Annotated in this window: 33 protein-coding genes and 1 pseudogene (1 of these 34 cut by a window edge); 22 read left to right on the top strand and 12 right to left on the bottom strand. The window is 72.2% G+C overall.

Annotated features, from left to right (window positions below; genetic code table 11):
• Positions 1-397: 397 nt before the first annotated feature.
• The 9 genes from dapA to RM446_RS08635 all read left to right on the top strand — a co-directional run bounded on the left by dapA (position 398) and on the right by RM446_RS08635 (position 11,334).
• On the top strand, positions 398-1,375 hold the full coding sequence (gene dapA / locus RM446_RS08675) for a 4-hydroxy-tetrahydrodipicolinate synthase (RefSeq protein WP_311544661.1): 978 nt from the start codon (positions 398-400) through the stop codon (positions 1,373-1,375).
• On the top strand, positions 1,372-3,057 hold the full coding sequence (locus RM446_RS08670) for a ribonuclease J (protein ID WP_311544660.1): 1,686 nt from the start codon (positions 1,372-1,374) through the stop codon (positions 3,055-3,057). Before dapA ends, RM446_RS08670 begins: the two co-directional genes overlap by 4 nt.
• A 115-nt stretch (positions 3,058-3,172) precedes the next feature.
• Positions 3,173-5,698 (top strand): DNA translocase FtsK, encoded by a 2,526-nt coding sequence (locus RM446_RS08665; RefSeq protein WP_311544659.1) that lies wholly within the window; start codon positions 3,173-3,175, stop codon positions 5,696-5,698.
• 226 nt (positions 5,699-5,924) lie between these two features.
• Entirely contained in the window at positions 5,925-7,289 is a 1,365-nt protein-coding gene (locus tag RM446_RS08660; protein ID WP_311544658.1) for a helix-turn-helix domain-containing protein, read from the top strand.
• 317 nt (positions 7,290-7,606) lie between these two features.
• Entirely contained in the window at positions 7,607-9,058 is a 1,452-nt protein-coding gene (gene rimO, locus RM446_RS08655; RefSeq protein ID WP_311544657.1) for a 30S ribosomal protein S12 methylthiotransferase RimO, read from the top strand.
• Entirely contained in the window at positions 9,055-9,639 is a 585-nt protein-coding gene (pgsA, locus tag RM446_RS08650) for a CDP-diacylglycerol--glycerol-3-phosphate 3-phosphatidyltransferase (protein WP_311544656.1), read from the top strand. The genes rimO and pgsA overlap by 4 nt, the downstream gene beginning before the upstream one ends.
• Entirely contained in the window at positions 9,636-10,160 is a 525-nt protein-coding gene (locus tag RM446_RS08645; protein ID WP_311544655.1) for a CinA family protein, read from the top strand. Before pgsA ends, RM446_RS08645 begins: the two co-directional genes overlap by 4 nt.
• 158 nt (positions 10,161-10,318) lie before the next feature.
• Positions 10,319-10,678: a helix-turn-helix domain-containing protein gene (locus RM446_RS08640; protein WP_155998717.1), complete on the top strand. Its 360-nt coding sequence runs from the start codon at positions 10,319-10,321 to the stop codon at positions 10,676-10,678.
• 188 nt (positions 10,679-10,866) lie between these two features.
• A complete protein-coding gene (locus RM446_RS08635; RefSeq protein ID WP_311544654.1) occupies positions 10,867-11,334 on the top strand; it encodes a Dps family protein in 468 nt (155 codons plus the stop codon).
• Between the two features lie 77 nt (positions 11,335-11,411).
• Here RM446_RS08635 and RM446_RS08630 read toward each other — a convergent pair whose 3' ends face one another.
• The 5 genes from RM446_RS08630 to RM446_RS08610 form a co-directional block, all read right to left on the bottom strand.
• Positions 11,412-11,864, bottom strand: coding sequence for an RrF2 family transcriptional regulator (locus RM446_RS08630; RefSeq protein ID WP_155998719.1), 453 nt, complete (start codon positions 11,862-11,864; stop codon positions 11,412-11,414).
• Positions 11,865-12,029: 165 nt separating this feature from the next.
• Positions 12,030-13,481: a glycoside hydrolase family 3 protein gene (locus RM446_RS08625; protein WP_311544653.1), complete on the bottom strand. Its 1,452-nt coding sequence runs from the start codon at positions 13,479-13,481 to the stop codon at positions 12,030-12,032.
• A gap of 109 nt (positions 13,482-13,590) precedes the next feature.
• Positions 13,591-14,517, bottom strand: coding sequence for a carbohydrate ABC transporter permease (locus RM446_RS08620; protein WP_311544652.1), 927 nt, complete (start codon positions 14,515-14,517; stop codon positions 13,591-13,593).
• Positions 14,514-15,512 carry a carbohydrate ABC transporter permease gene (locus RM446_RS08615; RefSeq protein WP_311544651.1) on the bottom strand — a complete coding sequence of 333 codons (999 nt, stop codon included), beginning with the start codon at positions 15,510-15,512 and terminating at the stop codon, positions 14,514-14,516. The genes RM446_RS08620 and RM446_RS08615 overlap by 4 nt, the downstream gene beginning before the upstream one ends.
• 83 nt (positions 15,513-15,595) lie before the next feature.
• The gene (locus RM446_RS08610; protein ID WP_311544650.1) at positions 15,596-16,879 is read right to left on the bottom strand and encodes an extracellular solute-binding protein; all 1,284 of its coding nucleotides are present in this window, start codon (positions 16,877-16,879) and stop codon (positions 15,596-15,598) included.
• 267 nt (positions 16,880-17,146) lie between these two features.
• Between RM446_RS08610 and RM446_RS08605 the strand changes: the two genes are divergently transcribed.
• The gene (locus tag RM446_RS08605; RefSeq protein ID WP_311544649.1) at positions 17,147-18,361 is read left to right on the top strand and encodes an ROK family transcriptional regulator; all 1,215 of its coding nucleotides are present in this window, start codon (positions 17,147-17,149) and stop codon (positions 18,359-18,361) included.
• A gap of 66 nt (positions 18,362-18,427) precedes the next feature.
• Here RM446_RS08605 and RM446_RS08600 read toward each other — a convergent pair whose 3' ends face one another.
• Both RM446_RS08600 and RM446_RS08595 read right to left on the bottom strand, forming a co-directional pair.
• The gene (locus RM446_RS08600) at positions 18,428-18,907 is read right to left on the bottom strand and encodes a GNAT family N-acetyltransferase (protein ID WP_311544673.1); all 480 of its coding nucleotides are present in this window, start codon (positions 18,905-18,907) and stop codon (positions 18,428-18,430) included.
• A gap of 167 nt (positions 18,908-19,074) precedes the next feature.
• Positions 19,075-23,856: an ATP-dependent helicase gene (locus tag RM446_RS08595; protein WP_311544648.1), complete on the bottom strand. Its 4,782-nt coding sequence runs from the start codon at positions 23,854-23,856 to the stop codon at positions 19,075-19,077.
• A gap of 122 nt (positions 23,857-23,978) precedes the next feature.
• Here RM446_RS08595 and RM446_RS08590 point away from each other — a divergent pair, with 122 nt between their 5' ends.
• The 4 genes and pseudogenes from RM446_RS08590 to RM446_RS08570 all read left to right on the top strand — a co-directional run bounded on the left by RM446_RS08590 (position 23,979) and on the right by RM446_RS08570 (position 27,612).
• The gene (locus RM446_RS08590; RefSeq protein WP_311544647.1) at positions 23,979-24,173 is read left to right on the top strand and encodes a DUF3046 domain-containing protein; all 195 of its coding nucleotides are present in this window, start codon (positions 23,979-23,981) and stop codon (positions 24,171-24,173) included.
• A 378-nt stretch (positions 24,174-24,551) separates the two neighbouring features.
• A pseudogene (locus tag RM446_RS24895) lies at positions 24,552-24,779 on the top strand (recombinase RecA); the annotation flags it as partial.
• Positions 24,771-27,032 carry a recombinase RecA gene (gene recA / locus RM446_RS24840; protein ID WP_449657175.1) on the top strand — a complete coding sequence of 754 codons (2,262 nt, stop codon included), beginning with the start codon at positions 24,771-24,773 and terminating at the stop codon, positions 27,030-27,032. The pseudogene RM446_RS24895 and the gene recA, both read left to right, overlap by 9 nt.
• Entirely contained in the window at positions 27,025-27,612 is a 588-nt protein-coding gene (locus RM446_RS08570; protein WP_311544646.1) for a regulatory protein RecX, read from the top strand. The genes recA and RM446_RS08570 overlap by 8 nt, the downstream gene beginning before the upstream one ends.
• 83 nt (positions 27,613-27,695) lie before the next feature.
• On the opposite strand, the gene RM446_RS08565 is transcribed toward RM446_RS08570, so the two are convergent.
• Together RM446_RS08565 and RM446_RS08560 are read right to left on the bottom strand one after the other, a co-directional pair.
• Positions 27,696-28,217, bottom strand: a complete 522-nt coding sequence (locus RM446_RS08565; protein ID WP_311544645.1) for a GNAT family N-acetyltransferase — start codon at positions 28,215-28,217, stop codon at positions 27,696-27,698.
• Positions 28,218-28,704: 487 nt separating this feature from the next.
• Positions 28,705-30,888 carry a S9 family peptidase gene (locus RM446_RS08560; protein WP_311544644.1) on the bottom strand — a complete coding sequence of 728 codons (2,184 nt, stop codon included), beginning with the start codon at positions 30,886-30,888 and terminating at the stop codon, positions 28,705-28,707.
• A gap of 329 nt (positions 30,889-31,217) precedes the next feature.
• On the opposite strand from RM446_RS08560, the gene RM446_RS08555 reads away from it, so the two are divergent.
• The 3 genes from RM446_RS08555 (at position 31,218) to RM446_RS08545 (ending at position 35,132) form a co-directional block, all read left to right on the top strand.
• Positions 31,218-32,207 (top strand): TAXI family TRAP transporter solute-binding subunit, encoded by a 990-nt coding sequence (locus RM446_RS08555; protein ID WP_311544643.1) that lies wholly within the window; start codon positions 31,218-31,220, stop codon positions 32,205-32,207.
• A gap of 19 nt (positions 32,208-32,226) precedes the next feature.
• Entirely contained in the window at positions 32,227-32,781 is a 555-nt protein-coding gene (locus tag RM446_RS08550) for a DUF1850 domain-containing protein (RefSeq protein ID WP_311544642.1), read from the top strand.
• A 68-nt stretch (positions 32,782-32,849) separates the two neighbouring features.
• The gene (locus tag RM446_RS08545; RefSeq protein ID WP_311544641.1) at positions 32,850-35,132 is read left to right on the top strand and encodes a TRAP transporter permease; all 2,283 of its coding nucleotides are present in this window, start codon (positions 32,850-32,852) and stop codon (positions 35,130-35,132) included.
• 66 nt (positions 35,133-35,198) lie between these two features.
• On the opposite strand, the gene RM446_RS08540 is transcribed toward RM446_RS08545, so the two are convergent.
• Positions 35,199-35,381, bottom strand: coding sequence for a hypothetical protein (locus RM446_RS08540; RefSeq protein ID WP_311544640.1), 183 nt, complete (start codon positions 35,379-35,381; stop codon positions 35,199-35,201).
• A 428-nt stretch (positions 35,382-35,809) separates the two neighbouring features.
• On the opposite strand from RM446_RS08540, the gene RM446_RS08535 reads away from it, so the two are divergent.
• The 4 genes from RM446_RS08535 to miaB all read left to right on the top strand — a co-directional run bounded on the left by RM446_RS08535 (position 35,810) and on the right by miaB (position 39,043).
• Positions 35,810-36,757: a helix-turn-helix domain-containing protein gene (locus RM446_RS08535; RefSeq protein WP_311544639.1), complete on the top strand. Its 948-nt coding sequence runs from the start codon at positions 35,810-35,812 to the stop codon at positions 36,755-36,757.
• On the top strand, positions 36,754-36,948 hold the full coding sequence (locus RM446_RS08530) for a DUF397 domain-containing protein (RefSeq protein WP_311544638.1): 195 nt from the start codon (positions 36,754-36,756) through the stop codon (positions 36,946-36,948). Before RM446_RS08535 ends, RM446_RS08530 begins: the two co-directional genes overlap by 4 nt.
• Positions 36,949-37,041: 93 nt before the next feature.
• On the top strand, positions 37,042-37,446 hold the full coding sequence (locus RM446_RS08525; RefSeq protein ID WP_311544637.1) for a hypothetical protein: 405 nt from the start codon (positions 37,042-37,044) through the stop codon (positions 37,444-37,446).
• Between the two features lie 130 nt (positions 37,447-37,576).
• Positions 37,577-39,043 carry a tRNA (N6-isopentenyl adenosine(37)-C2)-methylthiotransferase MiaB gene (gene miaB / locus RM446_RS08520; protein ID WP_311544672.1) on the top strand — a complete coding sequence of 489 codons (1,467 nt, stop codon included), beginning with the start codon at positions 37,577-37,579 and terminating at the stop codon, positions 39,041-39,043.
• A 79-nt stretch (positions 39,044-39,122) separates the two neighbouring features.
• On the opposite strand, the gene RM446_RS08515 is transcribed toward miaB, so the two are convergent.
• Positions 39,123-40,409 carry a cytochrome P450 family protein gene (locus RM446_RS08515; RefSeq protein ID WP_311544635.1) on the bottom strand — a complete coding sequence of 429 codons (1,287 nt, stop codon included), beginning with the start codon at positions 40,407-40,409 and terminating at the stop codon, positions 39,123-39,125.
• A gap of 22 nt (positions 40,410-40,431) precedes the next feature.
• On the bottom strand, positions 40,432-41,184 hold the full coding sequence (locus RM446_RS08510; RefSeq protein WP_311544634.1) for a TetR/AcrR family transcriptional regulator: 753 nt from the start codon (positions 41,182-41,184) through the stop codon (positions 40,432-40,434).
• Between the two features lie 171 nt (positions 41,185-41,355).
• Here RM446_RS08510 and RM446_RS08505 point away from each other — a divergent pair, with 171 nt between their 5' ends.
• Positions 41,356-41,666, top strand: the 5' portion of a protein-coding gene (locus RM446_RS08505; RefSeq protein WP_311544633.1) for a class III extradiol ring-cleavage dioxygenase family protein. Its footprint extends 370 nt past the window's final position; only the first 311 of its 681 coding nucleotides appear in the window; its start codon is at positions 41,356-41,358; the stop codon falls past the right edge of the window.

Below are 41,666 nucleotides of genomic sequence, written 5' to 3'. Positions count from 1 at the left end.
CGCCCCCCCCCGGGGGGTTGGGGGGGGGGGGGACGAGGGCGCGCGGAAGACGGGAAGCAGCGCCGTGACCGGGCCGCCCGAGGTGCGCTCGAAGTGTGTAACGCAGCTCACCGCCGAGTCAAGATCGTCTGTGCCCGATGGCCGGCGGGCCCGCATGTCGGCCTCCCACACACCGACGCGGATCAGGCCCCGGCGCCTCCCGCAGCGCCCGCGTGCGGCCGATACCCGGCCGCGCCGTCCCCCGACCCGCCCGGCGCCGCGGCGCGCCGCGCACCCGTTCCGCCGGCCGCAGGAACCGGCCCCCAACAGGTCGGATCATGGGTGAATGCGGCAGAAAACCCTCTTCGGTGGGGGTCGCATGGGCGCAGGTGGGGCCGGGGCGCGGTACGTTTTCCCTATGTCAGGCAGCACTTCGCCGAGCGCGCCTTTCGGCCAGATGTTGACCGCAATGGTCACACCGATGCAGGAGAACGGCGACGTCGACTACGACGGCGCCGCCCGCCTCGCCACCTACCTGGTCGACGAGCAGCGCAATGACGGCCTCATCATCAGCGGTACCACTGGAGAGTCGCCGACCACCAGTGACGAGGAGAAGGACCGGTTGCTGCGCGCCGTGCTGGATGCCGTCGGCGACCGGGCCGTCGTCGTGGCCGGGGTCGGGACCAACGACACCCGCCACAGCATCAGGCTCGCCCAGAGCGCCGAGCGCGCCGGGGCGCACGGCCTGCTTCTGGTCACTCCCTACTACAACAAGCCCCCTCAGGAAGGGCTGCTCCGGCACTTCACGTCGATCGCCGACGCCACCGAGCTGCCGGTGATGCTCTACGACATCCCGCAGCGCACCGGCACACCGATCGCCTCCGAGACGCTGGTGCGGCTCGCCGAGCACCCGCGCATCGTCGCCAACAAGGACGCCAAGGACGACCTCGGCGCCAGCTCCTGGGTGATGGAGCGCACCGGCATGGCCTTCTACTGCGGCTCGGACATCCTCAACCTGCCGCTGCTGTCGGTCGGCGCCTCGGGATTCGTCAGTGTCGTGGGCCACATCGTCGGCTCCGACCTGCACGACATGGTCGACGCCTACCAGGGCGGCGACGTCGCACGCGCCCTGGCCATCCACCGCCGCCTCACGCCCGTCTACACCGGAATATTCCGCACCCAGGGCGTCATCACCACCAAGGCGGTGCTGAACATGTTCGGCCTCCCCGGCGGGCCGGTCCGCACTCCGCTGGCCGACGCCTCGCCCGAGCTCCAGGCGCTGCTGCGCGAAGACCTCGCCGCGGCCGGGGTCAAGGGACCGATCGGCCTGGCCCCCCACCAGGCGGTGCCGGCCAGCGTCGTGGGTGTCGAACGCCTGACGGAAGGATCCGCATGAGTCATCCCCACCCCGACCTCGGCCCTCCGCCGCCGCTGAGCCCCGACGCGCTGCGGGTCGTGGCGCTGGGCGGCCTGGGCGAGATCGGCCGCAACATGGCGGTCTTCGAGTACCGGGGCAAGCTGCTGATCGTCGACTGCGGCGTGCTGTTCCCCGAGGAGGAGCAGCCCGGAGTCGATCTGATCCTGCCCGACTTCGACTACGTCCGGGACCGGCTCGACGACGTTGAGGCCCTCGTGCTCACGCACGGCCACGAGGACCACATCGGGGCTGTGCCGTTCCTGCTGCGTGAGCGCCCCGACATCCCGCTGGTGGGCTCGCGGCTGACGCTGGCGCTGCTCTCGGCCAAGCTCGGCGAGCACCGCATCAAACCCGAGACCGTCCAGGTGGCCGAGGACGACCGTCGCTCCTTCGGCCCCTTCGACCTGGAGTTCCTCGCGGTCAACCACTCCATCCCGGACGCGCTCGCGGTGGCCCTGCGCACCGATGCCGGCACACTGCTGCACACCGGCGACTTCAAGATGGACCAGCTGCCCCTGGACGGGCGGCTGACCGACCTCGCCGGCTTCGCCCGGCTGGGCAGCGAGGGCGTCGACCTGCTGATGGCCGACTCCACCAACGCCGAGGTGCCCGGGTTCGTCACCAGCGAGCGCGACATCTCGCCGGTGATCGACAACGTGTTCCACCAGGCCGACCAGCGCATCATCGTCGCCTGCTTCGCCTCCCACGTGCACCGCGTCCAGCAGGTGCTCGACTCGGCCAAGGCCCACGGCCGCAAGGTCGCCTTCGTCGGCCGCTCGATGGTGCGCAACATGAACATCGCGCGCGACCTGGGCTACCTGACCGTCCCCGCCGATCTGCTGGTCGACGTCAAGCAGCTCGACGACCTGCGCCCCGACGAGGCCGTGCTGGTCTCCACCGGGTCCCAGGGCGAGCCGATGTCGGCGCTGACCCGCATGGCCAACCGCGACCACCAGATCCGCATCGAGGAGGGCGACACGGTCCTGCTGGCCTCCTCGCTCATCCCGGGCAACGAGAACTCGGTCAACCGCGTCATCAACGGCCTGACGCGCTGGGGCGCCAAGGTGGTGCACAAGGGCAACGCGCTGGTGCACGTCTCCGGCCACGCTCCCGCAGGCGAGCTGCTGTACGTGCACAACATGGTGCGGCCGCGCAATTTCATGCCGGTGCACGGCGAATGGCGGCACATGCGCGCCCACGCCCGCGTGGCCGCCCTGGCCGGGCTCGACGAGGACCGCATCTGCCTGGCCGAGGACGGCGTGGTCGTCGACCTGCACAAGGGGCGGGCGCGCATCACCGGCAAGGTCCAGGCCGGCTACGTCTACGTCGACGGCGCGTCGGTGGGCGACGTCACCGAGTCCGCGCTCAAGGACCGGCGCATCCTCGGCGAGGAGGGGTTCATCTCGATCATCGTGGCCGTCGACTCCACATCCGGCAAGATCGTGGGCGAGCCCGAGATTCACACCCGCGGGGCGGGCATCGGCGTCGACGCCTACGACGAGGTCATCCCCAAGGTGCAGGAATCCTTGGAGAAGGCCGCCTCCGACGGCATAACCGACCCTCACCAGCTGCGCCAGCTCGTTCGGCGGGGGATCGGCCGCTGGGTCAACGAGACCTACCGCCGCAGGCCGATGATCGTCCCGGTGATCGTGGAGATCTGACCCGGGGAGCGACGGACGGGCGCCGCCCGGTCCGCTGGTCAGAGGCGCCCGTCCGGGCGACACGCCGGGCGGGCGGTGCCGACGAGCGGGCCGGGCGCGCTGTAGGCTGCCGACCATGGCCACCCGTGCGCCCAAAACCCCCCAAGGATCCGGCGGCGGAGCGTCCCGGGGCGGCGGCGCCGGAGGAAAGAGGGCGCCGGCGCGCAAGACCTCGGGGGCCTCCGCGCAGCGCCCCCGCGCAACCGCTGCCAAGCGCAAGCCCGCAGCCGCCGAGGGTCCCGTCGCCCTGCTGTTCGTGTGGGCCGGGCGCGCTCTGCTGCTCGTATGGCGGCTGATGGCCCACACCGTCGGAGGCCTCGCCCGCGCCGCCGGGCGCAGCGCCCGCGACCTCGATCCCGACCTGCGCCGCGACGGGCTCGGCCTGGTGCTGCTGGCGCTGGGCCTGCTCATCGCCGCCGCCGTGTGGTGGGACACCCGGGGTCCACTGCCCGAGGCAACCCGCACCGTCGTCGTCGGCGCCTTCGGCACGTTCTCGCCGGTGCTTCCGCTGCTGTTCCTGCCCTTCGCCTGGCGGCTGATGCGCACCCCCGGCACCGGTGAGACCGACGTGGGCCGGCTGTTCATCGGCTCCAGCGCGCTCCTGGTGGGCCTGCTGGGGCTCATCCACATCGGTCACGGCATCCCCTGGCCCTCCGACGGGCCCGAGGCCGTGCGCCGCGCCGGCGGCATCATCGGCTTCGCCGCCTCCGGTCCCCTCAGCCTGCTCATCACCCCCTGGGTCACGGGGGTGCTGCTCGGGCTGCTGCTGCTCTTCGGTCTGCTGGTGGTCACCGCGACCCCCGTCCACCGCATCCCCGAACGCATGCGGGCCCTCTTCGGCGGGCTCATGGAGCGCGACGGCGGCCCCGACGCCGGGATGGGCATCCTCGACACCCCGTCCGAGGCGGAGGCCGTGCCCGAACGGCCCAAGCGCAAGCGCAAGCCGCGCGCGGACGAGGCGGTCGCCAAGACGGCCGAGGATGCGGGCGTGGCCGGCGCCAACGAGCGCCCCTACGACACCCCGGTCGTGGCCTCGACGGACAAGGGCGCGCAGCCCGCAGTGCCCGACCACACGCCGCCGCCCGAGGCCGCCGAGCAGTTGTCCATCCCGCCGCGTGTCGTCGACGGCGACTACGAGCTGCCCGCGCCGCCCATGCTCAAGCCGGGCACGCCGCCCAAGCCGCGCACCAAGGCCAACGACACGGTGGTCGAGGCGCTCAACGGCGTGATGGAGCAGTTCAACATCGACGCCGAGATCACCGGCTTCACCCGCGGTCCCACCGTGACCCGCTACGAGATCGAGCTCGGCCCGGCCGTGAAGGTCGAGAAGGTCACCGCGCTGACCAAGAACATCTCCCTGGCCGTCAAGAGCGCCGACGTGCGCATCCAGTCGCCGATCCCCGGCAAGTCGGCCATCGGCGTGGAGATCCCCAACTCCGACAAGGACATCGTCAGCCTCGGCGACATCCTGCGCTCGGCTCCGGCCACCTCCGACGAGCACCCGATGCTGGTGGGCCTGGGCAAGGACATCGAGGGCGCCACCGTAGTGGCCAACCTCGCGAAGATGCCGCACGTGCTGGTCGCGGGAGCCACCGGAGCCGGCAAGTCCACCTGCATCAACGGGCTGATCACCTCGATCATGATGCGGGCCACGCCCGACGAGGTCCGGCTGATCCTGGTCGACCCCAAGCGGGTCGAGCTGACCATGTACGAGGGCATCCCGCACCTGATCACCCCGATCATCACCAGCCCGAAGAAGGCCGCCGACGCGCTGCAGTGGGTCGTGGGCGAGATGGACCGGCGCTACGACGACCTCGCGGCGTCGGGCTACCGCCACATCGACGACTTCAACGCCGCGGTCTCCGCCGGCGAGCTCACCGCGGCGCCCGGCAGCGAACGCGAGTACGAGCCCTACCCGTACCTGGTGGTGATCGTCGACGAGCTGGCCGATTTGATGATGGTCGCCCCCCGCGACGTCGAGGACGCCATCGTGCGCATCACCCAGCTGGCACGCGCGGCGGGGATCCACCTGGTGCTGGCCACCCAGCGTCCCAGCGTCGACGTCGTCACCGGCCTGATCAAGGCCAATGTGCCGTCGCGGCTGGCCTTCGCCACCTCCAGCCTCTCCGACAGCCGCGTCATCCTGGACCAGCCGGGGGCCGAGAAGCTCGTCGGCAAGGGCGACGCGCTCTTCCTGCCCATGGGCGCGGGCAAGCCCATCCGGCTGCAGAACGCCTGGGTGACCGAGAAGGAGATCCGTGCCGTCGTCGAGCACTGCAAGAAGCAGGCCGAGCCCAGCTACCGCGACGACGTGGGCACCGCCGAGGCCAAGAAGAAGGAGATCGACGAGGAGGTCGGCGACGACCTCGACCTGCTGCTGCAGGCGATCGAGCTGGTGGTCACCACCCAGTTCGGCTCCACCTCGATGCTCCAGCGCAAGCTGCGGGTCGGCTTCGCCAAGGCCGGGCGCCTGATGGATCTGATGGAGAGCCGCGACGTGGTCGGCCCCAGTGAAGGCTCCAAGGCGCGGGACGTACTGGTCGCACCGGACGACCTGCCGGGCGTGCTGGCCCTCGTCCGCGGCGACGGCGGCTCCGGCTGACCCGATTCCCGCACCCTCGCCCGCCCCGGGTGCATTGACCTAGTTTTAACCGCTTCATGGGGTGTGTCAGGGTGCCTTTCCGGCAGTAGGTACGCAGAGTGGTGAAAGACCTACTCTGCGGTGTGGCGCAGTCGTGCGCGACCGCGCACCGGAGCGGGGCCGAGGGTCGCGCGCCGCCGGCGTGCGGGGCACCGCGACCGTACCCCCACCCTGGGAAGGGGCGGAGATGAGCACGATCGGCCGGACAATCGCCGCGGCTCGCGAGAGCGTCGGCTACACCCTCGCCGAACTGAGCACCCGCACCTGTATCCGGCGGCCGGTGCTCACCGGAATCGAAAGCGACGACTTCCGCCTCTGCGGCGGCGACTTCTATGCCCGCGGGCACATCCGGGCCCTGTGCCGCGAACTGGGGATCGACCCGGCGGAGCTGCTCGAGCTCTACGACCGGGAGCACGCCCAGGAGCGGACCGTCCCGGCGTTCACCGACAGCCCGGTGACCGGCCGCGGCGACGGCTCCGCGGACGCCCGCGGCGCCGACGCGCCCGAACCGGGGCGGGAGCGAGCCGGCAGCGGCGCCCAGCGGACCGACAGTGCCCGTTCCGAGCACTCCGAGTCCCGGCCGTCCGTTCCGGCACCGCGGGCCGCCCGCGGCGCTTCCACCGCTTCGCAGGGGGGCGCCTCCGCCGCGCCCCGGGGCGGCGGCAGCGGCAGGGCCGGAGAACGCACCGATGAGGCCCGCAGATCCGGTCGCCGGAGGCGCGGCGCCCAGAGCCCCGCCGCGGGCGCGGCCGGTTCCGGGGCCGCGCCCCGCGGCCGCCACAGCGGGTCCGGTCAAGAGGCCGACACCGAAGGCGCGCAAGCCGGGGCAGCGGCGCAGAGCGTCCCCGAGCCGCGCCGCGACCGCAAACCGTCCCTGCTGTCGGCGACCCTCGCCGCGGCCCGCCGCTCCTGGCCGCTGGTGGTGATCGTGGCCATCGCCGGAGCGGCGGTGGGAGCGGCCCTGGGCTCGTGGCCGGACCTCGGTTCCGGCCAGTCGGCCGGCGGTCTCGTCCAGCGCGAGGACCGCCCGGCGGACGCCGTCCCGGCGCCCGCGCCCTCCCTGCCGGGGCAGTCCCGGCCGCCGCAGCGGCCGGAGGAGGCCCAGCGGTCGCAGGGCGTCCAGGAGGCTCAGCGGTCGCAGGGCGCCCAGGAGTCCCGGCAGTCCCCGGAGCCGCAGGAAAGCCTGAAGTCGCAGAGCGCCCAGGCGTCCCGGGGCGGCCAGCGGACCGGGGGCGGCGCCGACCGGTCGGCCGACTACGGCACCGGCATGAGGAGTGTGACCACCGGCGAGCGCAAGGCCGAGGAGGTCCGCCTCACCGTCAGCGCGCTCGACCGGGTGTGGCTGCGCGTCACCGACGCTCAGGGAGACAACCTCTACACCGGGGTCCTGGACAAGGACGACGTGCGCGGCTGGACCGACCCCGACGAGCTTCGCCTGCACGTGGGCAAGGCCTCGGCCGTGCGCATCACCGTCAACGAGGAGCACATCGGCAGGCCCGACTCCTCCGCCCGGATCGGCCGGTTCACCTTCTCGGCCGCCGACCTCCCCTAGATCGTTGATGGGAACTGTGTGTGCTGGTCAATGGTCGTAGGCACCGTCGATCTTGTAGCCATCGCAAATGGAAATCGCATTCCTTCACGATGGCTACAAGATCAACGGGGTTCGGGGCTCCTCCCGGCAGGCCCGACGCCGCACACGCAGCGAGTGCAGACCCCTCATCAGCGGTCTAGCGCTCGGGAGCCCGGTGGGCGGGCGGACGGGCGGGGCGGGCAGGTCCTCCCGGCGGGCGAACCCCGGCCTGGAGGACCTACCCTGGTAGAGGCGGGGAGTCCCGCCGCCCACGATCCGCTCCCTTAATGTTGGAAGCCATGTCATCGCGCCGCAAAGTCTCGCTCGTCACCCTCGGCTGCGCCCGAAACGAGGTCGACTCCGAAGAGCTCGCCGGACGTCTCGAATCGCAGGGCTGGGACCTCGTCGAATCCGACGGCGGTGAGAAGGCCGACGTCGTCGTCGTCAACACCTGCGGGTTCATCGACGCGGCCAAGCAGGACTCCATCGACGCCCTGCTCACGTCGGCGGAGGACGGCGCCAAGGTCGTGGCCGCCGGGTGCATGGCCGAACGCTACGGCTCCGAGCTGGCCGCCGAGCTGCCCGAGGCCCAGGTCATCGGCTTCGACGACTACGCCGACATCTCCGAGCGCCTCGACGACGTCCTCACCGGCCGCAGCCTCACCCCCCACGAGCCGCGCGATCGCCGCACTTTGCTGCCGATCTCCCCGGTCGAGCGGCCCGAGGGCCGGCAGGCGCACGTGCCCGGCCACGCGCCCTTCGACCCGGCCGAGCCGCTGCCCGAGGGGGTGGCGCCGGCGTCCGGTCCGCGCATCCCGCGCCGCCGGCTGACCGGGGGACCGGTCGCCAACCTCAAGATCGCCTCGGGCTGCGACCGCCGCTGCACCTTCTGCGCGATCCCGGCCTTCCGCGGCGCCTACATCTCCCGCCGCCCCGACGATGTCGTGCGCGAGGCCGAGTGGCTGGCCGGGCAGGGCGTCCGCGAGCTGTTCCTGGTCAGCGAAAACTCCACCTCCTACGGCAAGGACCTGGGCGACCTGCGTGCCCTGGAGGCCCTGCTGCCCCGGCTCGCCGCCGTCGAGGGCATCGAGCGGGTGCGCGTCAGCTATCTCCAGCCGGCCGAGATGCGGCCCGGGCTGATCGAGGCGCTGACCTCCACCCCCGGCGTGGTGCCCTACTTCGACCTGTCCTTCCAGCACGCGAGCGGGCCCCTGCTTCGCCGGATGCGCCGCTTCGGATCGCGCGAGCGGTTCCTGGAGCTGCTGGCCACCGTGCGCGAACGCGCGCCCGAAGCCGGGGTGCGCTCCAACTTCATCGTCGGGTTCCCCGGCGAGACCGAGGACGACCTCGCCGAGCTCACCGCCTTCCTGCAGGAGGCGCGGATGGACGCCGTCGGCGTGTTCGGCTACTCCGACGAGGACGGCACCGAGGCCGCCGACCTCGAGGGCAAGCTCCCCGACGAGGACGTGGCCGAACGGGTCGACCGGCTCAACCGGCTAGCGGAGGAACTCATGGCGCAACGGTCCGAGGAACGCGTGGGCTCCACCGTCGAGGTCCTCGTCGAAGCCGAGCTGGACGACGGCGTCTACGAGGGCCGCGCCGCCCACCAGGCTCCCGAGGTCGACGGAAGCACCGTCGTGCACGCCGCCGGCCTGTCCCCGGGAGACGTCGTCACCGCCACCGTCACCGAGGCCATGGGCGCCGACCTGGTCGCCGAAGCCTCCGCCTCGCAGGGCCCGGCACCGCGATGAGCACCCAGGGATCCGCATCCGGCCACGTGCCGCTGTGGAACATCGCCAACATCCTCACCGCCAGCCGGCTGGTGATGGTCCCGGTATTCGTCGCGTTCATGTTCCTGGACCACCCCGCGTGGCGGTTCGCCGCCTTCGCGGTGTTCGTCGTGGCCGCCGTGACCGACCGCGTCGACGGCGAGCTCGCCCGGCGGCGCAACCTGGTCACCGACTTCGGCAAGGTCGCCGACCCCATCGCCGACAAGGCGCTGACCGGCGCCGCGCTGATCGTGCTGTCCATGCTCGGTGAACTGTGGTGGTGGGTCACCGTGGCCATCCTGGTGCGCGAGCTCGGCATCACCCTGCTGCGCTTCGCCGTCATCCGCTACGGAGTGATCCCGGCCAGCCGCGGCGGCAAGCTCAAGACCGTGCTGCAGGTCGTCGCGATCTCGATCTACCTGTTCCCGCTGCCCGAGCCGCTGACCTTCCTCGCGCACGTGGCCATGGGCGCCGCCTTGGCGGTGACGCTGTGGACCGGCGGCGACTACGTCGTCCAGGCGGTGCGGCTCCGCGGCCGCTCCTCCGGCGGCGCCGGCGGATGAGCGGCCCCGGCGCCGCACCGCACCCCGCGCTGCCGGGATCCGAGCCCGCCGCGGCGGCGCTCCGCGCACTGGAGGCGGCCGGGGCGACCCTGGCCACCGCCGAGTCCCTGACCGGCGGGCTGATCGGGGCGGCGCTGACCAGCGTCCCCGGCGCCTCGGCCGTCTACCGGGGAGGGGTCGTGGCCTACGCGACCGACCTCAAGTGCAGCATGCTCGGGGTGCCCCCCGACCTGCTGCGCGACCGGGGGGCCGTCGACCCCGGCGTCGCACGGGCCATGGCCGAGGGCGCACGCGCCCGGCTGTCGGCCGACTACGGCCTCGCCGTCACCGGTGCGGCGGGACCCGATCCGCAGGACGGCCATCCGCCCGGCAGCGTCTACGCCGCCGTCTGCGGCCCGGGCGGCCACTGCCGTGTGAGCGAGTTCTCCCTCACCGGCGACCGTGCCGCCGTGCGCAACGGGACCACTGAACAGGCACTACTCCTACTGGGTGCCGAAGTGGCGGCCATCACGGGCAGATAACGTCCTCCATGCAGTTCCAAGGCGCCATTCCAGGGAACAAACCGTCACCAAGATCGTGTTATCCCTGCAGCGAACAGGAACCCGTGAGGTGCGACGATCGGGCCACAGGCAGGTACGGTGTTCTCCATGAAGGTCGCTACCGGTGGGAGGGAGCGCGAATGATGGTCCTGCTTCGTCACCTGACTGGTGACGTGCTACGGCGGCTACGGCAGCGACAGGGCCGCACCCTCCGCGAGGTGTCGGCCGATGCACGAGTGTCATTGGGGTATCTCTCCGAGGTCGAGCGCGGGCAGAAGGAGGCCTCCTCCGAGCTGCTCTCCTCGATTTGCGGGGCGCTGGGCGTGCCGCTCTCCCAGGTGCTGCGCGAGGTCGCCGACCAGCTCGCTCTCGCCGAGCTGCAGGAGGCCGCGCTCCTCAGCGGATCGGTTCCGGCCGACTCCGTTCCCTCCCACGACCACCTCGGCATCGACTCGGTGCCCGACCGTGTTCCCGATGTCGTCGACATGGTGGGCGTCTGAGCCTGCCTGGCCCTGAACCCGTAGCCGTGGTCCCACGGCGAGCAGACGGAGAAGGCGCCGTCCGCGGACTCCGCGGACGGCGCCTTCCGTGCATCCGCCGCCGGGTGCCTTGCCCGCGTTTCCGCTCCCTGCACGCAGGGCAGCGGGACCCGTGGAGGCAATGAACGCCACTTCGGGGGATGATCGCCATGACCAAGATTCACGGACCGCTCGACAACGGCGCCCGAAAGACCACCGGCGAGGCGCTGCAGACCGCGGTCGTGGACCTCATCGACCTCTCGCTGACGGCCAAGCAGTGCCACTGGAACGTGACCGGCCGCTCCTTCCGCTCCGTCCACCTCCAGCTCGACGAGCTCGTCGATGTGGCGCGCAAGCACACCGACGTGCTGGCCGAGCGCGCCGTCGCGATCGGAGTCAATCCCGACGGCCGCTCGCCCAAGGTCGCCGGCGACTCCAAGGCTCCCCAGGCCGACCCGGGCTACCTGCAGGACGACAAGGTCATCGCGCTGATCACCGACGTCCTCAACGGCGTCGTGGCGCGCTTCCGCGAGCGCGTCGACGCCACCGCCGAGGCCGACCCGGTCAGCCAGGACCAGCTCATCGCCGCATCCGAGGACCTCGAACAGCAGCACTGGATGTTCGAGGCCATGCGCTGACGCCGCCGCCGCGGCGAAGCGACGCCGGGCCCCGCGCGCATGCGGGGCCCGGCGTCGTCGTGTTCGGGGCGGGCCGTTCAGCTGGCCCAGGCGTCGGGGTCCTCCGACAGGGTACGCACCGTCGGCGGAAGCCTGCCGGTCGAGACGTCCTCCAGAGTCACGCTCTCCAGGATCGAGCGCTCGCTGGCCCGCAGCGCGATCCACACCTGCTGGAGGCTGCGCGCCGCGCCGTCGTAGTCGACGTGCTCGGGCCGCTCGCCGCGGACGTTGGCCAGCGGGCCGTCGACCGCGCGGATCACGTCGGCCAGCGAGATGTCGGCGGGGGACCGGGCCAGCCAGTAGCCCCCGACCGGGCCCCGCTGGCTGCGCACGAGCCCCGCGCGGCGCAGCTGGGTCAGGATGTTCTCCAGGAACTTTCCGGGAATGGCCTGGGCACGCGCCAGCTGTTCGGCCGTCACCGGGCCGCCACTGGCGGCGGCGAGCTCGGCCGCGGCACGCAACGCGTAGTCGACCCGGGCAGAAAGGCGCATGCTGCGATTATGCCGCGGGAGCGGGGCTCGGCGCGCCAGCGGGGCCGCGGAGCGGCGGGGAAGCGGCGGTGAGCTGCATCAAGTGGATCTCCTAGGCGCGAGTCTGCGGCGACGGGCACTCGGCGGCGGCCGGCCGACGGGCGGCGCCGAGCGCGCCCGCCCTTCTCACCCTACCGACGCGGCGGCGGGTGCCCCCAGAAGTTCGGCCGCGCTCTGGCCGTTGACCCGCGCCGCGCCGTAGGTGCTGATGTGCGCCCGGCACCGCGGACGCCACGCCGGCAGGCCCATCTCGACGACAACCAGCTCCGGGCGCAGCCGGCACAGCTCGGTCACCAACTCCCGGGTCCCGGGGTGGCGGTGCGCGTCGCGCACGACCACCACCAGGTCGCGGGAGCGGGCCGCCTCCAGCACCTCGGCCGCGTCCGCCGCTGCGGCGTCCAGCCGCCGGGCGCCGGGAAACCACGGCGACAACCCCCACGGGACCTCGCCGACCGCGATACCCGGCGGAGCGTCGATCTCGACCACCGCCGGGTCGCGCAGCGGGCCCAGGTCGCCCTCGACCCGCACCGCCCGCCGCGCCGACTCCAGTCCGATGTGCTCGGCCACCTCGGCCGTCGGCCGGTCGGCCGTCCAGGCCCGCAACTGCGACGTGCGCCAGGCCGCCTCCTCCAACCGCTCCGCGCTCAGCCTCCCCTCGCTCACCGCGTCGGTGATCGCCGTGCGGATGGCGGCCACCCCGTCGGCGTAGACGAACCGGCCCAGGCACAGCAGGTCGCATCCGGCGATCAGCGCCTGCACCGCCGCCTCGGGGATGCCGATGCGGGCGCTGACCCCCTCCATCTCGATCGCGTCGGTGACGATAGCGCCGTCGAACCCGAGTTCCGTGCGCAGCAGCCCGCTCACGACACTGGGTGCCAACGTCGCCGGGCCGCTCAGTCCCAGCTCGGGCAGGCGGATGTGGGCGGTGAGGATGCTGCGCACTCCCGCCTCGATGGCCGCCTGGAAGGGCTTCAGCTCCCGCTCGAACAGCAGATCGCGATCGGCGCCCACGACCGGAAGCTCCAGGTGGGAGTCCTGGCGGGTGGCGCCGTGACCGGGGAAGTGCTTGGCGCAGGCCGCCACGCCGCCCTCCTGCAGCCCGGCCACCGCGGCCGCGGTGTGGCGGGAGACCAGTGCGGCGTCGGCGCCGAAGGAGCGCGTGCCGATGCCCGGGTTCTCCGCTTCCGTGTTGACGTCGGCCGAGGGCGCCAGGTCCATGGTGAAGCCCAGGCCGCGCAGCTGCGCCCCCAGCGAGCGGTGCACCGCCCGTGTCAGGCCGGTGTCGTCGACCGCGCCGAGGGCGGCGTTGCCGGGGTAGCCGCTGCCCCGGCTCTGCCCGATCCGGGTCACGTCGCCGCCCTCTTCGTCCAGCGATATCAGCGGCGACTCGGCGGCCTCGCCCAGCTGCGCGTTCAATCGCGCCACCTGGTCGGTGTCGGCGATGTTGTTGTGAAACAGGCAGACGCCGGCCATCCCGTCGGCGAGGCCGTCGAGCACCCACGTCGGGGCGTCATAGGACTCGAAGGGCACCAGCAGGGTGGCGTTGGCGAGGCGGTCCAGGCGCGGATCAGCGGGCATCGGGACTCCGTTCACGAGGAGGGGGCGGTGGTGCGGGCGCGCGGCGGCGGCCGGTGCCGCGCCGGGGCTGGTGCGGCACCGGCCCGGGGCGGGCGCGGCTGGAGGGCCCTCAGCCCTTGACCGCGCCCATGGTCAGGCCCGACACCATGCGGCGCTGGACGAACAGGAAGAACGCCATCACGGGCAGGGTCAGCAGCGTGGAGGCCGCCATGATCGAGCCCCACTCCGTGCCGAAGCGGCCGAAGTAGTAGGACAGCGACAGCGGCAGGGTGTACTCCTCGGTGCTGCGGCCCAGGAACGTCAGCGCGACGATGAACTCGTTCCAGGCCGTGATGAAGGCGAAGATGCTGGCGGCCACGAGACCGGGTGCGACCAGCGGCATCAGGATCCGCCAGAAGACCGTCCAAGGGCCGGCGCCGTCGATGGCGGCGGCCTCCTCCAGCTCCTTGGGTACCGCCGCCACGAAGCCGCGCAGCATCATGATCGTGATGGGCAGCGACACCGCCGTGTACACCACGAGGATGCCCGATAGGTTGCCCAGCATCTGCATGCCGGTGGCGTCCTGGAAGCGGCGGAAGTTGATGAAGATCGAGATGATGAGCGCCTCGGCGGGCACCATCTGGATGACCATCAGCAGGATGATGAAGGCGCCGCGCATCCGGAAGCGGAACCGGGCCACCGCCACCGCCGCCAGCAGCGACAGGACGGCGCCCGCCGCGACCGAGCCCAGCGTCACCATGAGGCTGTTGGCAAGGAACTCCCAGAAGCGCACCCCGGGGATCAGCTGGCCGTTGATCACCCGGTCGAAGTGCTCCAGCGTCAGCGTGCCCGGGAACAGCCGGGTGTCCTTGGAGAAGATCTCTCCCACCGGCTTGAACGCTGTGGCCACCATCCAGTAGACGGGGAACACCGAGAACAGGAACACCGCGGCGCCGGCGGCGTACAGGCCCGCCCTGCGCACCAGCACCCCCGCGGGGGCGCGGCGCCGGCGGCGCGGGGCGGCGGGCGCCGTGGGCGCCCCGGTTGTCGCGGTCATCGGGTCTCCCCCTGGCGGATCATGATGCGCAGGTAGTAGGCGGTGACGGCCAGGATCATCACGGTCATCACCACGGCGATCGCCGATCCCATGCCGTAGTTGGCCGGGCTGGCCGAGAACCCCTGCTGGTAGATGTAGTACGAGAGCAGGTAGACCGACTTGTTCTGGAAGCTGTTGGCCAGGATGTAGAGCTGTGTGAACACCCGGAGGTCCCAGATGATCTGCAGCACCAGCAGCAGTGCAAACAACGGGCGCAGCATCGGGAATGTGACGTTCCAGAACGAGCGCCAGCCGCCGGCGCCGTCGACCCGGGCGGCCTCGTAGAGCTCGTGCGGGATGCTCTTCAGGCCGGCCAGCACCGAGACGGCGATGAACGGGAACGACTGCCAGACGATCACCGTGATCAGCACGCCGAACAGCGACACCGGCTCCAGGAACCAGTTGTAGTTCAGCCACCCGCTGCCCACGAGCCAGTCCGGCAGCCGGTCCAGCGCCACGTTGACCAGGCCCCGCTCCGGCAGGAACAGCCAGCGGAACACCAGCGAGGCGCTGATGGCGGGAGTGGCCCAGGCCAGCATCATCCCCACGGAGACCGTCACCGAGAACCAGCGCGACAGCCGGTGCAGCAGGATGCCCACCAGGGTGCCCAGCACCATGGTGACGCCCACCATCAGCACGCACACGACCACGGTGTTGCGCAGGATGGTCCAGAACTCGCGATCGCTGAGCAGCCGGCGGTAGTGCGCGAAGTCGTTCCACTCTGGCGCGGGCGCGTTGGGCAGCAGGTTGCGGATCGTGTAGGAGTGCAGCGAGTTCCACACCATCTGCACCACCGGCCACACCAGCACCAGGGCGAGGATGACGAGTGCGGGGGCGATCAGCAGGTAGGGCGTGGGGACGGAGCGGCGGCGGCGCCCCGGACCGGGGCCGCCGGGCCCGGCGGGCGGCGGCTCCGGCGGGGTCTGCTCCCGCACCGCTTCGGCGGTCTGTGCCATGGGGACTTCGCAATCAGGTCGGGTCCGGGGCGGCGGGAGGAGAGGGCACCGCCGCCCCGGTGTTCACCGCGAGGGCTCGGGACTCAGGCGACCGGCTTGTTGAGCGTCTCGGTCAGCTCCTTGTTCGCCTTCTCCAGGACCGTGTCCGGGTCCTCGCCCTTGACGATGTCCAGCACGGCGCCGGGCAGGATCTTGCCGTCCTGGTCGGCGGAGTTCCAGTTCGGCGTCGTCGGGAAGAACTGGGTGTTCTTCATCTGCTCGGCGGCGGCCGCGGTGACGGGGTCGGACTGGTAGGCCTCGTCGTCGAGCATCTCGGGGTAGGCCGGGAAGTACCCCGCCGCGTCGGCGTAGCCCTGGCCGCCCTTCTTGTCGCCCATGACCGTGAGCAGGTCCCAGGCCGCGTCGGGGTGCTCGGTGGTGGCGAACAGCGTCAGGGCCGAGCCGCCGGCGAAGGCGGGCGCGGTGCCGTCGGCTCCGGGGATGGGGGCGGCCTCGATGCTCTCCAGCACCGACGGGTCCTCGGCCTGCTCCTCCATGGAGGTCAGCGCCCAGCCGCCGTCGATGTACATGCCGACCTCGCCGTTGGCCATGTCGGCCAGCGGCACCAGCTCGTTCTCGCCGACGTAGGACTGCGGGGAGATGTTCTCCTCGGATGTCAGCCCGGCGTAGAACTCGATGGCCTCTTGCGTCTCGGCGGAGGTGAGGCGCCCCTGCCACTCGCCGTCCTGGCGGACGGCGATCTCGCCGCCGTTGCTCCAGATGAAGCTGGCGATGCCGTTGGTGAAGTCGGTGGGGGCCGCGAAGCCCGCCACGTCCTTCTCCTTCTCGATCGCCTTGGCGACCTCGACCAGCTCGTCCCAGGTCTGGGGCGGCTCCATGCCGATGTCCTTCAGCCAGTCGGCGCGGTAGTAGAGCGTGCGCACGCCGGAGAACCAGGGGATGCCGTACTGGGAGCCGTCGTAGGTGCCGTACTCGACGGCGGCCTGGTCCATCTCCGACACCGCGCCCCAGGAATCCGTGCGGGAGGTGATGTCCATGATCGCGCCCTGTGAGGCCCAGTTGGCCACCTGGTCGTTGCCCACCTCCAGCACGTCGGGGGCGTCGCCGCCCGCCAGCGCGTTGTTGATGGACTGCTGGGCGTCGGGCCAGGGGATGAACTCCACCTCGACCTTGGTGTCGGGGTGGTCCTTCTGGTAGCGCTGCTCAACGGTGTCGAAGTACTTCTCGATGGGCTTCTGGGCGGTGCCCATGACCCACACGGTCAGGCTGTCGGGAGCCTCGGACTCGCCCTCGGAGCCGCCTCCGCCGCAGGCGGTCGCGGCGAGGAGTACCGCTGTCGAAAAGGCTGCGGTCTTCAGGGATCTCATGCTGGTCTCTCCCTTCACGCGTTGCCACGCGCGACATTGCGTCGAGAGGACGCCCCCGGACACCTCTGGGTCGGCTGCAAGCGCGATGCGGGCTTCGTCGTCGGTTCGAGTGTGCTGGGATAGCGGGTGTGCGTTCGGACGAACCGCCCTGCCCACCGCCGGGCCCGGCAGGGGTGAGGCGAACGGCGCCGGGTGGGCGCCTCCGCTGATTGGCCGCTAAACTAACAAGAAACTTTCCTAATGGATAGAGAACGGAGTGTCACGGTTATGTCTCGACGTCCGGGGACTCCACGCCTGCTGCGCCAGCTCAACGACCGGGCGGCTCTGGAGCTCCTGCTGGCGTCGGGGCCGCTGACCCGCACCCAACTCGGCCAGGAGACCGGCCTGTCCAAAGTGACGGCCTCCCAGCTGCTCGCCCGCCTCGAAGAGCGCCGGCTCGTGCACGTCGTCGGCAGCCAGGCCGGCGGCCGCGGACCCAACGCCGCCCTCTACGCGGTCGTGCCCTCCAGCGCCTACGCCCTGGCCCTGGACATCCGCGCGGGCGAGGTCACCGGGGCCCTCGCCGACATCACCGGTCAGATCACCGGCGAGTTCACACTCGACCCCGGCGACACCCCGGACCCCGTCGCCCAGGTGAACCGCGCCGTCAAACGCCTACTGCAGACCTGCGAGGTCCTCCCGGACCGGCTCAGCGCCTGCACCATCGGCACCCCCGGCGTCGTGGACCCCCGCAGCGGCGCCGTGCGCTTCTCCTTCGACCTGCACACCTGGCTCGAAGACGCCTTCCAGGCCCTGCGCACCGACCTCGGGCCCGTCGTCCGCATCGAGAACGACGTCAACCTCGCCGCCCTCGCCGAACACGCCGAAGGCGCGGGCGAGGACGTCTCCGACTTCGCCCTTATCTGGCTGGGAGGAGGCGGCGGCGTCGGCATGGCGATCATGCTCGACGACCGCGTACATTGGGGCACCACCGGAGGCGCCGGCGAGATCGGCTACCTGCCCGTTCCGGGCGCCCCGCTGCCCGGCGACGTCGGCCTGCCCGCCGGCTACCAGTCCATGCGCCGGACGCAGGAACGCCCGACCATCGCGCACGGCTTCCAAGCCCTCGTCGGCGCCCAGGAGATCCTCGCGCTCGGCGAGTCCCACGGGTTCACCGGCAAGAACGTCGGCGACGTCCTCACCACCGCCGTCGCCGCCGGCGCGCCCGGCGAAGGCTTCCTCGACGAGCTCGCCGAACGCATCGCACGCGGCGTCGCGGCCGTATGCGTCGTACTCGACCCCGGACTCGTCGTGCTCGGAGGAGAGGTCGCCCAAGGCGGCGGAGACGACCTCGCCCGCCGTGTCGCCGACGCCGCCGCCCGCATCGGACCCAACGCACCCCAGGTCAGCGTCGGCCGCGTCGAGGCGCCCGTCCTGCGCGGCGCACTCCTGTCCGCCCTCCAGCACGCACGCGAAGACGTGTTCGACTCCACGGTGGAATGACGCGGGCAGATCGGGACCGCACCGCCGCGGGTCCGGGACCGTCCGCCGCCCCCGGACCCGGACCGCTTACACACCGCCGGCACCCACGCCGCGGCGCATCGCCACGCGCGGCGCCACCGCGATGCCCGCCTCCTCCTCGCGGCGCCACTGCTCGCGCAGCCCGGGCCCCCAGGCGGCCGACGGCAGCTCGGCGAAGCCCCGCCGCCTATACCACGGGGCGTTGAACGGCACGTCGCGGAAGGTCGTCAGCGTCACCGCGGCGAAGCCCTCGCACCGAGCCAACCCGCACACCGCCTCCAGCAGCGCACTCCCCACACCGCGGCGCCCGCACTCCGGATGTACGGCCAACTCCTCCAAATGCGCAGCACCGTCCAGCACCCCCACGGCCGCGAACCCGCGCACCGGCTCGTGCGCGACCAGCACCCACCGTGCGCCGAGCAGCACCTCCCGCGGATCGTCGGGCGGCAGCGCCAGCCCGGCCTCGGCGAACATCGTGCCCGCGGCCAGGCCGGCCTCCCGCGCGGATCCGACGTCCGCCCAGCGCATGAGCCGGACCGGCACGTCTCCGAAAGCAGGCACAGCGACCTCGCACCAAGGGATCCGGCGGCATCGCGCCCCATCCTCGCCCACCCGCGCCCGCGGCGCGAGCGGTTTCCCCGCCGCCCCGCCCCGACCACCCGCCCCGAGGACCGGGCCGGACCGGCGCCGACGGGTCACCGCCGCAGCCGCAGCGCCTTCGGCGTGGCGTGGAATCCCGCCCCGAGCAGGGCGGTCTCCAACGGCGTCCCGAACACCTCGCCGCCATCGCAACGCTGCACCGACACCGACTCGACACGGCCGCCGTGCACCAGATCGGCCAGTGCACGCGCCGCACGCTCCAACTCCGCGGCGCCCGAGCCGAACGTCAGCGCCGAGCGGCCCCCGCGCTCCAGGTACAGGGTCGGCGCGCCCCCGTCCAGAACCACCAGCGCACCCGCCTTCCGCCCCGGCCGCCCCGCCGACTCCGCCGCCGGCGGCCACGCCAGCGCCGCACCGTAGACGTTGGCCGGATCCGCCGCCGCCAGGACCAGCGGGTCGCCGCCCGGCGCCCCCTCCGGAGCGTCCTCGCCACCGAGCGAACGCAGCCGGTCCACGGCACCGGGAAGCGCGAACTGGGCCGCCCCCAACCCGTCGACGAAGTACCCCCGCCGCGCGCGCCCCGCGTCCTCGAACCCCCGCAGCACCGGATACACCGCGCTGAAGCCGCCAGCGCCGCGACCACCCGGACGGCGGTCGCCCCGCCGCACCTGCTCAGCCACCACAGACCCGCGCGTGACGACCCCGTAGCGGTCCAGCAGCGCCGACGTGCCCGCCGCCAGCCGCCGCGTCGCATCGGCCTCGCGCTCCGGCAGCAGCCACCACCGCCCCGCCGCCGTAGGCGGGCCCGTCCGGCTCGGCATCACCGGCCGCCGCGACCGGCTCCGATGCGCCGTCGAACCGGAACCCAGCAGCGCGCGCAGCGCCGACAGAGAGTCGTTGCCGACCAGCCCCGCCCACACCAGATCCCACAGCGCCGCCACCACCGCCGCATCCGAGACCGCCGCCGCCCCCTCGGCGCGCACCACCCGGTCGGCGATGTCGCGGAAGAACTGCGCACCGCCCTCGCGCAGCGCCTCCAGCACACCCGCCCGCGCCCGCGACGCCCCGGCGTCCTCCTGCGCCGGCTCCGGCAGCAGCAGCTGCGCCTCGTCGGCCGGAACCAGGCACACCCACCCGTCGTTGCCCGCCAGCGTGCCCGCGCCCGCCCACAGCACCTCGCCGGCATGGGTCAGCTCGTCCAGCAGCGCTGGCGCATACCCCTCCACCCGCGCCGGCAGCACCAGGGACTCCAGCGCCGACGCCGGTACCGGCGCGCCCCGCAGCGACTCCACCGCCGCGAACACCCCCTCGGCGCCGCCCGGCCGCCCGCCCGCTCCCACACGCTGCCACACCGGGACGAACCGGCCCAGCGTCCGCTGCGGCACCGGCTCCACCTCGCGCCGCAGCCGCGCCACCGAACGCCGCCGCAACGCCCGCAGCACGTCGGTCTCGCACCACTCCGCGCCCCGGCCTCCCGGCCGGAACTCGCCCTCGACCACGCGCCCGGCGCCCGCGAGCCGGTGCAGCACCTCCAGCACCGCTTCGCGGGCGGCGCCGAAGCGCTCCGCCACCGCCCGCGCCGTGAACGGCCCGTGCGTGCGTGCGAACCGCGACACCAGATCACCCAGCGGATCGGCCACCGGAGCGGCGAACGCCTCGGCCGCACCCGCGAACGCACCGTCCGCCCCGCCGGACGCCTCCGCCAACCACTCGGGCAGCCGAACACCCGCACCGTCACGCAACCGCGCGGCGTCCTCCACCGCCGCCCACCGCGGCTCACCGCCCACGTGCACCGGGACAGCGCGCCCCGCGCGCTCCAGCTCCGCCAGCGCCTCCGCGCCGGCGCCGCGCTCCTCCGCCTCCTCGGTGCTCAGCGGCCCCAACTCGCGCAACAGGTCCGCCGCGCCCTCGCGCCCCCACGACGGATCCACCCGCCGCTCCGGTGTCAGGCGCTGCAACCACTCCTCGTACTCGGCCACCGCCCGCCCGTCCAGCAGCTCCCGCAGATCCGCCTGGCCCAGCAGATCCGCCAGCAGCTCCGAGTCCAGCGTCAGCGCCTGCGCGCGCAGCTCCGCCGCGGGAGCGTCGCCCTCGTACAGGAACGCCGCCGTGTAGCCCATCAGCAGCGACTGCGCGAACGGCGACGCTCGCTGCGTCTCGACCTGTACCACCCGCACCCGCCGCGCACGCACATCGGCCATCAGCGACGCCAGCGACTCGACGTCGAACACGTCGCGCAGACACTCCCGCGCCGCCTCCAGCACGATCGGAAACGATCCGAACCGGCCCGCCACCGACAGCAGCTGCGCCGAACGCTGCCGCTGCTGCCACAACGGCATCCGCCGCCCCGGACGCCGCCGCGGCAGCAGCAGCGCACGCGCCGCGCACTCCCGGAACCGCGCGGCGAACAGCGCCGACGAACCCAGCTCCGCCGATACCGCGTCCTCGACCCCATCCGGATCCACCAACAGCGACTCCACCAGGCCGCCCTCCGATCGACCGGCCGCGCCGTCGGCCTCCTCCACATCCGGCAGCCGCACCACGATCCCGTCGTCGCCGTGCACCACCTGCGCGTCCAGCCCATAGCGCTCCCGCAGGCGCGCGCCCACCACCAGCGCCCACGGCGCGTGGACCCGGGCTCCCAGCGGCGAATGCACCACCGCACGCCAGTCGCCCAACTCGTCGCGGAACCGCTCGACCACGACCGTGCGGTCGTCGGGAACCCACCCCGTCGACTCCGCCTGCTCGGTCAGATAGTCCACCAGGTTGGTCGCCGCCCACCCGTCCAACCCCGCGCCGCGGGCGCGCTCAACGGCCGCGGCCTGCTCCAGCCCTCGCATTTCGCGCACCATGGCGCCGATCGCACGCCCCAGCTCCGCCGGACGACCCAGCGCATCGGCCTTCCAGAACGGCAGCCGCCCCGGGCGCCCCGGCGCCGGCGACACCATCACCCGGTCCGCGGTGATCGACTCGATGCGCCACGCGCTCGCACCCAGAACGAACACGTCGCCCACCCGCGACTCGTAGACCATCTCCTCGTCCAGCTCACCCACCCGCGAGGGCCCCGCGCCCCCGGCCGCGGCCAGGTGCACCGTGTACGTTCCCCGATCCGGAATCGTTCCGCCGCTGGTCACCGCCAACCGCTGCGCACCCGGACGCCCCGACACGGTTCCGCCCGAGCCCGACCCTCCGGCGTCGCGGTCCCACACCACCCGCGGCCGCAGCTCCGCGAACTCGTCGGAGGGGTAGCGCCCCGACAGCATGTCCACAACACCCGACAGCGCCGAGTCCGGAAGCGACGCGAACGGAGCCGCGCGCCGCACCAGCGCTCCCAGTGCCGCCACCTCCCACTCGTCCATCGCCGCCATCGCCACGACCTGCTGCGCCAGCACGTCCAGCGGATTGCGCGGCATCCGCAGCTCCTCGATCCGGCCTGCGCGCATCCGCTCGACCACCACCGACGCCGCCAGGAGATCGCCGCGGAACTTCGGGAACACCACCCCGCGCGAGACCCCGCCCACCGTGTGGCCCGCGCGCCCGACCCGCTGCAGGCCGCCGGCCACCGACGGCGGCGACTCCACCTGCACCACCAGGTCCACCGCACCCATGTCGATGCCCAGTTCGAGGCTCGACGTGGCCACCACGCACGGCAGCCGCCCCTCCTTGAGATCCGCCTCGATCACCGCACGCTCGTCCTTGGAGACCGAACCGTGGTGCGCCCGCGCCACCACACCCGCCTCGGCGCCGTAGGTCTGCCCCGCCTCGGCCATCACCTCGGCCGGCGACAACCGCGCCCGCCCGTCCGGCCGACCGCCCGGCGCGAGGGAAGGCGCACCGGGCGGACCCGCCGCCCCCGGAGCGCCGGCCGCACCGCCGCCGGCGCCCGGCGCCCGCCGCTCGTCGGCCAGCTCGTTCAACCGTGCGCACAACCGCTCGGCCACCCGCCGGGAGTTGCAGAACACGATCGAGGACCGGTGCTCCTCGACCAGGTCGAGTACCCGCTCCTCGACATGCGGCCAGATCGACGTCCGCGCCTTCGACGCCCGGTCGTCGGCGCGCGCCGCCGGCACCGCCGACTCCAACTCGGTCAGGTCCTCGACGGGCACCACGATCCGCACGTCCAGCGACGGCGCCTCCGACGCCGACACCACCGACGCCGGTCGCGGACCGCCGAGGAACGCCGCGACCTCCTCCGGCGGCCGCACCGTCGCCGACAGGCCGATCCGCTGCGCCGGCGCGTCCAGCATCGCGTCGAGCCGCTCCAGGCTCAGCGCCAGATGCGCTCCCCGCTTCGTCCCCGCCAGCGCGTGCACCTCGTCCACGATCACCGTCTCGACCCCCGCGAGACCGGCGCGCGCCTGCGAGGTCAGCACCAGAAACAGCGACTCGGGCGTGGTGATCAGGATGTCGGGCGGCGCCGACGCGAGCTTGCGCCGCTGGTCCGAGGGGGTGTCGCCGGTGCGCATCGCGACCGACACGTCGGGCGCCCCGCCGCCCGCCGACGCGGACTCGCGCCGGATGCCCGACAGCGGCGCCCGCAGGTTGCGCTCGATGTCGGCGGCCAGCGCCTTCAGCGGCGAGACGTAGAGCACCCGGCAGCGCCGCACCCGCTCCTCGGGCACCGGCCGCGACGCCAGGCCGTCCAGCGCCCACAGGAACGCCGAAAGCGTCTTCCCCGACCCGGTCGGCGCCACGACCAGCGTGTTCTCGCCCCGTGCGACCGACTCCCACGCGCCCGTCTGCGCCGGGGTGGGCCCGGCGGGGAACGCCCGCTCGAACCAGGCGCGCGTGGGCCCCGAGAAGCGGCCCAGCGGATCGCCGCCCCCGCGGGTTCCGGAGCCGCCGGAGCGGGAGCCGGGATCGTCTGCCGAGAACATGCGCCCAGTCTGCAACGCCCTGGAGACGAAACCGAGGAGACCGGCCCGAGCCTGCCCCCACCCGTCCCCGCGGGGCGTCGGCGGAGGTGACAGCACCGGGGCGGCGGCCGATACTGGAGGGGATGAGACTTTCACACTTCTGGGAGCGCATGAACGACCAGTTCGGCGAGGCCTACGCCGCGAGCCTCGCTCGCGACCACGTCATCGACTCGCTCGGCTCCCGCACGGTCGACCAGGCGCTTGCCGACGGCATCAGCGCCAAGGAGGTGTGGCGGGCCGTCTGCGAGGCCTTCGACCTGCCCGCCGCCGCACGTTGACGGCGTGTCCGCGGCTCGCCGCCCGGCGAGCCGCGTCCGGACCGGAGCGAGGAGGACCGGCCGATCCGCGCGGGCGGGCCGTCTCCGCAGGCGACGCGCCCGGATGTCCGGGGAGCACCGGCGATCGAACAGAGGTTCGGGTAGAGTGGCGGTGTATCCGGGGCCGACCATTCCGAAGCGGGAGGCGCGCTATCGGCCTCCGGCGGACCACGACGCCCCTTGGGCGGGCGTCTGCGAGTGGACATGCGCGCGGCGGCCAATACGGGGCAGCCGGGCGTCCGTCCACAGGCGCACGGACGCGGTCGAGGTTTGTCCCCGCCGCCGCGTAGCGTCACACCCGAGATGAACAAGAAGACGTCGACCCAACAGGGGTTCCCCGTGGCTGCTGCTGATCGAGAGAAGGCTCTCGAAACCGCGCTCGCTCAGATCGAGCGCCAGTTCGGCAAGGGCTCCGTCATGCGCCTAGGCGATGACGACCGCCCACCGATCGAGTCCATCCCCAGCGGATCGATCTCCCTCGATGTCGCCTTGGGCATCGGCGGCATCCCGCGGGGCCGAATCGTCGAGGTGTACGGCCCGGAGTCGTCGGGGAAGTGTCTGGTCGCCGGCACCCGCGTATGGACCGACCGCGGTCTGGAGACCGTCGAGGAGCTGTTCGAGCGTGCCGGGCAGCGCGCCGCCTGCACCAGCCGGACCACCGACATCCGCGACCGGGGCATCCGCGCCGTCAACGAGCGCGGCGAACTCGAGACCGTCGCCGCCCTCACCCACAACAACCGCAAACCGGTCCTGCGCGTCACCCTGGAGTCCGGCCGCCGCGTCTCCGTCACGCACAACCACCCGCTCCGGGTCGTCAACACCGACGGCTACATCGTCTGGTGCGATGCGGGAGACATCGCTCCCGGCGACACCGTCGTCTCGGCCCGGTTCGGTGCCGAGGAGGCCGCCGCCGGCGACGGGCTGAGCGAGGACGAAGCGGTCTTCCTCGGCTATCTCGCGGCCGGGGGCACGCTGGGCGACAGGTACTCCCTGCGGTTCACCGACGGCGACCCCGAGGTCGGCGCGGAGTTCAGCGCCATCGCCGGCTGGCTGCTCGACGCCGAGGTCCGCGAGTACGGCGGACGGAACTGCACCGAGTACGTCGTCTCGGGCAAGGCGGTGCGCGAGCACGTCGCCGCGGCCTACGGCCTCGACTACTGCGGCGCCGCCGAGAAGTCGGTGCCCTACCGCGTCCGCACCGCGGGCGACAAGGCCCAGCGCGCCTTCCTCTCCGCACTGTTCGAGGGCGACGGGTGGATCGACACCAGCTCCACCGTGGGCCTGGGTAGCGCCTCGGAGCAGCTCGCACGCGAGGTCCAGTTGATGCTCTACGGGCTGGGCGTTCCCGCGTCGCTCCACAGCGATTACAACGCCGAGTATGCACGCACCTACTGGAGCGTCATCGTCAACCCGACCGTCACGCACCGCTTCCTCGAGGAAGTCGGGTTCCGTTCCGCACGCCGGGCGGCCCAGGTCGAGCGCAACTTCCGGATGACGCTGCACAACGCCCGGCTGGAGAGTATCCCGAACCTGAGCGGTCTGGTGCGCAGCCTGCGCGACGCGGTCGGCGGCGATCGCCGCTTCGACGAGGTGGCCGGCGACCTGATCCGCACCGACATGGACCTGCCGTGCGGTCGCGAGACCCTGCGCAACATCGTCCGCTGGGCCGACGACCGCCCGCACCTCATCGATCCGGCCACCCGGCCGCTCCTCGATTATCTGCGCCACCTCGCCGCCACGCCCTACACCTACGAGGCGGTCACCGCCGTCGAGGACGGCGGCCTCCAGCCCACGTTCGACCTGATGCTCCCGGACACTCACAGTTTCGTGGCCGAAGGCATGCTCTCGCACAACACCACCGTCGCGTTGCACGCCGTGGCCAGTGCGCAGAAGAGCGGCGGAATCGCCGCGTTCATCGACGCGGAGCACGCGCTCGACCCGGAGTACGCGAAGAAGATCGGTGTGAACACCGACGACCTCTTGCTCTCCCAGCCCGACACCGGTGAACAGGCGCTGGAGATCGCGGACATGCTGATCCGCTCCGGAGCCGTGTCCATCCTGGTCGTCGACTCCGTGGCCGCTCTCGTCCCGCGCGCCGAGATCGAGGGCGAGATGGGCGACAGCCACGTCGGCCTCCAGGCCCGGCTGATGTCCCAGGCCCTCCGTAAGATCGCGGGCGCACTGCACCAAACCGGGACAACCGCCGTATTCATCAACCAACTCCGCGAGAAGGTCGGCGTGATGTTCGGGTCACCTGAGACGACCACCGGCGGGCGGGCATTGAAGTTCTATTCGTCGGTGCGGCTGGACGTGCGGCGGATCGAGACTCTGAAGGACGGGACCGACGCGGTCGGAAACCGGACCCGGGTCAAGGTCGTGAAGAACAAGGTGGCCCCTCCGTTCAAGCAGGCGGAGTTCGACATCCTCTACGGCGTGGGCATCTCACGCGAGGGCGGGCTGATCGACCTCGGCGTGGAGCAGGGTGTCGTGCGCAAGTCGGGGGCCTGGTACACCTACGAGGGCACCCAGCTCGGGCAGGGTAAGGAGAACGCCCGCAACTTCCTGCGTGAGAACGTCGACATGGCCAACGAGATCGAGAAGAAGATCAAGGAGAAGCTGGGCGTGCCCGGAGCGGGCGACGACTCCGCGGAGTCCGCGGCGACCGCCGACGCCAAGGCGTCGGACTCCGCCAAGGCCGCGGGGCCGAAGGAGGCCGGGACCAAGGAGGCCGCTGTCAAGGAGACCGACGCCGCCGCTTCGGCCGCCGCGCCGGCGAAGCGGGCGAGCAGGACCAAGTCCACCCCGCCTGCGGATGCCTGACACGCACGAGCCCTTCGACAGCGACACTGACACCGACGCGCTCGAACCCGGCGCCCGGGCAGGCGGGTCCGCTGACGGCGAGGACCCCGAGGCACGGGCGCGCGGCATCTGCCTGCGCCTGCTGACCTCGGCTCCGCGCACGCGGGCCCAGCTCGCCCAGGCGCTGCGGCGGCGAGGCGTCGACGACGATGTAGCCGAGTCGGTGCTGGGGCGGTTCAGCGAGGTCGGGCTGATCGACGACGCCGCCTTCGCCGACGCATGGGTCGACTCCCGCCATGCCGGGCGCGGTCTGGGGCGCAAGGCGCTGGCGGCCGAGCTGCGGCGGCGCGGGGTGGACGAGGACACGGTGCGCGACGCCGTCGAAGAGTTGAGTCCCGACCAGGAGGAGGAGACCGCGCGGCGGCTGGCGCGGCGAAAACTGGCGGGCTCGCGCATGCACGACTCCGCCGCGCGGGCGCGCCGTGCGCTGGCCATGCTGGCGCGCAAGGGCTACTCGGCGGGTCTGGCCTACCGGGTGGTCCGCGAGGAGTTGGAGGCCGAAGGCGCCGCGCTGGACCTGCCCGAACCCGAGGCGGAGTAGCGGCGCGAGGGCGGTGCCGCACAGTAGGCAGGTTCCGGACGGTCCGCCGCTTCCGAAGTGCGCAGAGCCCGGTCGGGCCCATGCTACGTATCGGGGTTGATCGCCTGGTAGAGGATGTGCTCCCGCCAGCTACCGGCGATGTGCAGGTACTGCGGTGCCCTGCCGTAGGTGGTGAAGCCGTTGCGCAGCAGTACGCGCTGCGACGCGGTGTTGTGCGGCAGGGTCGCGGCTTCGACGCGGTGCAGGCCGAGGTCGGCGAAGGCGGTCTGCACGGTTTCGGCGACGGCTTTAGTGGCCAGTCCGCGGCCGTTGTGGGCTTCAGCGACCCAGTAGCCGATGGGGGCCGACTGGAAGGCGCCGCGGACGATGTCGTTGACGGTGACCTGGCCGGCGATGCGGCCGGTGTCGTCGAGGACGGCCAACGGGAGCAGGCGCCCCGCGGCGTGCTGCGTGAGGGCGTATTCGAGTCGGGCGCGCTGGACGTCGGCGGTGAAGTAGGAGTCGTCGCGGACCGGTTCCCAGGGTGCGAGGAACGCGCGGTTGCGCTGTAGGAGCTCGGCCAGTTCCGGCGCGTCCTCGGCGGCCAGGAGCCGTGTGGCGGGCATCGCGCGTTCCTTTCCTGCCGTTGGACCGGTTCACGGGCCCGGGTCGGGCGGGCGCGGGTCGGGCGGGCGCGGTCGGCGGACTATGCGGGGCACGGCGGCCGCAATGGGGAGGATAGGGCGTGTGCGGGGTGCCGCGGTCCGAGCGGACGCTCCTCCGCACGGAGGTGGGGGTCATCGCCCGTGTCGGCCCCGCGGCTCCGCCGAGGGCTGTGGCGGGGCCGCGGAGCCGTTCACCGCGCAATTCCCAGCCGTCCTGCGACGAGGGGCGCCGCGACGGCACTGGAGAGGCTACGGACGGGGCAGGGCGGCCGCAAGAGCTGGATGTGCCGGGCGGGGGCGGGCGGAGAGGACGGCGTTGGCAGTGCTTCCCGTGGATTCGGACATCGATCTTGTAGCTATCGTCACTGTAAATCGTTTTACTTCACGATAGCTACAAGATCGACGGGATTCGGGAAGCCGGCATCGGCGCCGCGCGCCCGAGCTGTGCCTAGGCCCGGCGCCCGGCCTGTTCGCCGGCGGGGCGGTTCTCGGCGCCGCCGTGCCCGTCCAGCGGGGGGAGCGGTTCGGCGACCAGGTCGGCGTCGGCCTCGCCTTGCTCGCCGGACCCGTCGGCGCTGGACTCGGCCGCCGCGTCGGGCCGGTCGCCGCCGTCGGCCCGGCGGTCCTCGGCCGCGCGGTCGGCGACCAGCTCGATCGGGGGCACGCCGGGCGGGGTGAAGCCGAACACCTCGCCGTAGAAGGCCAGTTCGGCCTCCAGAGCGCGCTGCTGGTTGGCGGCCGAGCGCAGGCCGTGGCCTTCGCCGTCGAACTCCAGCAGGGCGTGCCGGATCGACCGCTCGGCCAGTCCGGACGCCAGGGCGCGGGCCTGGGTGGGCGGGACGACGGGGTCGTCGGTGCCCTGCAGGATCAGCACGGGCGCGGCGAGGTCGGCCACGCGGTTGATGGGGGAGCGCTCTCGGTAGGTGGCCGCGTAGCCGGGCAGCGGACCCACGAGCCCGTCCAGGTAGCGCGACTCGAAGTCGTGGGTCTCGGCGGCCAGTCGCAGCAGGTCGGTGACGCCCCACGACGAGGTCCCGCAGGCGAAGGTGTCGCCGCAGAGCGCGAGCAGCGTGGTGAGCCCCCCGGCGCTGCCGCCGCGCACGGCCAGGCGTTCGGGGTCGGCGACGCCTTCCTCGACCAGGGCTCGGGCGGCGGCGGTGGCGTCCTCGACGTCGACGACGCCCCACTGGCCGTGGAGCCGTTCGCGGTAGGTGCGCCCGAACCCGATGGAGCCGCCGTGGTTGACGTCGACGACCCCGATCCCGCGGCTGGTGAAGTAGGCCTTGGCGAGGTCGAGTGAGCCGAGCGCCTTGGCGACGGGGCCGCCGTGCACCCACACCACGTAGGGTGCCGGACCCTCGCCGTCGGCGCCGGGGTGGGCGGGCGGGTAGACGGCGGCGTGCACGGTGCCGCCGTAGCGGCCGCTGAACTCGGTGGTGCGGGGCGTGGGCAGGTAGCCTGCCTCGGGCAGGTCCTCCCGGGAGCGCCGCAGGACTTCGGTGCGTCCGGAGCCGATGTCCAGCCGGACGAGGCTCTGGGGTGTGTGCGTGCCCGCTGCCAGGCCCACGACGGTCGCACCGTCGCTGCTGAGTGTCTGCCAGCTCTCCAGCCCGGTCTCGAGCGGGGAGAGTTCGGCGGTGTCGGGGTCATAGACGCTCGGGGTGAGGTCGGCGTGGCCGTGCAGGGCGACCAGGCGGCCATCGTCGAGGCGCCGGTAGGGCTGCATTCCGAGGGAGAAGCCGTGGGTGAACTCCTCCTCGGCGGGATAGAGCGCGATGGCCGGGCCGGTCAGACCGATCTCGTAAAGGTTCCACCAGCCCGACCAGTCGGAGAGGAACGCCAGGGTGGTGGAGTCGCGCCAGAGCGGGGAGAGAACGGACTCGGCGACACCGCCCTTGAGGGTGTAGGCGTCGGTGACGGGACCGTCGGCGTGGAGGAGGCCTACGCGCAGCTCGGTGCCGTCCCAGGGCATGCGCGGGTGGTTCCAGGAGATCCAGGCCAGGTGCCGCCCGTCGGGTGCGGGTGAGGGGGCGGCGTAAAAGTCGGCGCCGGAGACCAGTTCGGTCACGGCGCCGGGGTCTTCGGCGGCGCTGCCGGACAGCGGTATCGACACGACCGAGCGGACGGGGCGGGTCTTGTGCGCGTCCTGGCCCGCGGCGTCGGGGGCGGGGAAGCGCTCCTGGACGCAGACCAGGCTTTCGCCGTCGGCGCCGAGGGCGGGGTCGGCGTAGCGCAGCCCGCTGGGGGCCTCGGGTTCGGGGGTGATCGGCACCGGCGCGGCGGCGCCCTCAGCGAGCAGGTAGAGCCGCTGGTCGACGCGGTTGGCGAACACGATGCCGTAGCGGGTGATCGCCTTGTCGCCGCGCCGCGGCACAGGCAGGAACGAGCGCCCGCCGTACTCGTGGACGCGCGTGCCCGCGTCCCATTCGGGCCCGAGGAGTTCAGTGAGCGCGCCTTCGGAGTCGCGGTGCATGACGGTGGTCCGCCCGCCCTCGTCGGGGCGGGACTCCTCCCACCAGATCTCGTCGCCCGCGACGCTGGGGTGGCCCAGTCGGCGTTCTCCTCGGGCGACGTCACTCGCAGCGATCGGCGATGGCCAGGCGCCGTAGGGGGCCGTCACGCGGTCGGTCATGGGGACACTTCGCACTCAAGGGGGCTCTAAGGAATGACATGTCGACCTTAGTGGTATGCGGTCATCTGTGCAGTAGGACGGGCGGATTCGGGACGAGCGCCCGCGTGCTGCGCGGGGCGCGGAGGCGGGTGACTGCGGAGGTCGGGGGCGTGGGCGGGCCATTCGTTGCCATTCGTTCCCTACTTGTAATCCGCCGTGCGCGACGGCGTGTCACCGCGCTGTCTATAGTCCAGCCAATGTTCAAGGCGGGTAACCACGCTAGGCACTTCAGTGGCGCGCGCCGGTGCTACAGCACCGCCGCAGCGCACTCTTCGAGGAGGACTCGCGCAATGAGGACGGGACTTCGGACCGGTCGGCTGGCGGCTGCAACCGCGGCCGCGGCCGCAGGGGTCATCGCGCTCGCGGGCTGCGGTGTCGGCGACACGGGCGCAGGCGGCGAGCTCACCATGGCCACCGGCAGCACGGGCGGGACCTACTATCCCCTCGGTGCCGAGATGGCCAAGATCTGGTCGGACAACATCGAGGGCGTCAACGTCAGCACCCAGTCCAGCGGTGCGTCGGTGGAGAACATGCGCCTGCTCGACCAGGGAGAGAACGAACTGGTCATGGCGATCAACGGGGTCGCCGCCAACGCGGTCGACGGTGAGGCGGACTTCGCAGACGAGCCGCTGTCCAACCCCGGCGACGTGCGCATGCTGGGCAACGTCTACCCCGAGGTGCTGCAGATCGTCGCCTCGGCCGACTCGGGCATCGAGACGATCGAGGACCTCAAGGGCAAGCGGGTGGACATCGGCCCGCCCGGCAGCGGGACGGCGGTGGCCGCGGAGCAGATCCTCGAGGCGTACGGGATGAGCCTCGACGACATCGAGGTCTTCAACAGCACTTTCGAGGAGGCCTCGACCAAGCTCAGCGACGGCCAGACCGACGCGGCGTTCGCGATCCTGGCCCTGCCGGCCGGCAGCATCGAGCAGGTCGCCACCTCCACCGACGTACAGCTGGTCGACATCACCGGCGACGGCCTCGAGACGCTCACCTCGGACAACCCCAGCTACAGCCCGCTGACGATCGAGGGGGGCACCTACAGCGGCCAGGACGAGCCGGCCGAGACCGTCACCAACTGGGCGACGCTCTACACCACGGCCGACCTGGACGAGGAGACGGCCTACAACCTGGTGAAGGAGATGTACGAGCGTGCCGACGAGATCGGGCACGACGTCGGCAGCCAGGTCAAGCTGGAGACCGCGGTCGACGGACAGGGCGCCGTCGACTTCCACCCGGGTGCGAAGCGCTACTACGAGGAAGAGGGCGCCCTCGGCTAGCGCCGGCGAGCCGCCCGACGTGCAGCAGGCGGCGGCGCGCGGGCAGGGGCTCGCGCGCCGCCGCGCCCTGCGCGCGGGCGGCGCTGTCCTGGCGGCGGGCCTGCTCGGCGGGCTCGCGGCCCCGGAGCCGGCGGCAGGGCGCCGCCTGCGGTTCACGGTGACCGACGTCGACCGCGGCCGCGTGGCCGCCTCCCGGCCGGTGGCCGCGGGCGACCGGGTGACGCTGCGCTACACCCATTCGGTGAGCAAGCGCCCGGTGGAGGAGGTGTTCTCCGTCGGGACCGGGGGCCGGCTGCTCATGGAGGAGATGCGGTTCGACACCTTCGGGGCGAACCTCCCGGTGGGGCCCGAGCACATCGGTTCGACGACCACCACGTTCCTGCGCGAGGACGACGGCTACCGGGTGCTGCACCACGGGCGGCCGCTGGGGACGGTGCAGCTGATGGTCAACAGCACGCACTCCGGCCAGGTGCTGCTGTTCCCCGGCGACGGGCGGGTGCGCCTGCTGGACGTCGCCGAGTACGGCACACGGGTGGAACTGGGCGTGCAGGGCGGGTCGCGGGGCCGGCCCTGATCGCGGCGGTGCGGACCGGCAGGACGGCCGCCCGACGGACGACGACGTGGATGCAAGGGGATAGGGCGATGACGAGCGACTCCCGGTCGGCCGCACCGGCGGGCGAGGGCGCCGACTTCAGCGACATCGAGGCGCAGAAGGCGGTCGCCGAGTTAGAGCAGCACAACGTCGCAGCCGAGACGGCGGGCACCCGGCGCGACATGCGCCCCCTGTGGCGCTGGATCGTCTTCGGTGCGGGGCTCGCGTTGAGCCTGTTCCACCTCTACACCGGCTATTTCGGTACGTTCCCGGGGCTGCAGCAGCGCTCGTTCCACCTGGCGCTGGGGCTGGGCATGGTGTTCCTGCTGTACCCGCACTCGCCGCAGGAGACCCGGCGGCAGCAGTGGTACGGCTGGGCGCTGACGGCCGGCGGAGTCGCGACCATCGTCTACATCGTCGTCGAGGGCATCGCCGACTGGTACGTGCTGGCCCCGGCCGCGGCGGTGCTGGCCCTCGTGCAGGCGTCGCGCTACGTGCCGCTGCGCCCGATGGGGGTTCCGGCGGCCGACGTGGTGCTGGCGCTGCTGGGCACGGGCTCGGGGCTGTACCTGTTCGTGTTCTACGAGGACATCGTGCGGACGCAGGGGATCATCGCGCCGGACCAGGTGGCGGTCGGCACGGTGGGCATCCTGCTGGTGCTGGTTGCGGCGCAGCGGACGCTGGGCGCGGCGCTGGTGGTGCTGTCGGGGCTGATGGTGGCCTACGCGTTCTACGGCCCGTTCCTGCCGGGGTTCCTGCACCACTCGGGCTACTCGATCGACCGGATCGTCGTCGAGCTGTTCGTGGGAACCGAGGGGGTGTTCGGCACTCCGCTGGGCATCTCCTCGACGTTCATCTTCCTGTTCCTGGTCTTCGCGGCGATGCTGACCCGCACGGGCATGGAGCGGTTCTTCACCGACCTGGCGCTGGGGCTGACCGGCGGCGCGACGGGCGGTACGGCCAAGGTCGGCATCGTCACCAGCGCGTTCTCGGGAACGATCACCGGAAGCTCGGTGGCCAACACCGTCAGCAACGGCGCCTTCACCATCCCGATGATGAAGCGGTCGGGGTATCCGGCCAACTACGCGGGCGCGGTGGAGGCGGCGTCCTCGACCGGCGGGCAGATCGCGCCGCCGATCATGGGCGCCGCGGCGTTCATCATGATCGAGTTCACGGGCATCCCCTACCTGCAGATCCTGCAGGCGGCGATCATTCCGGCGGTGCTGTTCTTCGTCGCGCAGTTCGTCGTGGTGCACTACGACGCCAAGCGCATGGGCATCCGCGGGATGCCGCGCTCCGTGCTGCCGAACGTGCGGCTGCTGATGGCCACCCGGGGCTACCTGCTGGTCCCGATCATCGGGCTGTTCGCGCTGCTGTCGATGGGCTACTCGCCGATCTTCTCGGCGATGGGCGCGATCGGGCTGACCGTGGCGGTCAACCTGCTCACGCAGATCGTGATGTTCGCGCTGCGGCGCTGGCGGGGCATGGAGGACCGGCTGACGCTGTGGACCCTGCTGGACGGGCTGGTCGACGCGGCGCGTGTGGCGCTGCCGATCATCATGGCCTGCGCGGCGGCCGGCATGATCGCCGGAGTGATCACGCTGACGGGCCTGGGGCAGAAGCTCAGCGACGGCCTGGTGGGGTTGGCCGAGAACGTCCTGGCGCCCGGCGTGCAGCTCGTCACCTTCGAGGTGTTCCCCGCCACGACGGTGCTGCTGCTGTGCACGCTGGTGCTGACGATGCTGGCCTGCCTGATCCTGGGCATCGGCGTGCCGACCACGGCGAACTACGTCATCACCGCCACCCTGGCGGCTCCGGCGATCATGGCGATCCTGGAGCCGGGGGTCGGGGACAACACGGTCGCGGTGCTGCTGATGGCGCACATGTTCGTGTACTACTTCGGGGTGATGGCCGACATCACACCGCCGGTGTGCCTGGCGGCCTACGCCGCCGCGGGCATCTCGGGCGGCAATCCGCTGCGCACCGGCGGGCACGCCGTGCGCATCGCGGTCTCGGGGTTCCTGGTGCCCTACATGTTCGTGTTCTCCCCGGAGCTGCTGCTACAGGACGTGACGTGGCTGACGGGCACCTGGGCCGTCGCGACGTCGCTGCTGGGAGTGTGGCTGGTCGGCGTCGCGGTCGTGGGTTTCGTCAACACCCGGCTGCACTGGGCACTGCGCCTGCTGGTGGTCGCGGCCGGGCTGGCGATGCTGCACTCGGGCTGGGAAAGCGACTTGTTCGGGCTGGTCGTCGGCGGTGCAGTGCTGGGCTGGCAGTACCGTGCGGGCCGCGGCGCGGGCTCCGACCGTCCCGGGGTGCCCGCGGTGCCGTAGTCGGCGGTCCGTGTTGCCGCGCCGCGCGGCGCGGCAACACGCGCGAGTGCAGGCGGCGTCGACCGGTCATCGAAGAGCGACGGCGGCGAGGCCGGCCCAGTTGAAGCCGGGGGCGCCGCCCAGGTGGGCTGCGGCGCGGAGGCACTCGGCCAGGACCGTCGCGTCCGGCCCCCTCTTGCCGCAGTCGCAGTTCTTGACGGACTTGCCGCAGCCTCCGGGGCAGGTGTCGGTGGGTGGATAGGCTTGCATGGCGGTACTCCATCGGCGGTCTGCTGTGGGTGGCAAGCGCGTCTCGTCGTGTGGAAGCAAGGGGGCGCGCACCGTTGGAGGCTGCCCCGGAGGGCGATCCAGGGCAGCCTTCGGCGGTCTGGGCGGCCCGCCGGATTCTGTGCCAGTGCGGGCAGAGGTGCAAGGCGATTTCGGGCCAACAGGTCGCTGGGACTGGCGGTGATCATCGCTGCCCCGTACTCGGGTGAGGCAAGGGCGTGCCCCGGGCAGGGAATCTTGTGGCGTGACTGGGGGTGTGCTGCGGGTGTCGTGGAGGTGTGTTGTCCCGTCCAAGGCGCTCAGGGCACGATGCGGATCGATAGGCCTGGACACTGATCCTCAGGTGGCTCCTTCAGGTCGGGGATCAGGGCCCTGCTCGGCGGGAATGAGTCGTCAGCAGGGCCGTTCTCGTGCGTCCCCGCGCTGTCGCGGGGCGACGCCTACGATTCCCGGGGCGCCTATCGGATTCCAGTCCTTACACCGATCCGGTGAAAACGGTCTACCTGCGTGGACAAGTGTCGAGTTGGTGTGTTGAAGTGTCGAGTTTGAACGACAGGCCTAGGGACGAGTGGCTCAGGGTCGGTCAGGAGATACGCCGACTGCGGAAGGCCGCCCGACTCTCCCAAGATCAACTAGCGCAGATGATGACTCTTTCACCTGCAATGCTGAGTTCAATCGAACGCGGCATCCGCGGGTGCAAGTCGGAGTTCGCAGAGGAGGCGGACGCGGCGCTACAGACAGGCGGGCGTGTGTTGCGCCTCGCTGAGAAGGCCAATGCCGAGCCGGGAACGCCTGCATGGTTCCTGGATGTAGTGCGCCTACAGCACCAGGCGACGGAGATACGGCAGTTCCAGCTCGGCTGGATTCCCGGATTGCTCCAGACCGAGAAGTATGCGCGACTGGCGCTCCGTGCGGGAGATTCGGCTCTGTCGGAGTCGGGCGTCCAACAGGGGGTGAGGGCACGGCTCACCCGTCAGAAACTGCTCTGGAAAGAGAGTCCGCCGCTGCTGTTCGTGGTGCTGGAGGAAGGTGTGCTGTGCCGTCAGATCGGCGGCCGTGGCATCATGGCTCAACAGCTTGATCAACTTCTGTCGGCCGCCGAGTACGCGCACATCACGGTGCAGGTGCTTCCCCTGTCGGCCGGACCGCATGCGGGGCTGGACGGGACCTTCCACCTCCTCCGGTTGCCCACCGGGGAAAGGTTTCTTGCGTTGGAGTCGCGTGTATCGGCGGAGGTGGACGATGACCCCGACCATGTCAACAATTACACGCGGGCCTTCGAGGACCTGCGGGCCCTGGCTCTGGCTCCCAAGGAGTCCGCAGACATGATCAGAAAGGTACGAGGAGATCTACAGTGAGTGTCATCCCCGGCACCTGGCGGAAAAGCAGCTACAGCAACTCCACGGGCGGTGACTGCGTCGAGGTCGCCAACACGGACGATCATGGTGCGGCGGTGCGCGATACCAAGAACCCGAACCTGGCCGTCCTCGCCCTGCCGTCCGACGCCTGGGCGACTTTCCTGGTAGCGGTGAAGTCGGCGAAGCTGTAGCCCTCGCGCCCCCTGTGTGCGACCCCTGCGGCCGGTGGGCTGCGGGGGTGGCGGCCTTGACTTCAACTTCGCTTGAGGTATCAGGATCGCGTCATGACATCGACACAGCAGGCACCGATCATGTTCCGCAACACGATGCGGGTCGACCCCGAGCGGTTCGAAGCGTTCCGCGAGGCGATCGCGAAGGCGGTGGCCTTCACCGAGCAGCACGCGCCCCAGCTGATGGTGGAGGTCTACCTCGACGCAGAAGGTTCGCGGGCCGACAGCTTCCAGCTCTACCCGGACTCCGCGGCGGTGCTCGAGCACTGGCGGATCTCCGACCCCCACATCCGCGAGGTGATGGAGTACAGCACCGTGCTGGGGCTGGACGTCTACGGCGATCCGGACGCGGCCGTGCGCGATGGGCTGGACTCCTTCTCCAGCGAGGCCGGCGTGCCCGTGGCGTTCCACCCGCGCGTCGCCGGCTTCACGCGGCCGGCGCCGGCGCCGGCGCGCTGAGTGCCGAGCCCAGTGCGGGCCGGGGCCGGGACCGGGAGGCCGCCCCGCACGCGAGGGGGCGGCGGCCGGGACGGCGCCGGGCCGCACAGGCACTAGCCTGGGAGCCGTGAGCCAGACTCGTACCTACCAAGTGCGGACCTACGGCTGCCAGATGAACGTTCACGACTCCGAGCGCCTCTCCGGTCTGCTGGAGGACGCGGGCTACGAGCGCGCAGCCGAGGACACCACCGCCGACGTCGTCGTGTTCAACACCTGCGCGGTCCGGGAGAACGCCGACAACCGCCTCTACGGCAACCTCGGCCACCTGCGCCCGGCCAAGGAGTCCCACCCCGGCATGCAGATCGCCGTGGGCGGGTGCCTGGCGCAGAAGGACCGCGGCGAGATCGTGCGCCGAGCCCCGTGGGTGGACGTGGTCTTCGGAACCCACAACATCGGCTCGCTCCCGGTGCTGCTGGAGCGCGCCCGGGTGCAGCGCGAGGCCCAGGTCGAGATCGAGGAGTCGCTGGAGACCTTCCCCTCCACGCTGCCCAGCCGCCGCGAGTCCGCCTACGCCGCCTGGGTGTCGGTCTCGGTGGGCTGCAACAACACCTGCACGTTCTGCATCGTGCCCGCCCTGCGCGGTAAGGAGAAGGACCGCCGGCCCGGCGACATCCTGGCCGAGGTGCGCGCCCTCGTCGGCGAGGGTGTCGCCGAGGTCACGCTGCTGGGCCAGAACGTCAACGCCTACGGCAGCGAGTTCGGCGACCGCCAGGCGTTCTCCAAGCTGCTGCGGGCCTGCGGCGAGATCGAGGGCCTGGAGCGCGTGCGGTTCACCTCGCCGCACCCGCGCGACTTCACCGACGACGTCGTCGAGGCCATGGCTGAAACCCCCAACGTCATGCCGCAGCTGCACATGCCGCTGCAGTCGGGCTCCAACCGGGTGCTCAAGGCGATGCGGCGGTCCTACCGCCAGGAGCGCTACCTGGGCATCGTCCGGCGGGTCCGCGAGGCCATGCCCCACGCCGCCATCACCACCGACATCATCGTGGGCTTCCCCGGCGAGACCGAGGAGGACTTCGAGGAGACCCTGCACGTGGTGCGCGAGGCCCGCTTCGCCGCCGCGTTCACCTTCCAGTACTCCAAGCGGCCGGGCACCCCGGCCGCGGAGATGGAGGGCCAGCTGCCCAAGGAAGTCGTCCAGGAGCGCTACGAGCGCCTGGTGGCCTTGCAGGAGAGGATCTCGGCGGAGGAGAACCGCACGCTGGTGGGCCGCGAGGTCGAGCTGCTGGTGGCCGAGGGCGAGGGCCGCAAGGACGGCGAGCGGCGCCGGCTGTCGGGCCGCGCGCCCGACAACCGGCTCGTGCACTTCGCGGTCGACGACGAGACCGCGGCGGCGCTGCGCCCGGGGGACTTCGCGTCGGTCGAGGTCACCTATGCCGCGCCGCACCACTTGGTGGCCGACTCCGGAGTGCGCCGGGTGCGGCGCACCCGGGCGGGCGACGCCTGGGCGGTGCGCAACGGCCGCCAGGCGGCCTCGTCGGGGGTGCTGCTGGGCATGCCCGCCGTCGGTGCGCCGGAGCCCGCGCCCGCCGCGTCCGAGGGCTGCGGGATCGGCTGACCCGGCCCGCGCCGCGTCACCGGGGCGGGTGCCGCGGGGCCGCCGCGACGCTCGCATCCGCCGACGGCCCCGGCCCGGTTCAGCCGCGGCCCAGGTGCACGGGCAGCCGGATCAGGCGGCGCAGGCCCGGTCGCGGAAGCCACTCCAGCTCGTGCTCGGCAACGGCGAGGGACAGCTCCGGGTAGCGCTCGAAGAGGCGGGTGAAGGCCACCTCTCCCTCCTGGCGGGCCAGTGCCGCGCCCAGGCAGTAGTGCATGCCGTGGCCGAACCCGGTGTGCTGCTCGCCGCGGGTCTCGTAGGCGCGGGCGATGTCGAGGCGGTCGGGGTCCTCGAAGCGGCGCGGGTCGCGGTTGGCGCCGACGATCATCGCCATGACCGGCTCCCCCCGGCGGATGAGCTTCCCGCCGAGGGTGACGTCTTCGGTGGCCCATCGGGGACGGGTGCCGAGGATCGGGCCGCACCAGCGCATCAGCTCGTGCACGGCGCGCGGCGCGGTCCCGGCGTCCCGGCGGAGCAGCGCGAGCTGGTCGGGATGGGAGAGCAGGGCGAGCGTGCCGTTGCCGATGAGGTTGGCCGTGGTCTCGTGGCCGGCGATCACCAGCGTGAGCACCAGGGTGATGAGCTCCTTCCCGGTGAGCCGGTCGCCGTCCTCGTCGCCCACCGAGATGAGGGCGTCGAGCAGGTCGTCGCCGGGCTCGGCCCGCCGCTGCTCGACCATCGCCCCGATGTGGTCGACCATCTCCACGAGCGCGGTGCCCATCCGCTCCGGCGACTGCGACTGCACCAGGTCGGCTCCCCACCGGCGCCACAGGGGGCGGTCGGCCTCGGGGACGCCGACCATCTCGCAGATGACGGTGATGGGCAGCGGATAGGCGAAGTGCTCGACAAGGTCCACGGTGCCGTCCGCCTCGGCGTGAGCGGGCAGCGCGTCGAGCAGGTCGTCGGTGATCTGCTCGACGCGGGGCCGCAGTTCGCCGACGCGCCGCACGGTGAAGGCCCGGGAGACCAGCTTGCGCAGCCGGGTGTGGTCGGGCGGGTCGGTGTCGAGCACGGTGTCGGCGATGTAGGGCACGTACTCCGCGGGCAGGCCCATCGCGATGAGCAGGTCGGCGCGTTTGTCGGTCTCGATGCCCGGAACGGAGAGCGGGTCGTTGGCGAAGCGCGGGTCGTCGAGAACGGTGCGCACGTCGTCGTGGCGGGTGACGATCCACAGGTGGGATCCGTCCATGTTGCGGGCGGGCGCGACGGGCTCGGTCTCGCGGAGGCGGCCGTAGCCTGCGTAGGGGTCGGCGAGCAGTGCGGGGTCGGTCAGGGCGACGGCCCCGAAGTCGTCGGCGGGGGAGTCGTGGCCGGTGGGTGTGCTCATGGCTGGGCCCTCCTTCAGGGCGTCACGTCCGCTTCTGGTTGGCGATCTCTTCGCGTACGCGTGCGAGCAGCCGCTCGAACAGCGGGATGACGCGGGGTGCGGCGGCGCGCGCGGGGGCGGGGTCGTCGCCGGGGACCTCCAGTGAGGCGGCGACGACGTGGGCGAGCATCCGGGCGTCGGCGTCGGTGTGGTCTCCGGCGTCGGCCCGCATGAACTCGGCCGCGCGTTCGGTGACCATGTAGCCGTAGAAGATGCGGACGAAGGCGTGCAGCTGGAGCTCCAGCGGCGCGTCGGTGCGCAGCACACCGTGCTCGCGCAGTGCGGCGAAGTACTCGGTGACGACGGCGACGCGCACCTGCGTGTAGTCGCCGAGCTCGCGGAGGCCGCTGCTGACCAGCGAGCCGAGGGTCTCGTTGTCGCGGGTGAGGGTCGCGCGCAGGATGGGGCTCTCGGTGGCCGCGGTGTAGTTGGCGCGCGCCAACGCGCTGGGCCGTATCAGTTGCGGGTCGCGCCGGAAGGACGCGATCAGCCCGTCCATCAGCGTCGCCTGCACCCGCAGCAGGACCGTCAAGAACAGCAGTTCCTTGGTGTGGAAGTGCAGGTAGACGGTGCCCTTGCCCACGCCCGCCCGCTTGGCGACGTCCTCGATGGTGATGCGGCGGTACCCCCAGGCCACGAGCAGTTCGGCCGCGGAGTCGAGGATGCGCTCGGCGCGGGCGTCGTGGTCGGCGTCGGCGGGCTGGAGGGCTGATGCGGTCCGGTCGGGCTCGGGCACGGCTGTCCTCTCGCTCGCGTCGGCGGGGCATGCGTCCAGTGACTGTGTGACCAGATTCCTCATCCGGTCACGCGGTCATATCCGACGCTAGCACCGGGCGCGCCGGGCGCAAGGAGGTCGTGCGCAAGGATTCCGCCAAGGCGCGGCCGCCGGCGCGATAGCCTCGCGCGTGTGCTGATCGCCGCGGCCGTGTGCCCTCATCCGCCACTGCTCCTGCCCCAGGTCGCACAGGGCGCCTCCGGCGAGCTCGACGGGCTGCGGGCGGCCTGCGGCCGGGCCGTGGCGGGCCTGGCCGCTTCCGGCCCGGACACGGTGGCGGTGGTGGGATGCGGGGGCGCCGACCGGGTGCACGCCTCCGACGCCTCCGGCAGCTTGGACGCCTACGGGGTCCCGGTGAGGGCGGGGGAGGGCCCTGCGGAGCTTGGGCTGGCTCTGACGGTGGGCCGCTGGCTGTGCGAGCGCTCGGGGCTGCGGCCGGACCG

The organism is Streptomonospora wellingtoniae (genome assembly GCF_031845375.1).
GTDB lineage: Bacteria > Actinomycetota > Actinomycetes > Streptosporangiales > Streptosporangiaceae > Streptomonospora > Streptomonospora wellingtoniae.
Note: the sequence above shows the minus strand (reverse complement) of the source record. Positions and strands in the feature narration are given on the sequence as shown.

Excerpts from the sequence above, each read along its gene's own strand:
- RM446_RS08670 (WP_311544660.1), top strand. The coding sequence starts at position 1,372 with ATGAGTCATCCCCACCCCGACCTCGGCCCTCCGCCGCCGCTGAGCCCC.
- RM446_RS08555 (WP_311544643.1), top strand. The coding sequence starts at position 31,218 with ATGAGGACGGGACTTCGGACCGGTCGGCTGGCGGCTGCAACCGCGGCC.
- RM446_RS08590 (WP_311544647.1), top strand. The coding sequence starts at position 23,979 with ATGAGACTTTCACACTTCTGGGAGCGCATGAACGACCAGTTCGGCGAG.
- RM446_RS08565 (WP_311544645.1), bottom strand. The coding sequence starts at position 28,217 with ATGCCCGCCACACGGCTCCTGGCCGCCGAGGACGCGCCGGAACTGGCC.
- RM446_RS08525 (WP_311544637.1), top strand. The coding sequence starts at position 37,042 with ATGACATCGACACAGCAGGCACCGATCATGTTCCGCAACACGATGCGG.
- RM446_RS08560 (WP_311544644.1), bottom strand. The coding sequence starts at position 30,888 with ATGACCGACCGCGTGACGGCCCCCTACGGCGCCTGGCCATCGCCGATC.
- rimO (WP_311544657.1), top strand. The coding sequence starts at position 7,607 with ATGTCATCGCGCCGCAAAGTCTCGCTCGTCACCCTCGGCTGCGCCCGA.
- RM446_RS08610 (WP_311544650.1), bottom strand. The coding sequence starts at position 16,879 with ATGAGATCCCTGAAGACCGCAGCCTTTTCGACAGCGGTACTCCTCGCC.
- dapA (WP_311544661.1), top strand. The coding sequence starts at position 398 with ATGTCAGGCAGCACTTCGCCGAGCGCGCCTTTCGGCCAGATGTTGACC.
- RM446_RS08635 (WP_311544654.1), top strand. The coding sequence starts at position 10,867 with ATGACCAAGATTCACGGACCGCTCGACAACGGCGCCCGAAAGACCACC.
- RM446_RS08595 (WP_311544648.1), bottom strand. The coding sequence starts at position 23,856 with ATGTTCTCGGCAGACGATCCCGGCTCCCGCTCCGGCGGCTCCGGAACC.
- pgsA (WP_311544656.1), top strand. The coding sequence starts at position 9,055 with ATGAGCACCCAGGGATCCGCATCCGGCCACGTGCCGCTGTGGAACATC.
- RM446_RS08540 (WP_311544640.1), bottom strand. The coding sequence starts at position 35,381 with ATGCAAGCCTATCCACCCACCGACACCTGCCCCGGAGGCTGCGGCAAG.
- RM446_RS08515 (WP_311544635.1), bottom strand. The coding sequence starts at position 40,409 with ATGAGCACACCCACCGGCCACGACTCCCCCGCCGACGACTTCGGGGCC.
- RM446_RS08620 (WP_311544652.1), bottom strand. The coding sequence starts at position 14,517 with ATGACCGCGACAACCGGGGCGCCCACGGCGCCCGCCGCCCCGCGCCGC.
- RM446_RS08545 (WP_311544641.1), top strand. The coding sequence starts at position 32,850 with ATGACGAGCGACTCCCGGTCGGCCGCACCGGCGGGCGAGGGCGCCGAC.
- RM446_RS08600 (WP_311544673.1), bottom strand. The coding sequence starts at position 18,907 with ATGCGCTGGGCGGACGTCGGATCCGCGCGGGAGGCCGGCCTGGCCGCG.
- RM446_RS08640 (WP_155998717.1), top strand. The coding sequence starts at position 10,319 with ATGATGGTCCTGCTTCGTCACCTGACTGGTGACGTGCTACGGCGGCTA.
- RM446_RS08570 (WP_311544646.1), top strand. The coding sequence starts at position 27,025 with ATGCCTGACACGCACGAGCCCTTCGACAGCGACACTGACACCGACGCG.
- RM446_RS08665 (WP_311544659.1), top strand. The coding sequence starts at position 3,173 with ATGGCCACCCGTGCGCCCAAAACCCCCCAAGGATCCGGCGGCGGAGCG.
- RM446_RS08615 (WP_311544651.1), bottom strand. The coding sequence starts at position 15,512 with ATGGCACAGACCGCCGAAGCGGTGCGGGAGCAGACCCCGCCGGAGCCG.
- RM446_RS08630 (WP_155998719.1), bottom strand. The coding sequence starts at position 11,864 with ATGCGCCTTTCTGCCCGGGTCGACTACGCGTTGCGTGCCGCGGCCGAG.
- RM446_RS08605 (WP_311544649.1), top strand. The coding sequence starts at position 17,147 with ATGTCTCGACGTCCGGGGACTCCACGCCTGCTGCGCCAGCTCAACGAC.
- RM446_RS08660 (WP_311544658.1), top strand. The coding sequence starts at position 5,925 with ATGAGCACGATCGGCCGGACAATCGCCGCGGCTCGCGAGAGCGTCGGC.
- RM446_RS08625 (WP_311544653.1), bottom strand. The coding sequence starts at position 13,481 with ATGCCCGCTGATCCGCGCCTGGACCGCCTCGCCAACGCCACCCTGCTG.
- RM446_RS08645 (WP_311544655.1), top strand. The coding sequence starts at position 9,636 with ATGAGCGGCCCCGGCGCCGCACCGCACCCCGCGCTGCCGGGATCCGAG.